General features: G+C 64.0%; 51 protein-coding genes and 1 pseudogene (2 of these 52 cut by a window edge). 26 read left to right on the forward strand and 26 right to left on the reverse strand.

Translation table 11 applies throughout. The annotated features are described in order from the left end of the window. Together FB481_RS19825 and FB481_RS19830 are read right to left on the reverse strand one after the other, a co-directional pair. Positions 1-485 carry the beginning of a TldD/PmbA family protein gene (locus FB481_RS19825; RefSeq protein WP_147177482.1) on the reverse strand. Its footprint begins 835 nt before the window's first position, so the window shows 485 of its 1,320 coding nt (coding positions 1-485); it begins with the start codon at positions 483-485; its stop codon lies off the left edge, out of view. Further along, complete coding sequence (locus FB481_RS19830) at positions 485-1,927, reverse strand: TldD/PmbA family protein (RefSeq protein WP_147177483.1); 1,443 nt, start codon at positions 1,925-1,927, stop codon at positions 485-487. Before FB481_RS19830 ends, FB481_RS19825 begins: the two co-directional genes overlap by 1 nt. 272 nt (positions 1,928-2,199) lie before the next feature. Between FB481_RS19830 and FB481_RS19835 the strand changes: the two genes are divergently transcribed. After that, a complete protein-coding gene (locus FB481_RS19835; RefSeq protein WP_147177484.1) occupies positions 2,200-3,834 on the forward strand; it encodes a TIGR04141 family sporadically distributed protein in 1,635 nt (544 codons plus the stop codon). 68 nt (positions 3,835-3,902) lie between these two features. On the opposite strand, the gene FB481_RS19840 is transcribed toward FB481_RS19835, so the two are convergent. After that, positions 3,903-4,058: a DUF2474 family protein gene (locus tag FB481_RS19840; RefSeq protein WP_256662780.1), complete on the reverse strand. Its 156-nt coding sequence runs from the start codon at positions 4,056-4,058 to the stop codon at positions 3,903-3,905. Positions 4,059-4,175: 117 nt separating this feature from the next. Between FB481_RS19840 and FB481_RS19845 the strand changes: the two genes are divergently transcribed. Further along, positions 4,176-4,964 carry a transporter substrate-binding domain-containing protein gene (locus FB481_RS19845; protein WP_147177486.1) on the forward strand — a complete coding sequence of 263 codons (789 nt, stop codon included), beginning with the start codon at positions 4,176-4,178 and terminating at the stop codon, positions 4,962-4,964. A gap of 190 nt (positions 4,965-5,154) precedes the next feature. Here the strand turns inward: FB481_RS19845 and FB481_RS19850 are convergent, their stop codons facing one another. The 8 genes and pseudogenes from FB481_RS19850 to FB481_RS19885 all read right to left on the reverse strand — a co-directional run bounded on the left by FB481_RS19850 (position 5,155) and on the right by FB481_RS19885 (position 13,196). Further along, entirely contained in the window at positions 5,155-5,298 is a 144-nt protein-coding gene (locus FB481_RS19850; protein WP_147177487.1) for a DUF2474 domain-containing protein, read from the reverse strand. After that, the gene (gene cydB / locus FB481_RS19855) at positions 5,298-6,305 is read right to left on the reverse strand and encodes a cytochrome d ubiquinol oxidase subunit II (RefSeq protein WP_075933834.1); all 1,008 of its coding nucleotides are present in this window, start codon (positions 6,303-6,305) and stop codon (positions 5,298-5,300) included. The genes FB481_RS19850 and cydB overlap by 1 nt, the downstream gene beginning before the upstream one ends. 2 nt (positions 6,306-6,307) lie before the next feature. After that, positions 6,308-7,753 carry a cytochrome ubiquinol oxidase subunit I gene (locus tag FB481_RS19860; protein ID WP_093507043.1) on the reverse strand — a complete coding sequence of 482 codons (1,446 nt, stop codon included), beginning with the start codon at positions 7,751-7,753 and terminating at the stop codon, positions 6,308-6,310. A gap of 326 nt (positions 7,754-8,079) precedes the next feature. Beyond that, complete coding sequence (locus FB481_RS19865; RefSeq protein ID WP_218571911.1) at positions 8,080-9,399, reverse strand: LLM class flavin-dependent oxidoreductase; 1,320 nt, start codon at positions 9,397-9,399, stop codon at positions 8,080-8,082. After that, positions 9,396-10,316, reverse strand: coding sequence for an aliphatic sulfonate ABC transporter substrate-binding protein (locus FB481_RS19870; protein ID WP_147177488.1), 921 nt, complete (start codon positions 10,314-10,316; stop codon positions 9,396-9,398). Before FB481_RS19870 ends, FB481_RS19865 begins: the two co-directional genes overlap by 4 nt. Before the next feature lie 31 nt (positions 10,317-10,347). Continuing rightward, on the reverse strand, positions 10,348-11,139 hold the full coding sequence (locus tag FB481_RS19875) for an ABC transporter ATP-binding protein (RefSeq protein ID WP_093507047.1): 792 nt from the start codon (positions 11,137-11,139) through the stop codon (positions 10,348-10,350). After that, the gene (locus FB481_RS19880) at positions 11,133-12,128 is read right to left on the reverse strand and encodes an ABC transporter permease (RefSeq protein WP_147177489.1); all 996 of its coding nucleotides are present in this window, start codon (positions 12,126-12,128) and stop codon (positions 11,133-11,135) included. The genes FB481_RS19875 and FB481_RS19880 overlap by 7 nt, the downstream gene beginning before the upstream one ends. Continuing rightward, positions 12,109-13,196 (reverse strand): annotated as a pseudogene (locus tag FB481_RS19885) (ABC transporter substrate-binding protein). The gene FB481_RS19880 and the pseudogene FB481_RS19885 overlap by 20 nt, the downstream one beginning before the upstream one ends. A 301-nt stretch (positions 13,197-13,497) precedes the next feature. Here FB481_RS19885 and FB481_RS19890 point away from each other — a divergent pair. Further along, positions 13,498-15,660, forward strand: a complete 2,163-nt coding sequence (locus FB481_RS19890; protein WP_147177490.1) for a TonB-dependent receptor domain-containing protein — start codon at positions 13,498-13,500, stop codon at positions 15,658-15,660. 64 nt (positions 15,661-15,724) lie between these two features. Then, entirely contained in the window at positions 15,725-17,068 is a 1,344-nt protein-coding gene (locus tag FB481_RS19895) for an MATE family efflux transporter (RefSeq protein WP_093507055.1), read from the forward strand. Between the two features lie 67 nt (positions 17,069-17,135). Here FB481_RS19895 and nadE read toward each other — a convergent pair whose 3' ends face one another. The 3 genes from nadE to FB481_RS19910 are packed head-to-tail and all read right to left on the reverse strand — an operon-like array spanning position 17,136 to position 19,826. Beyond that, positions 17,136-17,963, reverse strand: a complete 828-nt coding sequence (gene nadE, locus FB481_RS19900) for an ammonia-dependent NAD(+) synthetase (RefSeq protein ID WP_147177491.1) — start codon at positions 17,961-17,963, stop codon at positions 17,136-17,138. Next, on the reverse strand, positions 17,960-19,180 hold the full coding sequence (pncB, locus tag FB481_RS19905) for a nicotinate phosphoribosyltransferase (protein ID WP_093507059.1): 1,221 nt from the start codon (positions 19,178-19,180) through the stop codon (positions 17,960-17,962). Before pncB ends, nadE begins: the two co-directional genes overlap by 4 nt. Continuing rightward, on the reverse strand, positions 19,173-19,826 hold the full coding sequence (locus FB481_RS19910) for an isochorismatase family protein (RefSeq protein ID WP_147177492.1): 654 nt from the start codon (positions 19,824-19,826) through the stop codon (positions 19,173-19,175). The genes pncB and FB481_RS19910 overlap by 8 nt, the downstream gene beginning before the upstream one ends. 99 nt (positions 19,827-19,925) lie before the next feature. Between FB481_RS19910 and FB481_RS19915 the strand changes: the two genes are divergently transcribed. Then, complete coding sequence (locus FB481_RS19915) at positions 19,926-20,507, forward strand: adenylyltransferase/cytidyltransferase family protein (protein ID WP_093507063.1); 582 nt, start codon at positions 19,926-19,928, stop codon at positions 20,505-20,507. Next, the gene (locus tag FB481_RS19920) at positions 20,504-21,214 is read left to right on the forward strand and encodes an NUDIX domain-containing protein (RefSeq protein WP_147177493.1); all 711 of its coding nucleotides are present in this window, start codon (positions 20,504-20,506) and stop codon (positions 21,212-21,214) included. The genes FB481_RS19915 and FB481_RS19920 overlap by 4 nt, the downstream gene beginning before the upstream one ends. Before the next feature lie 204 nt (positions 21,215-21,418). On the opposite strand, the gene FB481_RS19925 is transcribed toward FB481_RS19920, so the two are convergent. The 6 genes from FB481_RS19925 to FB481_RS19950 all read right to left on the reverse strand — a co-directional run bounded on the left by FB481_RS19925 (position 21,419) and on the right by FB481_RS19950 (position 26,543). Continuing rightward, entirely contained in the window at positions 21,419-21,859 is a 441-nt protein-coding gene (locus tag FB481_RS19925) for a carboxymuconolactone decarboxylase family protein (protein WP_093507067.1), read from the reverse strand. 100 nt (positions 21,860-21,959) lie between these two features. Continuing rightward, a complete protein-coding gene (locus FB481_RS19930) occupies positions 21,960-22,379 on the reverse strand; it encodes a DUF4174 domain-containing protein (RefSeq protein ID WP_093507069.1) in 420 nt (139 codons plus the stop codon). Between the two features lie 34 nt (positions 22,380-22,413). After that, on the reverse strand, positions 22,414-24,327 hold the full coding sequence (gene speA / locus FB481_RS19935) for an arginine decarboxylase (RefSeq protein WP_093507071.1): 1,914 nt from the start codon (positions 24,325-24,327) through the stop codon (positions 22,414-22,416). Positions 24,328-24,460: 133 nt separating this feature from the next. Further along, entirely contained in the window at positions 24,461-24,832 is a 372-nt protein-coding gene (locus tag FB481_RS19940; protein ID WP_013793082.1) for a translation initiation factor Sui1, read from the reverse strand. Between the two features lie 106 nt (positions 24,833-24,938). Then, positions 24,939-25,472, reverse strand: coding sequence for an NUDIX hydrolase (locus FB481_RS19945; RefSeq protein WP_093507075.1), 534 nt, complete (start codon positions 25,470-25,472; stop codon positions 24,939-24,941). A gap of 3 nt (positions 25,473-25,475) precedes the next feature. Beyond that, the gene (locus tag FB481_RS19950) at positions 25,476-26,543 is read right to left on the reverse strand and encodes a DUF2333 family protein (RefSeq protein ID WP_147177494.1); all 1,068 of its coding nucleotides are present in this window, start codon (positions 26,541-26,543) and stop codon (positions 25,476-25,478) included. Between the two features lie 307 nt (positions 26,544-26,850). Here FB481_RS19950 and FB481_RS19955 point away from each other — a divergent pair, with 307 nt between their 5' ends. From FB481_RS19955 to FB481_RS20025, 15 genes are all read left to right on the forward strand, one after another. Continuing rightward, entirely contained in the window at positions 26,851-28,464 is a 1,614-nt protein-coding gene (locus FB481_RS19955; RefSeq protein WP_093507078.1) for a PleD family two-component system response regulator, read from the forward strand. 1,069 nt (positions 28,465-29,533) lie between these two features. Next, positions 29,534-30,577, forward strand: coding sequence for a methyl-accepting chemotaxis protein (locus tag FB481_RS23735; RefSeq protein WP_372239581.1), 1,044 nt, complete (start codon positions 29,534-29,536; stop codon positions 30,575-30,577). Positions 30,578-30,858: 281 nt separating this feature from the next. Further along, a complete protein-coding gene (locus FB481_RS19965) occupies positions 30,859-32,631 on the forward strand; it encodes a protein-disulfide reductase DsbD (protein WP_147177496.1) in 1,773 nt (590 codons plus the stop codon). A gap of 120 nt (positions 32,632-32,751) precedes the next feature. After that, on the forward strand, positions 32,752-33,201 hold the full coding sequence (gene aroQ / locus FB481_RS19970) for a type II 3-dehydroquinate dehydratase (RefSeq protein ID WP_027904932.1): 450 nt from the start codon (positions 32,752-32,754) through the stop codon (positions 33,199-33,201). A 71-nt stretch (positions 33,202-33,272) separates the two neighbouring features. Next, the gene (accB, locus tag FB481_RS19975) at positions 33,273-33,725 is read left to right on the forward strand and encodes an acetyl-CoA carboxylase biotin carboxyl carrier protein (RefSeq protein WP_093507084.1); all 453 of its coding nucleotides are present in this window, start codon (positions 33,273-33,275) and stop codon (positions 33,723-33,725) included. Between the two features lie 17 nt (positions 33,726-33,742). After that, complete coding sequence (gene accC / locus FB481_RS19980) at positions 33,743-35,098, forward strand: acetyl-CoA carboxylase biotin carboxylase subunit (RefSeq protein WP_093507086.1); 1,356 nt, start codon at positions 33,743-33,745, stop codon at positions 35,096-35,098. 76 nt (positions 35,099-35,174) lie between these two features. Continuing rightward, a complete protein-coding gene (locus tag FB481_RS19985; RefSeq protein ID WP_147177497.1) occupies positions 35,175-35,861 on the forward strand; it encodes a DUF4272 domain-containing protein in 687 nt (228 codons plus the stop codon). Between the two features lie 66 nt (positions 35,862-35,927). After that, complete coding sequence (gene prmA / locus FB481_RS19990; protein ID WP_147177498.1) at positions 35,928-36,806, forward strand: 50S ribosomal protein L11 methyltransferase; 879 nt, start codon at positions 35,928-35,930, stop codon at positions 36,804-36,806. Between the two features lie 114 nt (positions 36,807-36,920). Next, positions 36,921-38,324 (forward strand): DUF3426 domain-containing protein, encoded by a 1,404-nt coding sequence (locus FB481_RS19995; protein WP_147177499.1) that lies wholly within the window; start codon positions 36,921-36,923, stop codon positions 38,322-38,324. Between the two features lie 199 nt (positions 38,325-38,523). Beyond that, positions 38,524-39,522: a tRNA dihydrouridine synthase DusB gene (gene dusB / locus FB481_RS20000; protein WP_093507094.1), complete on the forward strand. Its 999-nt coding sequence runs from the start codon at positions 38,524-38,526 to the stop codon at positions 39,520-39,522. Then, the gene (fis, locus tag FB481_RS20005) at positions 39,519-39,839 is read left to right on the forward strand and encodes a DNA-binding transcriptional regulator Fis (RefSeq protein WP_093507096.1); all 321 of its coding nucleotides are present in this window, start codon (positions 39,519-39,521) and stop codon (positions 39,837-39,839) included. Before dusB ends, fis begins: the two co-directional genes overlap by 4 nt. Positions 39,840-39,914: 75 nt before the next feature. Then, positions 39,915-41,519: a bifunctional phosphoribosylaminoimidazolecarboxamide formyltransferase/IMP cyclohydrolase gene (purH, locus tag FB481_RS20010; protein ID WP_147177500.1), complete on the forward strand. Its 1,605-nt coding sequence runs from the start codon at positions 39,915-39,917 to the stop codon at positions 41,517-41,519. Positions 41,520-41,681: 162 nt separating this feature from the next. Continuing rightward, positions 41,682-42,971 carry a phosphoribosylamine--glycine ligase gene (purD, locus tag FB481_RS20015; RefSeq protein ID WP_147177501.1) on the forward strand — a complete coding sequence of 430 codons (1,290 nt, stop codon included), beginning with the start codon at positions 41,682-41,684 and terminating at the stop codon, positions 42,969-42,971. A gap of 160 nt (positions 42,972-43,131) precedes the next feature. Continuing rightward, positions 43,132-45,918, forward strand: coding sequence for a hybrid sensor histidine kinase/response regulator (locus FB481_RS20020; RefSeq protein ID WP_147177502.1), 2,787 nt, complete (start codon positions 43,132-43,134; stop codon positions 45,916-45,918). Positions 45,919-45,985: 67 nt separating this feature from the next. Then, the gene (locus FB481_RS20025; protein WP_147177503.1) at positions 45,986-46,870 is read left to right on the forward strand and encodes a LysR family transcriptional regulator; all 885 of its coding nucleotides are present in this window, start codon (positions 45,986-45,988) and stop codon (positions 46,868-46,870) included. On the opposite strand, the gene FB481_RS20030 is transcribed toward FB481_RS20025, so the two are convergent. From FB481_RS20030 to hslO, 4 genes are all read right to left on the reverse strand, one after another. Continuing rightward, positions 46,860-48,182: an NTP/NDP exchange transporter gene (locus tag FB481_RS20030; protein ID WP_147177504.1), complete on the reverse strand. Its 1,323-nt coding sequence runs from the start codon at positions 48,180-48,182 to the stop codon at positions 46,860-46,862. The genes FB481_RS20025 and FB481_RS20030 overlap by 11 nt on opposite strands. Positions 48,183-48,252: 70 nt before the next feature. Next, positions 48,253-50,178 (reverse strand): ATP-dependent DNA helicase RecQ, encoded by a 1,926-nt coding sequence (locus FB481_RS20035; RefSeq protein ID WP_147177505.1) that lies wholly within the window; start codon positions 50,176-50,178, stop codon positions 48,253-48,255. 153 nt (positions 50,179-50,331) lie between these two features. Continuing rightward, a complete protein-coding gene (locus FB481_RS20040) occupies positions 50,332-51,873 on the reverse strand; it encodes a phosphoenolpyruvate carboxykinase (RefSeq protein ID WP_027904942.1) in 1,542 nt (513 codons plus the stop codon). Between the two features lie 153 nt (positions 51,874-52,026). Then, positions 52,027-52,914, reverse strand: a complete 888-nt coding sequence (hslO, locus tag FB481_RS20045; RefSeq protein WP_147177506.1) for an Hsp33 family molecular chaperone HslO — start codon at positions 52,912-52,914, stop codon at positions 52,027-52,029. 211 nt (positions 52,915-53,125) lie between these two features. On the opposite strand from hslO, the gene FB481_RS20050 reads away from it, so the two are divergent. Next, the gene (locus FB481_RS20050) at positions 53,126-53,917 is read left to right on the forward strand and encodes a phosphatase PAP2 family protein (RefSeq protein WP_147177507.1); all 792 of its coding nucleotides are present in this window, start codon (positions 53,126-53,128) and stop codon (positions 53,915-53,917) included. Between the two features lie 33 nt (positions 53,918-53,950). Here the strand turns inward: FB481_RS20050 and FB481_RS20055 are convergent, their stop codons facing one another. Beyond that, a complete protein-coding gene (locus FB481_RS20055) occupies positions 53,951-54,376 on the reverse strand; it encodes an RNA-binding S4 domain-containing protein (RefSeq protein WP_036986458.1) in 426 nt (141 codons plus the stop codon). Positions 54,377-54,467: 91 nt separating this feature from the next. On the opposite strand from FB481_RS20055, the gene FB481_RS20060 reads away from it, so the two are divergent. From FB481_RS20060 to FB481_RS20075, 4 genes are all read left to right on the forward strand, one after another. Beyond that, positions 54,468-55,259, forward strand: a complete 792-nt coding sequence (locus tag FB481_RS20060) for an EAL domain-containing protein (protein WP_147177508.1) — start codon at positions 54,468-54,470, stop codon at positions 55,257-55,259. A gap of 105 nt (positions 55,260-55,364) precedes the next feature. Beyond that, the gene (locus FB481_RS20065; protein WP_167363187.1) at positions 55,365-55,799 is read left to right on the forward strand and encodes an ATP-dependent zinc protease; all 435 of its coding nucleotides are present in this window, start codon (positions 55,365-55,367) and stop codon (positions 55,797-55,799) included. Further along, positions 55,796-56,701, forward strand: a complete 906-nt coding sequence (rimK, locus tag FB481_RS20070; RefSeq protein ID WP_093507112.1) for a 30S ribosomal protein S6--L-glutamate ligase — start codon at positions 55,796-55,798, stop codon at positions 56,699-56,701. Before FB481_RS20065 ends, rimK begins: the two co-directional genes overlap by 4 nt. Continuing rightward, entirely contained in the window at positions 56,698-57,594 is an 897-nt protein-coding gene (locus tag FB481_RS20075; protein WP_093507114.1) for an LD-carboxypeptidase, read from the forward strand. Before rimK ends, FB481_RS20075 begins: the two co-directional genes overlap by 4 nt. A gap of 53 nt (positions 57,595-57,647) precedes the next feature. Here the strand turns inward: FB481_RS20075 and FB481_RS20080 are convergent, their stop codons facing one another. Then, on the reverse strand, positions 57,648-57,671 hold the final stretch of the coding sequence (locus tag FB481_RS20080; RefSeq protein ID WP_147177509.1) for an EAL domain-containing protein. 3,753 nt of this gene lie beyond the right edge of the window; 24 of the gene's 3,777 nt are visible here — the last part of the coding sequence; its start codon lies beyond the right edge, outside the window; it ends in the stop codon at positions 57,648-57,650.

Below are 57,671 nucleotides of genomic sequence, written 5' to 3' on the forward strand. Positions count from 1 at the left end.
GCATGCCAGCCGAAAGCTCCCCAGGAACTGGCGAAGCCCTGATACTGCGGCCCGGCGGCGTAGAAGCCGACCAGATCCAGCCCGGCGGCTGCCTCGTTGATCTGCGCGATGGCAACCTCGCTGTGCTGGGCCGCGTCCCCCGACGCGGTTTCGCTGCGCCAGGCTTCGCGGTTCAGGCGCAGATAGGGGTCGTCGGCGAGCGTCGGCAGTACCGCGCGCAGCCGTTGCAGCGCCTGGTCGAGGCGCGGCAGGTCGTCGTCGATCACCCCGCTCAGGGCCAGCTCGAAGTCGCCATGCCGCTCGCCCTGGTACAACGCCAGGGTGGCGTACACCTGCTGCACCTGGCCGGCCTGGCGCACGCGGGCGTGGTTGAAGCGGATGAAGTCCGAGGCCTCGGCCTGGTACTCCAGGGTAAAGCCCTCGCCGGCCTGCAGCCCGGCGTTCAGGTGCGCGAGCAGCGCCTCGAAATGCTGACGTGCGTTCATCAGGCGGCCCCTCCAAATACGTCGACATCGGCGAACACGCACGCCGGCGTGGCGTGCCCGACGCGGATCACCTGGTTCGGTTCTCCCTTGCCGCAATACGGCGTGCCCAGCACCTCGAAGGTACTGGCATCGCCGACCGCCTTGAGGTTGCGCCAGAACTGCGCGGAGATGCCACGGTAATTAGGGTTCTTCACCACGCCCTTGAGCTCGCCGTTTTCGATCAGGCGGCCCCACTCGCAGCCGAACTGAAATTTGTTGCGCGCGTCATCGATCGACCATGAGCGGTTGTTGCTCATCAGAATGCCGCGTTCGATGCCGCCGATCAGCTGCTCCAGGCGCTGGTTGCCGGGTTCGACATTGAGGTTGGCCATGCGATCCAGGGTCGGGCGGTTCCAACTGCAGGCGCGGCTGTTGGCGACGCCCTCCAGCCCGCTGCGCCACTGCGACAGCGCGCCACCGAGCGGCCGCTGGAGGATGCCCTCGCGGATCAGGTATTCGCGCTGCGCCGGGGTGCCGTCGTCGTCATGCCGATAGCTGGCCAGCTCGCCCGATACCGTTGGGTCGAAGGTCACGTTGAGCAGCGACGAGCCGTATTGGTAACGGCCGAAATCCTCCTGGTGGATAAAACTGGTGCCGGCGAAATTGCGCTCGTCACCGAGGATGCGATCGAGCTCCAGCGGATGGCCGATGGACTCGTGAATCTGCAGGATCATCTGGTCCGGCATCAGCAGCAGATCACGATGGCCGCTCGGCGTATTGGGCGCCAGCAACAATTGCAGCGCCTCGTCGGCGATACGGCTGGCGGTGCCGACCACGCCCAGCTCGTCGATCACCTCGGCACCGCCCTGGCGCGCCAGGTGGGTGCCGCCAAAACTGCGGCTCTGGCTGTCGGCGCCATCGCTGGCGGTAACGCCCAGCTGCGGGAAAACGTAATGCTGAGCGCGGCGCAAACGGGCGCCGACGCTGTTCAGGTAAATCTGCTCGGTGGCGGTAAAGGTCAGCCCGGCGTACCAGTCCACCAGCCGCTCATCCCGCGGCACCCGCGCCGACTCCGCCGCCAGCAGCTCGTACCAGTACGCCGGGCTGGCGAGCGTTTGCTCATAGCCAGGCATCACGTCATCGGCCTGCTCATGGGGCACCGGCAGCTCATGCAGATCGAGCAGATTGCGCCCCGCCAATTGCCGCGCCAGCCGCTCGGCCTTGTCGAGCGCCGCCTGCAAGCCGGCCTGGCTGAGATCGCTGGTCGCCGCGTAAGCCTCCACCCCAGCCACCCGCACACTGAGCATGGCACCCGCATCGTCGGCGAACGACGGTGCCCGCGCTACATTGCGCCGCACCCAATAACGCTCGGTGGTTTCCCGAACGTGGCGCAGCGACCAGAAATCGGCGGTGCAATGCAGGGCGGCGAAGCGGCGTTGTAAGGTTTCGCTGATGGCAAACATTGCGGGCCCTTTGGGTCGTGATGAATGGGGAGTATGGGAAAAAAATCGTTGAAGGATCAATCGCCCAAGAACAGGGACGACAAGTGACAACGCGCCTAGGTTACTTGGCAATTAAAGAAAGGCACTCGCTGCCCGTGGACAGATGGCAATTTGATAGCTAATGTCGAAGTCAAACTGGGCTGCTCTATAAAGCTCACTCAATCATACCCAACCAGGCCAAACAACTTAGTTAGATGTCCATTTAAACCAACTCATCAACAAGGAATAACTCAATGGAAGAGAAAAAACCATACCTATATTTAAATGCTTTTTTGGTAAAGGATGAATTCACGGCTCGGCAGCCTATTGAATTCTTGAAACCATCAGCACAAGTAAACGCCTACGAATTGGAAGGCAAGCACGAGCTGGACGGCAAATTATACATAAAAGTCCCGGATGAAAAGAAACCTAAATGGAGCACATTCGCCGAGAGCCTTACCGGTACCTCTTTAGAAGAATTATCTAATCGCTCGAGCTCTGCAGTTCTGATTATAAAAACAAACAACTCAACAATGGCATTTACATTTGGTTACGGTAGATTCTTAATAGACACGCAATATTTTGCGCCAGACTTCGGCATTAAAACCGCCCTCAACACTTTAAACCACGACAGCTTACGCAGTGTTGACTTATTCACTTTGGACGATCAAGCCGTACAAAAAAAATCCCAAGCTTCGCGGAAGTCTGGAGTTGGTGTTTTTGGAATCGATATTTCAAAAGACGTTCTAAGGGCTGTCACAGGGTCACCTAAAACAGGAGTAGACTTCCACACCATATCTGGAGGCGACTCTGTTTACTCATTCAGCACTGATCTAGAAATTGAAAGACTTCCAGAATTAGTTGACCAACTATCTGACTATTACAACAACGACTCATATAAGAATGAATTTTCGTGGGTCGATAACATTCGAAAGGTAAAAGAAAAGTCAGAAATAGACTTCCTTGATGAAAAATTACTTGAAAAAATAAAGGCCAAGAGCCCGAACATCACCATCACCCTCCCTGAGATTGTTCAATGGGACAGTATCTGGGGCTTTAGTTTCACAAGAACAAAAGGCACGATCAAACCAATAGTAGATACACAGGAATACCTAGACAACATTGATGTAAGCTCAACGACAATTGAATCAATCAAAAGAGACCGAATTTTCGTATTCGACATTCATGGAAATGAATCAGATTATCAAATTTACAAATGCATTTACTTTGAGCACAAAGCATCGAGCAAAACTTGCATTCTCTTTTCGGGGATATGGTACGAAATAGATAACAGCTTTATCTCACGAATAAACATGACACTGAACCTCATAAAACCATCATCCTTATCTTTCCCTAAAATCCATACTTGGACTGAGGTAAAGGACGGAAAAAGCAAATCAATGATCGAGACAGAGGGTGAATACAACGAAAGGGCATCCAAGGACTTCCAATATCACCTACTAGATAAAAAATTAGTAAAGACCAATAGAGCAACAACTCCTATCGAACTATGCGACTTGATGACAAACCACAACCAGCTAATTCATGTAAAACATAGAAAAGGTGGATCTGCCGGACTGAGCCACTTATTTGCACAAGGAAATATCTCAGCCGAAATAATGCTTGGCGACATAGAATTTAGAAAAGAAGCAAGAAAAGTTTTAAAGCGGGTTCACAACGGACTGCAAGACTCCGTACCGCTTAACAACTTTAAAAGTGACGACATGGAAATCGTTTTCTTGATACTTGGAGAAGACACTGTAAGCCTAAAGGAAAACCTACCTTTTTTTAGCAAAGTAAATCTATCTAAAACCTTTGAGAACCTATCTCAAAGGGGTTTTAGCGTAACTATCGCAGGCGCAGGTACAGAACCGAAACCAAGTACATAGGACAACGCGAAGCTTGCCCACCGCTTGTATCGATCCCATGCCCTGCGTGGGAGCGATCAGTCTCGCCATTACGGCGTACTCAATGCCACCGCATTCACTAATAGCCGCAGCAGATACGACACCAGCCCCACACTCAGCACGCTGACCGTCCAGATGTAGGTCAGACGTTGCGTTGCCAGCAAGTAGGGTAGACAACGCGGAGCCTGTCCACAGCACTCAAGCACCTGATCAGAACACAAATCAACGTGGCCTCCGACCTACTCCAAGCCTTGCCCCAGCCACGCTCTTGTCCTTACCTTGTCCCCTCGCCTCCCCGCCTTCAACCGCGAGTTCGACCCACCATGAAAAATCTAAAAATCAGCGCCATCACCACCTTGCTTATCGGCCTATCGGGTTTTGCCCAGGCTCAGGAAACGCCATCGCACCTGGACAAGGTGCTGGAGAAGGGACAACTGGCGGTGTGCACCACCGGCGATTACAAGCCCTATACCTTTCTGCGCCAGGACGGCGGTTACGAGGGCATCGATATCGAAATGGCCCAGTCGCTCGCGCAGAGCCTTGGGGTGAAGGTGCAGTGGGTGCCGACCACCTGGAAAACCCTGATGCCCGACATGGTGGCGGGCAAGTGCGATATCGGCATGGGCGGTATTTCGGTGACGCTGGAGCGCCAGAAGAAGGCCTTCTTCAGCAGCACCCTGGATGTCGACGGCAAGATTCCCCTGGTGCGCTGTGAAGACGTGTCGCGCTACCAGACCATCGAGCAGATCAACAGGCCAGAGGTGCGTTTGATCGAACCGGCCGGCGGCACCAATGAAGCCTTTGCCCGGGCCTACCTGCCAAAGGCGCAGCTGAATTTCCACGACAACAAGACCATCTTCCAGGAGCTGCTGGACAAGCGCGCCGACGTGATGATCACCGACTCGTCCGAGGCCCTGTACCAGCAGAAACGCATGCCCGGCCTGTGCGCCGTCAACCCGACCGCCTACATGCAATACGGTGAGAAGGCCTATCTGCTACCGCGCGACGACATGGCTTGGAAGAGCTATGTGGATCAGTGGCTGCACCTGAGCAAGGCCACCGGCGCGTATCAGAAAACCCTTGGCCACTGGCTGGCGGTGCCGGGGCAGTAACCGCTCACAACATCGTTCCCACGCTCTGCGTGGGAATGCATCAGCAGGACGCTCCGCGTCCGACTCCTCCGCAGCCAAGTCCGCAGATGCGGCGCGGAGCGCCACGGGATACGTTCCCACGCGGAGCGTGGGAACGATCATCAGCGCCAGCTACGCACCCCAATCCACGCCTACCCGTCGGCAACGGCTCCTACGGCGTACTCAACCCCGCCGCATTCATGAACAACCGCAAAAGATACGACACCAGCCCCAGGCTCAGCACGCTGACCGTCCAGATGCCGGCCAGCCAGGCGATGCGTTGCCAGAGGGGTTTCTTTTCGGTGGTGTTGTTCATCAGTGGTACCCCTGATCCGGCGTGACCTTGCCGCGGAACACGTAGTAGCTCCAGGCGGTGTAGACGAGGATGATCGGGATGATCAGCAGCGCGCCGACCAGGGCGAAGCCCTGGCTTTGCGGTGGAGCGGCAGCCTGCCAGATGGTCAGCGAGCCGGGCACGATGTTCGGCCACAGGCTGATGCCCAGGCCGCTGTAGCCGAGAAAGATCAGCACCAGGGTCAGCACGAACGGCTTGCTGTTGTCGTGGTTGGCCACCGAGCGCAGCAGGTAGAAGAAGCTCGCCAGCACCAGCAGCGGCACCGGGGCGAACCACAGCAGGTTGGGGAAGGTGAACCAGCGCTCGGCAATGCTCGCCTGGGACAGCGGCGTCCACAGGCTGACGATGCCGATGACCGCCAGCAGCGCGAGTGCCAGTGGCCGGGCCAGGTCGTGCATCTGCTTTTGCAGGCGGCCTTCGGTCTTCATGATCAGCCAGGTACAACCGAGCAGCGCATAAGCCGCGATCAGCCCCAGGCCGCTGAACAGCGGAAACGGCGCCAGCCAGTCCAGCGAACCACCTGAGAATGCCCGGCCCTCGACCGGGATGCCTTCGATGAATGCGCCCAGCGCCACGCCCTGGAAGAAGGTCGCCGCCACCGATCCCCCGATGAACGCCTTGTCCCAGATATGCCGCTTGTGGTCCTTGGCCTTGAAGCGAAACTCGAAGGCCACGCCGCGAAACACCAGGCCCAGCAGCATGAACATCAGCGGCAAATACAGGGCGCTGAGCACCACCGAGTAGGCCAGCGGAAAGGCCGCGAACAGCCCGGCGCCACCGAGCACCAGCCAGGTTTCGTTGCCATCCCACACGGGCGCCACGGTGTTCATCATCACGTCGCGCTCGCCCTTGTCGGGCACGAACGGGAAGAGGATGCCGATGCCCAGATCGAAGCCGTCCATGATCACGTACATCATCACCCCGAAGACGATGATCACCGCCCAGATGACTGACAGATCGATACCCATGGTCATGCCCTCCCTTCGGCGTGTTCACCGCCGTGGTCACTGTCGTCGGTGCCCTCTTTGGCGGCCGACAACGGCCGCGCGGGCGTATGCCGGGTGCCCGGCCCGCCGTCATCCTGATGATCGCCCTCGCCGGTGACCGGCCCCTTGCGCACCAGGCGCATCACGTAGCCGAAGCCCGCGCCGAACACCGCGAAGTACACCACCACGAACAGCACCAGAGTCAGGCCCAATTGCGCGGCGCTGTGCATCGACACGCCCTCGGCGGTGCGCATCAGACCGTAGACCACCCACGGCTGGCGGCCGATCTCGGTGGTGAACCAGCCGGCGAGGATGGCGATCAACCCGGACGGGCCCATCCACAGGCAGAAGTACAGGAACGGGCGCGACCGGTAGAGGCTGCCGCGCCAGCGCAGCCACAGGCTCCACACACCGGCGAGGATCATCAGCAAGCCCATGGCGACCATGATGCGGAACGACCAGAACACGATGGTCGAGTTGGGCCGGTCCTCCTTGGCGAACTCCTTGAGCGCCGGCACCTGCTTGTCCAGGCTGTGGGTGAGGATCAGGCTGCCCAGGTACGGCACCTCGATCTTGAAGCGAGTCTCCTCGCGCTGCATGTCCGGCCAGCCGAACAGGATCAGCGGTGTCGGCTCGCCGGAGCTGTTGTCCCAGTGGCCTTCGATGGCGGCGATCTTCGCCGGTTGATGCTTCAGCGTGTTGAGGCCGTGGAAGTCGCCGATCACCGCCTGCACCGGCGCGACCAGCAGGGCCATCCACAGGGCCATGGAGAACATCTTGCGCATCGCCGGCGTATCGCGCCCGCGCAACAGGTGCCAGGCCGCCGAGGCGCCGACGAAGAACGCGGTGGCCAGGAATGCGGCGGTGGCCATGTGCGCCAGGCGATACGGGAACGACGGGTTGAACACCACCGCGAACCAGTCCACCGGGATCACCCGGCCGTCGACGATCTCGAAGCCCTGGGGCGTCTGCATCCAGCTGTTGGAGGCAAGAATCCAGAAGGTCGAGATCAGCGTGCCGACCGCCACCATCACCGTCGAGAAGAAGTGCAGGCCCGGCCCCACGCGGTTCCAGCCAAACAGCATGACGCCGAGAAAGCCCGCCTCGAGGAAGAACGCGGTGAGCACCTCGTAGGCCAGCAGCGGCCCGGTGACCGAACCAGCGAAATCCGAGAAGGCACTCCAGTTGGTGCCGAACTGGTAGGCCATCACCAGACCGGAGACCACACCCATGCCGAAGTTGACCGCGAAGATCTTCACCCAGAAGTGGTAGAGGTCGCGGTACACCGTCTGCCCGGTTTTCAGCCACAGGCCTTCGAGCACCGCCAGGTAACTGGCCAGGCCGATGGTGATGGCGGGAAAGATGATGTGAAAGGAAATGGTGAAGGCGAACTGGATGCGCGCAAGATCCAAAGCCTCTAGGCCGAACATGGACGAGCCCCTCGATCAGAGTTAGTTATCGACTTCTTGTTATGCGTGTACCGCAGACAGCCAAGGCGAAAGGCGCCTTGATCTGGATCAATGGATCGCCTTCAGATTACGCCTCGCCACGCCACTTACCAGCGTGGCTGGATGCCGCGCGACAGGCTGTCGCTGCGGCGTTCTGACTTAGCTCCGCGGGCGCGGCGCAACGTGCGCGTTATCAGATGAAGGACTATGCAGCCGCTCGCGGCGTCAGGTAGCAACAGCGCGGCGAAAGAAGGCAGGCGAGGCGGCGAATCGCCACCGCCGGGAAATGGCCAAGGCTGTTGGCCCGCTCAGACGAACCGACTCGCCGGCCGAGCCAGCCCAAGGGTATCGCGCAGGGTCTGGCCGGGATATGCGGTGCGGAACAGTCCGGACGCCTGCAAGGCTGGCACCACGCCTTCGAGGAACAGATCGCCTTGCGCTTCCAGATAGGGCGGCAGGATCACGAAACCGTCGCAGGCACCCGCGCGGTACCACTCGGCGAGCTGCTCGGCCACACCTTCGGGCGAGCCGACCGGCGAGAAGAAGCTGAGGCTCTCGGCATAGCGCTTGCCCGTTTGCCCGACCGTCAGGCCCAGTTCGAGAGCCTGCTGGATCACATACTGAAAACGCCCCTTGCTGCCGGTGATGGCCTCGCGGATGTCCGGGAACGGCCCATCCTGCGGATACTGCGCCAGATCGTGGTTCATGCTGGCGGACATGAAGCTCAACCCCGCCTCGGGGCGAATCAGCTCCTTGAGCAGACGGTCCTTGGCCAGCGCCGCTGCATGGGTTTCGCCCACCACCGGCACGATGCCGGGCAGGATCTTCAGCGTGTCCGGGTCGCGGCCATGGCTGCGTGTCTTGTCCTTGAGCAGGCGGTAGAACGCCTTGGCGCGCTCCAGTTGCGGATGCACCACGAACACCACTTCGGCATTCTTCGCCGCCAGGTCGAGAAACGCCTCGGACACCCCGGCCTGGATCAACACCGGTTGGCCCTGGGGCGGGCGCGGAATGTTGATCGGGCCTTTGATATCGAAGAACTCACCACGGTGATGCAGGTAATGGAAAGCAGCCGGGTCGGCGAACACGCCCTGCTGCGCGTCGAGCAGCAGCGCCTCGTCGCCCCAGCTGTCCCAGAGTTTCTGCACCACCTCGATGAACTCGCCGGCGCGAGCGTACCGCTCGGCATGGCCGTAGTGCTGCTGACGGCCGAAGTTGCGCGCCTCGCCATCGCTGGCCGAGGTCACCAGATTCCAGGCCGCACGGCCGCCGCTGATGTGGTCGATATTGGCCAGCATGCGCGCCGCGCTGTAAGGCAGCGCATAGGACGACGACACCGTGCCGCCCACGCCGATGCGGTCGGTCACCGCAGCCAGAGCGGACAGCAGGGTCAGCGGCTCGGGCCGCACCACCGGACGGTAGCGCACCGTCTCGGTAAAGTGGCCGCCGTAGTTGTCGTCGATCGACAGCTTGTCGGCCACGAACAGCATGTCCAGGCAGGCCGCTTCAGCGCGTCGGGCAATGGTCTTGTACAACGGCCAGTCGACCGAGCCGGTGGAGGCGGAGTGCGGATGGCGCCAGCCACCCTGATGGGTGCCAGCCTCCTGGTACAGCGCCAGGTGCATCATGGCGTTTGCTCCGCGAAGAAGCTCGCCTCGATCACGCTATCCGCCGGGAAGCTCCGCGGGATCAAGCCTTCACGCTGATACAGGTCGATGGTCGCCTGCTGCAGCGCGCGCACGGCGGCGAGGTCGGTCTCCGGCGTATTGACCTCACGCTGCACCTTGCCCAGCGCCACCGCCTGGGGCAGCTTGAGCAGGCTGGCGATGGCCTTGGCGTAGGGCTCGGGATGCGCCGCGCCCCAGATCCGCGCCTGCGCCAGCCGCGCGGCGAAATCCTTGAGTTCAGCACGCTTGCCCTGCAGCACCGTGTTGGCGGCCACCAGGTAATTGAGGCTCGGGTAGTCCTTGCCGTCGGCGAGAATCTTCGCGCCGCTCTGCTGCACGGCAAAGGATACGTAGGGCTCCCAGGTGGCGACGGCATCGACGCTGCCGTTGCTCAAGGCCAGGGTCGCCTCCGAGGGCGTGGTGTTGACGAAGGTCACGTCGCTCGGTTTCAGCCCGGCACGCGCCAGGGCATTGAGCGCCAGCGCCTGGCCGGACGAGCCTTTGACCGCGGCGATCTTCTTGCCATTGAGGTCGGCGACCGAGGCGATGCCGGCATTGCCGCTGATGATCAACGCGTTGCCCAGGTAGCTCGCCGCCTGAATCGCCTTGGCCTCCAGCCCAGCCGCTGCGGCGAAGGTCAGCGGCGCCTCGCCGACCAGGCCACCATCGAGGTGGCCGGCGCGCAGGGCTTCGAGCAACGGGGCGGCGTTGGGAAACTCGCGCCACTGGATCTGATAATCCAGGCCGTCGAGTACGCCGGCCGCCTCCATGACAGCGCGCGCATTGCCACGCTGGTCGCCGATGGTCAGGTCAGCGGCGGACACCGCCAGCGACAGGGTGGACAGTAAAAGGGCCGACAGGCCGGTGCGAATCTTCATTAGACGGCTCCAACAGAACATAAGGGGATGCTCACCAGTCACTGCCCTGCCCCAGCAACTGCAAGGCGTGGTGACGCAGCTCGAGCAGACGCGGATCGTCGCGGCGACGCGGATAGGAGCGCTCGACCTTGAGTTCGGCCAGCACCCGCGCCGGGCGCGCCGAGAACACGAGCACGCGGTCGCAGAGCAGCAGCGCCTCCTCGACATCGTGGGTAACCAGCAGTGAGCTGTAGGCCTGCTGCTGCCACAGGCGAATCAGCTCGCTCTGCATGGCGATGCGGGTCAGCGAGTCGAGCTTGCCCAGTGGCTCGTCGAGCAACAGCAGGCGCGGCTCGTTGATCAGTGCGCGGGCCAGCGCCACACGCTGCGCCATGCCGCCGGAGAGTTGGCGCGGGTATGCCTCGCGAAATTCCAGCAAGCCAACCTTGCGCAGCGTCTCGTCGACGCGGTGCTTCTGCTCCCGGAGCTGACCGCGCGCCTGCAGGCCGAGGGCGACGTTGTTCCACACACTGCGCCAGGGATAGAGCGTCGGGTCCTGAAACACCAGCACCCGCGAGTGATGCGGCCCGGCAAGCGCGGCACCGTCGGCCAGCAGGCTACCGCTCTGCAGGCTCTCCAGCCCGGCGACCAGACGCAGCAGGGTCGACTTGCCGCAGCCGGATGGCCCGAGCAGGCCGACGCTTTCGCCGGGTGCCAGTTGCAGGTCGACCTTGTCGAGCACCGGCAGGCGGCTGTCACCCAGGTCGAAGGCATGGCTGAGGCCGCGGATATCCAGGCTCATGCCCGCAGCCTGAAGCGGATGAGCGGTTGCGACGTTCACCATTTCACCGCCCCCTTCTGCCAGGACAGCACCCGATCACGGACGATGAACAGCAAGGTGATCAGCCCCGAGCAAAGCAGCGCCATCACCAGCAGCGCAGCGTACATGTTGGCGTAGGCGGCCCAGCCCTGGGCCCACTGCAGGTACCAGCCGAGGCCAGCCTTGACGCCCATCATCTCGGCCACCACCAGCACCGAAAACGAGGCGCCGAGGCCCATGAACAAGCCGACAAACACATGAGGCAATGCAGCCGGAATCGCTACTCGCCAGACCAGAAAGCGCGAATTGGCGCCCAGGGTACGGGCCACCTCGTAGTACGCCTTGTCGACGCTGGCCACGCCGGACCAGGTCAGTACCGTGACCGGGAACCAGGTCGCCAGGGCGATCAGGAATACGCTGGCGCTCCAGCTGGTCGGGAAAAAGAAGAAGCAGATCGGCAGCAGCGCGGTGGAGGGAATCGGCCCGAGGATGCGCAGCACCGGATGAACCCAATAGCCGATGCGATGCGACCAGCCAATCGCCACGCCTGCTATGAAACCGGCGATGCCGCCCACCACCACGCCATTGACCAGCAGCCATAACGAATGCAGCAGGCTTTCACCAAGGCGTAACCAGTCATCGACGAACACCTCGATCAGCGCCTGGGGCGGCGCGAAGAACGGCACCGGCAGCAGCACGACCTTGGCGGTAACCAGTAGCCACACACCGAGCAGCACGGGCAATGCCACCAACCAGGCGCCTGCCGGACGCAGACGCTCCACCAGCCGGCCGAACGGCCCCGGCAGAATGCCAAGCAGTGCCAGTAGCACGCCGACACCAGCACCGACGTACGCCAGCTCCTGGGTGAAGGGCCAGGGCTTGCCGCCATCGGGGTAGAACGCGGTGAACAGGGCGAAGGCTATCCAGGCCAATGCGGCCAGCAGACCACCGCGCCAGAGCGGCGTGGCCACGCGCGGCTGCACCTGGCCTTGCTCAAGCGAATACGTCGGCATGGATGCTCTCCGCGAATTCCAGGGGATCGGTACGCGGGCGCAGCACCTCGACGTTCTTCAGGTCGCGGGCGTATACCGCGATCTCCTTCACGAAGGTATTGCCGACCGAGTAGTAGCCGTGGGTGTGCTCGGTGAGGATGGCGCGCACCTCTTCCTTGGAGGTGTTGATGGCGAACTTGAGAAACTCCTCGGCCACCGCATCGGGGTTGCGCGACGCCCAGGCATGGGCCTGCAGGATCGAGTGGGTGATGGCCGCCGCCACCGGCGTGTCGTTGCGCGCCAGCTCGCCGCTGACCCCGACCACGCAGCAGCTCATGTTGGCGTACTCCTCGATCATGTTGGTCGCCAGCTCGGCGAAGCCCGGCTGCTGCTTGACCCGGTACATCAGTGGATCGGAGCCACTGGCGGCCTGGATCTCGCCCTTCTCAGAGCAACGCTGAGCAGGTCGATGGGGTACACCCGCCAGGTCACGTCGCGCACCGGGTCGACGCCATGGCGCTTGAGCATCAGCGAGAAGAAGTTCTTGTCCGCAGCAGCCATGTCGGTGACGCCGATGGTGGTGCCCTTCAGCGCCTCGAAGCTTTTCGGACCATCGTCCAGGGTCAGCAGGCGCAGGCAACCACCGTGGGTGCCGGCGGTCAGCTTGACGTCAAAGCCCTGCTCCAGCGCCTTGAGCCAGCGCAGCGCCATGCCGGTGGCGGCGTCGGCCTTGCCGGTGGCCATGGATTCGAGCAGCACCTCGGTGGAGTTGCCGAAGTTGACGAACTCGACCTCCAGGTTATGGCGCTTGAAGATGCCCTGGCTGTCGGCAACCGCCACGGGTGCCAGGCACACGGCATTGAGGTTGGTGGCCAGTTTGATCTTGCGCGGCTCGGGCAAGACCCAGCGATCGCTGTCCAGATCCAGGCCGCTGCCAACCGGTTGCGTACCTTGGCCGGCATGCCCGGTATGGGCGCCGTGGCCAGCATGACCGGCATCGGCCCAGGCGAAGCGGCTGGCGAACGCCGTCGCGGTGGCGGTACCCGCCAGGGCAAGCAACTGACGACGGTTGAGCACAGAGATGGGCATGGCGCCTCCATAAGAGAGTCGTGCATGCGCCGCGTGGTCGGGTAGCGTGCGGATAAGGTGCTTCGGCGGGCTTTTACAGCCAGCTTCACAGGAAAGGCCTTAGACGGTATCGGCTTGACGATCCACAGGGAAATTCAATTTAGGCATAACCTAATATGCCAAACGAGAAAGTTAATCCATCCTCTCTCCCGACAACCCCAGCACCGTTAGCGGATTGCCAACTGCCAGACGTGGCTTATCGCAACGAGTCACCGTCCTACCCCGCGCTATCCCAAATGCCGCTTCCCGGAGAACCTACCGAATGCCTTGCCTGCCCCCGTACGCCCTGCGCCCACGTCACCTGCTGGCTGCCAGCCTGCTGGGCTGCGTAGTGCTGCCTGTCGCCCATGCCGAGACCGCGACGGGCAGCCTGCAGATCGAAGGCGTACAGATCACCGAGCAGGCGCTGACCGAGCAGCAGGTGGCCGAGGCGCAACTCAAGGAGGTGCCGGGCGGCACCAATCTGGTGGACATGCAGCGCGTCGAGCAGGGCCGCGTGGCTGGCAATGCCGATGTGCTGGCCTACCAGCCGGGCGTTTATGCGCAGTCGCCGGGTAACGAGGGCATCAAGATCGCCATCCGCGGCTCGGGCATCAACCGCGGCACCGGCTCCCACGCCTCCGGCAACCACGTCATGCTCGACGGTTTGCCGCTGACCGGCTCGGGCGGTACGCCTTATGAGCTGCTGGAACCGCTGTGGATAAGCCGCGCCGAAGTGCTGCGCGGCGCCAATGGGTTCGACAAGGGCTCCCTGGCCCTGGGCGGCGCCATCGACTACATCACCCGCACCGGCCGTGATGCCGACAAGTTGCAATTGCGCTATGAAGCCGGCAGCCACGGTTACCAGAAGCGCAGCATCAGCTCCGGGCAGGTGCTGGGCGATGTCGATTACTACGTCAACGTCACCGACAGCCGTTACGACGGCTATCAGGATCATTCGTCGGGCAAGGGCCAGGGCGTGGCCGCCAACGTCGGCTATCGCCTCAACGACAACCTGGAGACGCGCTTCTACCTGCGCTACCGGGAAACAGAGCATGACGTCCCAGGTCGGCTGACCAAGGCGCAGATCGAGCACGACCCAAGGGCGGCCGCTGCCAACAATCTGCGTATCAACGCGCACCGTGACCAACCTGGCAGCACCTGGCTGGCCAACAAGACCACCGGGCAGATCGACGACGACTCCACCCTGGTGGCCGGCCTGGCCTATCACCATTACCCGATGGATATCGTCGAGAACAGCTCGCCCAACGGTAACACCTACCGGGTGCGCGTGGACTACAGCGACGTGAGCGGCACCCTGAACTACACACGCCGCCACAGCCTGTTCGGGCTCGACAGCACCACCACCGTCGGTTTCCGTAGCACCACCAACTTGCCGAGCAGCAAGTCCAGGGAAAATGCGGCGCTGCCGATCAACGTAAACGGCACCGCCTACCCAGCCGGCACCCTGATGCGCGCCTACGAGCACCTGGGCTCGGACAACGTGCTGCATATCGGCAACGAAACCGAGCTGGCACCTGACCTGTGGCTGACCAGCGGCCTGGCGCTGATCTACACCCGCCGTGAAGTACAGGTGACCTGGCCGGCCACCGACGATAAGCTCAGCGAGCACACCTGGGATTACGCGCCGCGTATCGGCCTGCGCTACCAGCTCAACCCGGACGTGCAGCTCTACGGCAATGTCAGCCGCTCGATCGAGCCGCCCCACGCCTGGTCGATGCTCTGGAGTTCGCCGCTGCGTTTCCCCAACAGCAACCAGCCGTACGCTGCCCGCCAGCGCGCGCCGATCTCGCTGGATAACCAGACAGCGACGACCTTCGAAGTCGGTGGCCGTGGCGACTCCGCGCTGGGCCAGTGGGACGTGGCCTATTACTACTCGCTGGTGCGCCATGAGCTGCTGACCGTGGAAATCACCACTGGCGTGCCGCCTTCCGAAGCCAACGCCAGCCCGACCATCCACCAAGGCATCGAGCTGGGCCTCGACAGCCCGTTGTGGGACGGCGGCGCGGCCGGCGCTCTGGCCTTGCGCCAGGCCTACACCTTCAGCGACTTCCATTACCGCGACGACGCCACCTTTGGCGACAACCACCTACCCGGCCTGCCCCGCCACTACTACCAAGCCGAGCTGCGCTACAGCCTACCGAACGGTTTCTACGCCGGGCTAAACACCCAGTACGCCTCCAAAGTGGCGGTGGATTACGCCAATTCCTACTACGCCGATGCCTACACGATCTTTGGCGCGACCCTGGGCTACGCCTCGCCGAAAGACGACTGGCAAACCTGGCTGGACCTGCGCAACCTGACCGACAAACGCTACGCCGCCACCGTCACGCCGGGCTACGACGACAACGGCGCCGATGCCGCCCGCTCGACACCGGGCGAAGGTTTCGGGGCATATGTCGGGGTTTCCTACAGTTTCAATTAACACCACAGCATAAGAATACCCCGTGCCGTCTCCTTTATAATTCGCCGCCTACAGGGAGACGTACATGTTTTGTGATGCCTGGCGCCACGCGCCAACCCACCGCAGGGTCTGGGCGCTGGCGGCGCCGATGATCCTTTCCAACCTGTCCGTACCGCTGGTGGCGCTGGTCGATACCGCGGTGGTCGGCCACCTGCCCCACGCCCATCAGCTGGGCGCCGTAGCGGTGGGCAGCAGCCTGTACATCCTGATCGTCGGGGTGCTGGGATTTCTGCGCATGGGCACCACCGGCTTCGCCGCCCAGGCCTGCGGTCGCGGTGATGGCGGGGCGCTGCGCCAGGTGCTGGTGCAGGGCCTGCTGCTCGCCGCCCTGCTGGCACTGTTGCTTGGCGCGCTGGCGATTCCCTTCAGCGGCCTGGCTTTGGGTCTGATGAACCCGTCGGCCGAGCTCGACGGCCTGACCCGGGACTTTCTGCACACGCGCTTGCTCGGTTTGCCCGCAGCGTTGGCCAACTACGCGCTGATCGGCTGGCTGCTCGGCGCCCAGAACGCCCGCGCGCCGCTGGTGATGCTGCTGGTCACCAACCTGCTGAACATCGTGCTGTCGCTGTGGTTCGTACTCGGCCTGCACTGGGAAGTGGTGGGCGCCGCCCGCGCCGCGGTGCTGGCCGAATGGGGCGGGTTGCTGGTCGGCCTGACGCTTGCGCGGCGCGCCCTGCGTCGCCACCCGGGCAACACCCGCTGGGCGGCGATGGCCCAGTGGCAGAGCTGGCGCGCGCTGCTGGCGGTGAACCGCGATATCTTCCTGCGCTCGCTGGCGCTGCAGGCGGTGTTCCTGCTGATCACCATTCAGGGCGCGCGGCTGGGCGACGCCACGGTGGCGGCCAACGCCCTGCTGCTCAACGGCCTGTTGATCACCGCCTATGCACTGGACGGCCTGGCCCATGCGGTCGAGGCGCTATGCGGCCATGCCATCGGTGCGCGGGATCGCCTGGCCCTCAAGCGCAGCCTGATCGTCGCCGGTATCTGGTCGCTACTGGCCAGCCTGGTGTTCGCCCTGGCGTTCGCCTTGGGCGGCCACCTGTTCATCAATCTACAGACGGATATCGCCGCGGTACGCGAGACCGCCGGCCACTACCTGCCCTACCTCGCCCTGCTGCCACTGTTCGCGGTGTGGAGCTACCTGCTCGACGGCCTGTTCATCGGCGCCACCCGTGCCCGCGAAATGCGCAACGCCATGCTTGTGGCCCTGGCCATCGGCCTGCCGATCGCCCTGGCGCTGCAGGGGTTCGGCAACCATGGCTTGTGGATCGCCTTTCTGGCCTTCATGGCCTTGCGCGGCCTGACCCTGGGCGCACTGGCCTGGCAACTGGCGCGGCGTGATCAATGGCTGGCGGCGCCTGGCAGTTGACCCCGCGCTTGCCGCCACTCAGAGACGAAAAAGCCCGCTGAATCGCGGGCTTTTTGTTGGCTGCCAATCAAGGCACCAGCGGCAGCTCGCGCTTGTGCTGGGTCTTGTCGTAGGTCTGCACGATGGCCTGGTAGGCGGTATCGCTGACCGGTTTTTCCTGCAGGAAGGCGTCGATGTCATCATAGCTGACGCCGTGTACCTGCTCGTCCGGAATACCTGGGCGCTCGTCTTCCAGGTCGGCGGTCGGCACCTTGGAGAACACCGCAGCGGGTGCGCCAAGTCGTTCGGCGATGCGCCGTACCTGGCCCTTGACCAGGCCGCTGAGCGGGGCGAGGTCGCAGGCGCCGTCACCGAACTTGGTGAAGAAACCCATCACCGCTTCGGCGGCGTGGTCGGTGCCGATCACCAGGCCGTTGCGGGCGTTGGCCACGGTGTACTGGGCCAGCATGCGCATGCGCGCCTTGGTGTTGCCGAGCACGAAATCGCGGCGCGCCGAGGTCAGCTCGCCCAGCTCGCCGATCTGCTTGGCCAGGCCGGAAACGGCCGGGGCGATGTCGATGGTCTGCACCTCGTCGGCGGCGATAAAGGCCAGCGCCGCCTGGGCGTCGGATTCGTCGTGCTGCACGTTGTGCGGCAGGCGGATGGCGATAAAACGGTAGGCCTGATCGCCAGTCTCGCTGCGCAGCTGCTCTACGGTCAGCTGGGCTAGACGGCCGGCCGCCGAGGAATCCACACCGCCACTGATGCCAAGCACCAGCACCTTGGTGTGCGAGGCGGTCAGGGTGCCCTTGATAAAGGCGATGCGGCGGGCGATCTCGGCGTCCACGTCGGCGTCCGAGGTGAAGGGCGCGATCACGCCCAGGGCTTTGGCGATTTCAGCTTGGCGATTGCTCATGAAGAGGCTCCCTGATTGGCATCGGTACGAAACACGTGTTTCAGATAGGTCACGAAATTCGGGTCGCGGCACTGGGTCTTGCCCGGCGTATCGGAGATCTTCGCCACCGGCTGGCCATTACAGTCGATCATCTTGATGACGATGTTCATCGGCTCGACACCCGGAATATCGCAGGTCAGGTTGGTGCCGATGCCGAAGCTGACATGAATGCGATCATGCAGCGCGCGGTACAGTTCAAGCGCCTTGGGCAAGGTCAGACCGTCGGAGAACACCAGCGTCTTGCTCATCGGATCGATACCCAGCTTCTCGTAGTGGGCGATGGCCTTTTCAGCCCAGACCAGCGGGTCGCCGGAGTCGTGGCGCAGGCCGTCGAATAGCTTGGCGAAGTACAGATCGAAGTCGCCGAGGAAACTGTCCATGCCGATGGTGTCGGTCAGGGCAACCCCGAGCAGACCGCGGTATTCCTTGACCCAGCATTCCAGCGCCGCCTTCTGGCTGTCGATCAGCCGCGGACCGAGCTGCTGGTGAGCCATGAACCATTCGTGGGCCATGGTGCCCAGTGGCCGCAACTCCAGCTCGCGGGCCAGGTGCACGTTACTGGTGCCGACGAAGCGGCCTGGGAAGTCGTGCTTGAGGATGTTCACCACTTCCTCCTGCACTCGGTACGAAAAGCGCCGGCGGGTGCCGAAGTCGGCCATCTGGAAACCCGCCAGTTCATCGGCGCTGGCTTCGCCCTTGAGCCAGTCGAGCTTGCGGTACAGCTGCTCGCGCACCTGCTCGATGACCACCTCGCGGTAGCGATAGCGGTTGCGCACCTCGGAGATGATCGCCAGCAGCGGAATCTCGTAGAGGATCACGTGCAGCCACGGCCCGCGTACGCGAATCGCCAGCTGGCCGGCGTCGTCGGTGCCGACGTGCACGTAGCGCATGTTGAAGCGGAACAGGCTGAGGAAGCGGATGAAGTCTGGCTTGATGAACGGGATCTTCTCCAGATACGCCAGCTGGTCCACGGTGATGGTGGTGTTGACCAGCTGTTCGATCTGGTAACGGATCTCTGCCAGGTAGGGCGTCAGGTCCTCCTTGCTGCGGCAGCGAAACTCCCACTCCACTTCGGCGTTGGGGTAGTTGTGCAGCACCGCCTGCATCATGGTCAGCTTGTAGAAATCGGTGTCCAGCAGGTTCTGGATGATGCTGGGGGCGAATACGCTCTCACTCATGGTCACTCTCCTCGAGGCGGGCCAGCTCGCTGTCGAGCGCTCCGCTATCGGCGCAGATGATGATGCCCTGCGCGCGCATCTGTTCGATGGCTTGCGTCGCGCCGGCTTCGGAAATGGCCCGGCACGCCGGAAGATACAGCAACACCTCAAGGCCGGCGCTACGCAGTTGCAGCGCGGTGTTCTTCACGCAGAAATCCAGGGCCAGGCCACCGACCACCACGGCCTTAACGCCCGCTACTTGCAGGTATTCGATCACGCCCGTGCTGCGCTTGCCGGCCAGGTCGTGGTAGCAGGCGCCGTAGGGGTGCAGATCGGGTTCGACACCTTTCCAGACGAAGAAGTCATAGTCGATTGGCGCAGGCAGCGTATCGAGCAGCTCGAAGCCCGGCGTGCCCGGCACACAGTGGCTGACCCAGGTCAGATCGGAATTGGCATGGCTCAAGGGCTGCAGCATCTGGTCGTGGCCCTCGACCACCCACAGGGCGTTGGGCGTGTGGGCGTCCTTGCTGCCCAGGCGCAGGGTGCCACGACGCGCCATGTCGTTGAGCGACGCGGCGATTTCATGGCCGCCGGGCACCGGCAACTCATCGGGGCACAGGCTGGTAAAGCCCTTCTGCGCATCGACATCGAACGTGGCGATCTTCATCTGACACCTCCTACTCATGGAGCCGCATCGCTGCGGGGTGGACACATATTCCACCAGGTGTATTATGTATGTCAACACCCACCTGCAAGGAGAATCGTCATGCAGCCATCGCCCCTGCAGTGCTTCGCGGCAGGCCAAGATGAACCAGCGCCACAGCGCTTCGCGCTGGCCGTTTACGGCGGCGCCTTCGATCCGCCCCATGCCGGCCACGCCAGTGTGATCTGCCGAGCACTGGAAACCAGCGAGCAGGTGCTGGTGGTGCCGAGCTACCGCCATGCCGACGCCAAGCGCATGGCCGACTTCGACCTGCGTTGCGCCTGGGTCGAGCGCCTGGCAGCACGCTTCGGTGATCGGGTACGCTGCTGCAGCCTGGAGCGCGAGTTGGGTGCCGATGGCCGGGTGATCTACAGCGTTGACCTGCTCAGCTGCCTGGCCGAACGATACGGACTGCCGGGCGAGCGCCTGGCGCTGGTGATAGGCGAAGACAACCTCACCCGGCTCAAGACATTCCACCGCGCCGCCGAGCTGCGCCAGCGCTTTGGGCTGGTGGTCGCCGATGAGGAGATGACCGTGCACAGCAGCGCAATCCGCGCGATGATCGCCGCCGGGCAGGCGATCCCCGAGGCCTGGCAGTTGCCGGAGATTCAGGCTGATATGACGATCTACAGGAGTGCGATGTGAGTTCTGCTGAAGTATTGGCCAGTGTCGATCTGATAGCCCTGCGTATGGATATCGAGAGCCGCCAGTTGCAGGTGCTGCTGCACCGCCGCGAGCGCGAGCCGTTTCTGGGCCAGTGGGCGTTGCCGGGAGTGATCGTCAATGGCAGCACCCGCGACGCCAACCTGGAAGCCGCCGCCCATCGTGTGCTGCGCGACAAGGCCCAGGTGTTGCCAAGGCATCTGGAGCAGGTCGGCACCGAAGGCAGCGCCGAGCGTGACCCGCGCGGCTGGTCGATGAGCACCTATTACCTGGCCCTGCTGGCGCCGGACACCGAGACCGCTGACGACGGCCTGCGCTTCGTACCACTCGACGAGGTGCTGGACGGGCGCCTCGCCCTGCCCTTTGACCACGGGCAACTGGTACGCCTGAGCGTCGAGCGCCTGGCCGGAAAATCCGTCTACACCAGCTTGCCGCTTTACCTGGCGCCGCCACGCTTTACCGTGCTCGATGCCCTGAACGCCGCCCAGGCCTGCCTGGGGACGACGATCAATAACACCTCGCTGCGCAAGCGCCTGGAAAAGATGAAGGACGCCGGCTGGATCCGCGACACCGGCGAGAAGAACTTCCCGAAAATGGGCCGCCCTCAGCAATTGTGGGAGCTGACCGATCAGGCCGAGGGCGTGTTCGTGTTCGACCGTAGCCTGTTGGCGGATCGGGCTGGTAGCTGACATCGCCCACAGTCTGAAGGATCCAACCGGCACATGAATTGATCTTTGGCCAGGTAGGACTCCTCGCTTATGCCCGAGATTTTCGCGGGCATGACCCGCTCCCACAATTAGGCGGCGACCAATCCCGTAGCCTGGGTTGAGCGACGCGATACCCGGGTTGGTGCCCCGGGTGTCGCTTCGCTCGACTAGGGCTACCTATCTTCTCTACTGCCGCATGCCGATGGCCAAACGATTGAAGGCATTCATCAGCGAAATGGCATAGGTCAGGTCGCTGATCTGTGCGTCATTGAAATGTGCCTTGAGCGGCTCATACACGTCATCCGGCGCGTGGGTGCGGGCGATATCGGTGAGCGATTCAGCCCAGGCCAGGGCGGCGCGCTCGGCCTCGCTGAAGTGCGCACTGATGCGCCAGCCCGCCAGGCTGTCGAGCTTCGTCTGGGGCGTGCCGCCGTCGCGCAGCGCCTTGGCGTGCATCTCCAGACAGAAGGCGCAGCCGTTGATCTGCGAAATACGCAGGTACACCAATTCGATCAGCGGCAGGCCGAGGCTGCTGGCGGCCAGGGCTTTCTTGGTGGCGATCAGCCCTTTGTAGGCGTCGGGCGAGAGTTGGCTATAAGGCAGGCGCAAGGTGATGGAGTTAGGCATGGTGGCGTACTCGCTATTGGACGGACGCCAGATTACTCAGCACCTGGCCCGCTCAATAGAACCAAGATGATGGAAAGTCATTGGTCCATCTTTCAGCGAGTCATTCGCCTTGCCGCATAGGCATGCGGTCGATGGTCCGGAAGATCGCCTGCAAGTCCGCATCGGCGCCCTGCTGGATCTTCTTGCCGCCATCCTTGCCGACCAGAATCACCTGGGGCCGGGCGTTGCCGGCGTCCAGCGCCAGCAGCAGGCGCTTGGTGGCGATGGCCTCCAGGGGCTGCTCGTTGCGCTGCCCCTGCTGGCCGATCACGGTGTAGAGCACCATGTCGCGCTCGACGAACGCCTCGCGGTTGGCCGGCTCGCGCAGCGCGGCCTGCACCCGCGCCAGCAGCGGATCATCGGCGCTGGCCGCCAGCACGATCAGCGGCCGGGTCTTCCAGCGCTCGGCCTCGAGCGGATTCTCGCTGGCGTGGGCCAGCAGCGGCAGCGCCAAGAGCAGCAGGGTCGCGAAACGCTTCATGGCCTCTCTCCTGGTGGGCTCGCTCCCGCCGTCCTCAGTACGACAGGTACGAAGAGCGCGTCAGCCCCAGACGCAGCGCGTCGAGGAACTGGGTACGTTCGCGGGCGGTGATGCGCGCGCTGGCGACCTTGTCGCGGTAGTGGGTCATCAGCTCCTCGGGCGACAGGTGCACGTAGCGCAGCATGTCCTCGATGGTGTCGTGGGTCTCGATACCGGCGTGGTAGATGCTGCCGTCGGCGTTCTGGTAGATGTTCACCGAGTCGGTGTCACCGAACAGGTTGTGCATGTCGCCGAGAATTTCCTGGTAGGCGCCGACCAGGAAGATGCCCAGCACGTAGTCCTCGCCCTCGCGCAGTTCATGCACCGGCAGGCTGGTTTCGATGGACTGCTCATCGACGTACTGGTTGATCTTGCCGTCGGAGTCGCAGGTCAGATCCTGCAGCACCGCGCGACGCAGCGGTTCCTCGTCCAGGCGGTTGAGCGGCAGGATCGGCAGGATCTGGCCGATGGCCCAGGTGTCCGGCAGGCTCTGGAACACCGAGAAGTTGCAGATGTACTTGTCGGCGAGCTTGTCGTTGAGCTCGTCGAGCACCTGGCGGTGGGAACGTTGGCGGGCCTTGAGCTGGTTATACAGGCGGCGGCAGATGGCGAAGTAGCACTGCTCTGCCAGGGCCTTCTGCGGCAGGTCGAGCTTGCCGGCCGAATACTGCCCGGCCGCCTCGCTGACGTAGTGAGTGGCGCGCCAGTAGGTTTCGGCGACCATTTCCGGGTCGCTGTCCTCGAGCAGGTCGATCAGCACCTGCAGCACTTCGGGCTGCTCGATGCTGCGGTCGATCTCCGGCACCTCGTCGTTGTGACGCTCGACATCGGTCACCTGCACCAGCAGCAGTGCGTGGTGAGCCGTCATCGCCCGACCGCTTTCCGAGAAGATGTGCGGGTGCGGAATCTCCTGGCGGTCGCAGAATTCCTTGAGCATGTCGACCACCGCGTCGGCGTAGTCTTCCATGTCGTAGTTGATCGAGCTGGCGTTGCGCGAGTGGGTGCCGTCGTAGTCGACGCCCAGGCCGCCGCCGACGTCGATGTGGTCGACCGGCAGGCCAAGAGCACGCAGCTCGCCGTAATAGCGGATCGCCTCGCGAAAGCCCTTGCGGTAGTCGGCGATGTTGGCGATCTGCGAGCCCATATGGAAGTGCAGCAGGCGAATGCCCTGATCCAGGCCGGCCTTGCGGAAACGCTCGACCACCGACAGCAGCTGGGCGGCGGACAGGCCGAACTTGGACTTCTCGCCGCCGGTGTCCGCCCACTTGCTCGACGCCAGGGACGACAGGCGTACGCGCAGGCCGATCTGCGGCGCCACCTTGAGTTCGGCGGCCTCCTCGATCACCAGAGCGACTTCCGACTCCTTCTCGATAACGATGAACACGTTGTGGCCGAGCTTCTGGCCCATCAGCGCCAGGCGGATGAATTCGCGGTCCTTGTAGCCGTTGCACACGATGGTGCCGCCCTTCGGCGCCAGCGCCAGGACGGCCAGCAGCTCGGGCTTGGAGCCGGCTTCCAGGCCGATGGAAACGTTCTCGGTGGCGATGATGTTCTCCACCACCGCTTCCTGCTGGTTGACCTTGATCGGGTACAAGGCGGTATAGCGGTTGTTGTATTCCAGGCGCGCGATGCTGGCGTCGAAGGCGCCAGTCAGCTTGCGCACGCGGTCCTGAAGGATGTCCGGGAAACGCACCAGCAGCGGCAGCGAGAGGCCGCTCTGGCGCAGCTCCTCGACCTGCTCATAAAGGTCGATGGGCGTGCTGCCCGGCCCGTTGGGGCGCACTTCGACGCGGCCGGCGTCATTGATCGAGAAGTAGCCGGCGCCCCAGTGGCGGATGCCGTAGACACTGCGGCTGTCGGCCACCGTCCATTGGCTTCCATCGTCCTTGCGTGTGCGTCGTGCGGCCATCGAGGGTTCCCCTGTTACAGATAGGCTGATGCTGTCGATACGATCGGGCGAGCATAGAGCCTGGAAATGACGATTGCTCGGCAGTGGACTGGCCGAGCGGTGAGTAAGTTTAGATAGTCACGGGCGGCGGCGTTCAGCCGCCGGATTTCTTGGCTTTGAAGCCGCGCTTGATCAGCTCGGCGAGCAGCAGTTCGACATGGTCGCCCTGTATCTCGATAACGCCATCCTTGAGCGAGCCACCGCAGCCGCAGCGCTTCTTCAGCGCCGAGGCCAGCTCCTTGAGCGGCTCTTCGGCCAACGGCACGCCACTGATGGTAGTCACCGTCTTGCCGCCGCGGCCTTTGGTCTCGCGGCGCACCCGGGCAATGCCGTCGCCCTCGGGAATCGTCGTGCGCGAACAGGTGCAGGCGTCCACCGGCTGCGAGCAATCCGGGCAATGCCGGCCTGCATCCGTGGAGAACACCAGGCCACCGAGGCCGGCGAATGAAGAGGTTTTCTTGGCCACCGCGTTTTTTCCTCAGTGGATGGGAGCGGCGCAGTGTAACGACAAAGGCCGGCGATGCTAAGAAGCGAAATGCGCCAACCCCTGATGGATTGGCGACCCCGTGTCACTAGCGATTGGCGAGATAGTGCTGCAACGCCACGAGCGAGTCGGGGCAGTAGGACTTGAGTTGGGTATCACGCTGCGCGGCTTCGAGACTCATAAAGCGCGCCTCCAGCACCTCTTCGGGCTGCAGCACCAGCGGTGCGTCGGAGACGGCCGAGAACACCGCGCACCAGATACGGTTCTCCGGCTGATCGAAGAAAAAGCGGCCATGGTCACGCAGCACGGCATTGCGGATGCCCAGCTCTTCGGCCAGCTCGCGCTCGGCCGAACGTGCGTAGCTTTCACCGGCCGCCACCATGCCGCCAGCAGCGATATCCCAGTAGCCCGGATACACCGCCTTGCTCAGGGTACGGCGATGCACGCACAGCTCGCCGGCGGAGTTGAATAGAAGGATGAAAGTGCCGCGACCGATCAGGCTGCGGCTACGCAGTTCGGCGCGGGGTAAGGCGCCAAGCACTTGATCCTGCTCATCGACCCAGGCGATCAGCTCGGCATCCGAGGCGGCGCGGTGCGCCACCTCGGTTTCAGCAATTGCCACGGATCAGCCCTGGGACAGCAACTGACGCAGATCAATCACTGCGGCATTGGCTCGCGAGATGTAGTTGGCCATCACCAGCGAGTGGTTGGCGAGGATGCCGTAGCCGCTGCCATTGAGCACCATCGGGCTCCACAGCGTGGCCTGGGCGGCCTCCAGCTCGCGGATGATCTGCCGAACGCTGACGGTGGCGTTCTTCTTGGCCAGCACGTCGGCGAAATCGACTTCGATGGCGCGCAGCAGGTGCGACAACGCCCAGGCCTGGCCGCGGGCTTCGTAGAACACGTTGTCAATCTGCAGCCATGGGGTTTCGTAGGTGCGCTCGGTCACCTCGGGCACCTGCCCCTGGGCCAGTTCGGTGTTCTCGTTCACGTCAGTATTGAGGCGCACTTGGCCGACACTGGCGGACAGGCGCTGAGACAGCGAACCCAGGCGAGTGGCGACGTCGCCGAACCAGTTATTCAGGTTGTCGGCGCGGGTGTAGAAGCGCGCACCGCTCTGGCCCGGCTCGGACAGGCGAGCGAGGTAACGATCCAGCGAGTCGATGCCTTCACGGTATTTGGACTCGGTCGACGGCAGCGCCCAGCTACGATTGTCGAAGTTGAAGTTCGGCTCGGCGCGGGCCAGGTCGCCATCCTCGGTGGATTGCGACTGCGAACGGGCGAAGTCCTTGCGCAGCGCACGGGAGAAATCACGCACCTGCACCACCACGCCGTATTCCCAGCTAGGCATGTTGTCGAGCCACAGGCCCGGCGGCGCGAGGTCATTGGCCAGATAGCCGCCCGGCTTGTCGAGCAGGGTCTCGGCGACCTGCTTGAGGGTTTCCACGCTGGTATAGCCGGTCACCACCTGACGGTTGGCTTTCTCGGCCGCGGCCTGTACACGCTGTTGCACGGGAAACAGATCCGGCTCCTGGCTCCAGTACCAGCCGACGACCAGTGCCACCAGCAGATAGACGCCCAGCAGGCTGGCGATAACGCGGCCAATACCGCCGCCGAGGCGACGACGAGAGCCGGTGCTGGCACCGTCATCGGCAGAGGCAGTGCCGGTGGTGCGGTTCTTCCAATCAAGCATGGCGATTATCCTTTGATCAGCGACGTACAGGGCTTCGACCACAGGCCTCTGGGAGGGTTGCGCCAATACTTGGAGCACCCATGGCCTGCAGCGAGACTACGCTGCCACTATAAGGGAAGGCTGCCTCAGCGCGCAGCGTGGCAAGCTGTTCACGACGTAACGGGATACCGCCAGAGGTTTGCATCGGCTATGACCCAGGGTGCGGGGCGAGTCACAACACTGGCGCCATAGGAATGGCAAAATAGTTTTTAATTGATAGCACCAGGCCACCATCGGCAGGCTTGCAACACTCTACGGATTACCGGCCATGACCGAGCAAGAAGATCCCAGCCGCGACCGGCTCAAACAGCACTTCGCCCAACGGGTGATCAACCAGGCGCGCCAAGTTCTGGAAGTCTGGCAGCGCCTGCAACGCGCGGAGTGGAACGAGGCCGGCATGCATGAGCTGCAGGAAGCCGCACAGCTGCTGCAGCGTTACGCCGAGCGCTTCGAACAGGTCGAGCACCGCGAGCTGGGCAAACGCATCGTTGCCTGTCTGAGCGTGGTGGACGCCAACCGCGGCCGCCTCAACAGCGAAGTGATCAGCGAACTCAACCAGTTGATGCAGCGCCTGTCGCGCACCGGCCTGCGCCATGGCGACCGCTTCGAGCACACCACCCTGCCGCCGCTGCGCAAGCCGGTGTACATCGCCCTGCAGCACCTGGAGCGCGCCGAGCGCCTGGCCCAGCAGCTGGAATTCTTCGGCATGAATGCCAAGCCGCTGGATACCGCCAACGCCTTTCGCGCCGCCATGCTCGAACGCCACCCGGCGGCCCTGGTCATGGAGATCGACTTCGCCGGGCCGGGCAACGGCCTGCAACTGGCCCAGGCCGTGCAGGAAGGCCTGCAGGAAAAGATTCCGGTGCTGTTCTACAGCCACGAAGACACCGACACCCCGACCCGCCTGGCAGCCGTACGCGCCGGTGGGCGGGAATTCTTCACAGGTTCCATGGATGCCTCGAGCCTGCTGGAGCGCATCGAAGTGCTCACCCACGTCGCCCAGTACGAGCCCTACCGCGTGCTGATCGTCGACGACTCCCGCGCCCAAGCCACCCACACCGAGCGGGTACTGAACAGCGCCGGCATCGTCACCCGCACCATCACCGAGCCGATCCAGGCGATGGACGAGCTGGCCGAGTTCCAGCCGGACCTGATCATCCTCGACATGTACATGCCAGCCTGCAACGGCACCGAGCTGGCCCAGGTGATCCGACACAACGACCGCTACGTCAGCGTGCCGATCATCTATCTGTCCGCCGAGGACGATCTGGACAAGCAGCTCGACGCCATGAGCGAAGGCGGCGACGATTTCCTCACCAAACCGATCAAGCCGCGCCACCTGATCGCCACAGTGCGCAACCGCGCCGACCGCGCGCGCAGCCTCAAGGCGCGCATGGTGCGCGACAGCCTCACCGGTCTGTTCAACCACACCCACACCCTGCAGCTGCTCGAAGACGCGCGTTTCCGTGCCCAGCGCGACGAGCAGCCGCTGAGCTTCGCGATGATCGATATCGATTACTTCAAGAAGGTCAACGACAACTATGGCCACCCCATGGGCGACCGGGTGATCAAGAGTCTGGCGCTGTTTCTCAAGCAGCGCCTGCGCAAGAGCGACTGCATCGGCCGTTACGGCGGCGAGGAATTCGCCGTGGTGATGCCCAACACCGACGCCAAGACCGCCGCCAAGGTGCTGGACGACGTGCGTGCGCGCTTCGCCGAGATCCACTACCCCGCCCACCCGCATGACCTTAGCTGCACCTTCAGTTGCGGCATCGCCGAGCTGTTCGACAACCTGGACAGCAAACACCTGTCGCAACGCGCCGATGAGGCGCTGTACCGCGCCAAGAACGGTGGCCGCAACCGCGTTGAGGTCTACAGCTGAGAGGCGCCCGACGCCGGCAACCACCTATCGGTTCGCTGGCGTCAGTTTCGCGCCACGTCACCTAGCTGTCACATGAGCGCAATAACGTACCGATCACTACGCACTGCATGGCGCAGTGCCAGCATCGATCGGACGTCAAATCAGCCCCATGCGCCTCAAATCCCTCACCAACCTCAACACCCTCCTGCTGGTCGGCATCGGCATTGCCCTGGCCTGCACCCTGTGGTGGTCGCAGCGGGCACTGGAACGCCCCTATGTGCTGATGGAGCAGTACCTGGAACTCTCGCAACAATTCCAGCGCGAAGCCGCGGGCAACATTCTCGGCTACCTGGAAAACGGCGATGCGTTGCGCCATAGCGCCGCGATTCAGAACCTCGACACACTGCAGGCAAAGGTCGATGAGCTGCCGGGTGATCTCGCCGGTGATCTGGGCGAAAGCCTGGGCGAGCTGAAGGCATTTGCCGCCGAGCAACTGCTCGCCGCCGGCAAGCTGTCCGGCGACCCGCAGGGGCTGCTGATCCAGGCCGAACGGGAGATGGCTGATGCACTGGCAGGGCTCGCCCGCTACGCCGACGAAGGCCAGAGCGAAAGCGCGAGCGCCTACCGCGCGCCGCTGTTCGAGGCCTCGCAACATCTGGCCCGGCTCGCCCTGGCGCGCAGCAAGCTGGTCAGCAGCGGGCGCGCCGAACTGGCCGCCGACGTGGAGCGTGAAGTGCAGGCGCTGCAAGGCAAAGCCAAGGTGATCAGCGATCTGCCTCTGCTTGGCATCACCGCACAGGCGGCCTCGGGCAGTGATGCCTTCGCCTCCCTGATGGGTCTGGACAGTGACAGTCAGGCGAGCGAAGCCGAAGACCGTGGCGTCGCTCTCAAGCGCGATCTCGACAGCCTGCTGGGGCGCTATCCCGGCGAACTGGCGCGCACCCGGGCGCTGATCGAACAACGCGCACAGCTATCAGCCACCACCCGCGCCCGCCTGGATGCCGTGCAGCAGTCCTTTACCGCGCTTGAGCCCCAGGTCCGCGCCGAGCACGGGCGTATCCAGGGCGAGGTGAGGCTGATCCTCGGCATCATGGTGGCGCTTATCCTGCTCATCGCGCTGATCATCGACACCCTGCAGCGCCGCTTGAGCCGTCTGCTCGAGCGTCTGGTGCCGGCGCTCTCGGCCTGGGCGGCCGGGGATTTCGCGGGCGAGATCCACCTGGCTACCAACACCCGTGAACTGCGTGACATCGAAGAGTCGCTCAATCGCCTGCGTCGCTATCTGGTCGAACTGGTGGGCACCATTCACCAGCACGCGGCCCAGGTCTCGGCGTCCAGCCATACCCTGGCGGACCTGAGCAGCGGCCTGCACGACGGCGCCGAGCGCCAGGCCAGCGATACCGCACAGATTCGCGACGCCCTGGGCGAGCTGGAGGCGACCATCCTGCAGGTGGCTGGCGATGCCAGCCAGACCGCCACCGCCGGCCGCGACGCCGACCGCGCCCTCGCCCAGGGCCAGCAGGTGATCGGCAATAGCCTTGCCGGCTTGCATGCACTGGTTGAGGAAGTACAGGGCAATGCCCAGGCCATCGAGCATCTGGCCACGGAAACCGCCACGATCGGCAGCGTACTGACGGTGATCCGCAGCATCGCCGAGCAAACCAACCTGCTGGCCCTCAACGCCGCCATCGAGGCGGCGCGGGCCGGTGAAGCGGGCCGCGGTTTTGCTGTGGTAGCGGACGAGGTGCGCTCGCTGTCGCTACGCACCAGCGCGGCCACCGCGCAGATTCAGGAGGTGATCAGCCGCCTGCAGCAAGCCGCCAACAACTCGGTGCAGGCCATGCGCAGCCAGGTCGAACATGCCGAAGCGACCGCCGACCAGGCCCGCACTGCCGACGGTGCGCTGGATGAGATCGTCGGCGCCATCGGCACCATCGCCAGCATGGCTGCGCGCATCGCCGAAGCAACGGCCTACCAGGGCAGCGCCGTCAGCGAGATCCGCGACCACAGCGAGCGCATCTATCGACTGGGTGGCGACAACCTGCAACGCATCGGCCAGGGCCGCGCGCAGAGCGTCGAGTTGCAGGCGCTGAGCGGCCAGCTGGATCAGGCGGTGCAGGCGTTTCGGGTGTAAGCGAAGAAAAAGGCCAAAGTAGCCGTTCGCCGATCCACTGTGGGAGCGCGCCATGCGCGCGAAAATCGCGGGCATAGACTAGGCGTCCCCGCCCGTTCCCACAGAAACTGCGCCGATGACCGTTACCGCCATGAACCCGCCATCTGCGCGGCCTTATGCCGCACCACGCCCGCCAAGGGCAGGCGTCCTCGACCCAGGCGCAACCGTCAGTTGCAGCACGCCCCATGGCAGGGATCGCCGGCTCCGTTATCATGGCGCGATCAATGCCCCACGAGATGCCCATGCCACGTCTTATCTGCCTGCTGCTGTTGCTCGTCGTCCTGCCTGCCGGCGCCGGGGTGTTCGACAGCCGCCCGAATGCCGCGCCACTGGGTCAGGCGCTGAATAACAGCGCCGACTTCCTGCCGGTACGCGAGGCCTTCAAGCTTAGCCTGGTCGAGAGCTCGCCGACATCGGCGAAGGTGCGCTTCGTTGCGGCCGAGGGCTATTACCTGTATCGCCACCAGTTCAAGTTCAAGGTCGAACCGGCTGAGCTGGCCGGCAAGCCCGTCGAGGTGCCGGAAGGCCTGCACAAGAACGATCAGTACTTCGGTGATGTGCAGGTGTTCTACGAAGTGCTGGATGTCGACATCCCGCTGAACAACCCGGACGACAAGCCGCTCAACCTCGCCGTCACCTACCAGGGCTGCGCCGACAAGGGTCTGTGCTATCCGCCGGAAACCGAGACGCTGGCGATCAATGGCGGCGTTGCAGCCCAGGCCGACAGCACCAGCGCTCCCGCTACCGGCAAAACCACATGGAGCTGGACCGACCTGGCACTGATGTTCGCCGCCGGTCTGACCCTGACCTTCACGCCCTGCGTGCTGCCCATGCTGCCGATTCTCTCCGGCGTGGTGCTGCGCGGCCGGCCGAGCAAGGGCCGCGGCCTGGTGCTGTCGCTGGCCTACGTGCTGCCGATGGCCGCCTGCTACGCCGCGCTCGGTGCGCTGATGGGGTTGTTCGGCGCCAAGCTCAACCTGCAGGCCATGCTGCAATCACCGTGGATCTTGGTGCCCTTCGCGCTGTTCTTCGCGCTGTTCGCGGTGGCCATGTTCGGCGTCTTCGAACTGCGCCTGCCGGCATTCATTCGTGAACGCCTGGATCGCAAGGCCGCGCAGACCCAGGGCGGCACCATCGCCGGCGCGGCGACGCTGGGCGTGCTGTCCAGCCTGATCGTTTCGCCGTGCATCACCGCGCCCTTCACCGCGCTGCTTCTCTATATCAGCAGTACCGGCGATGCCGCCGGCGGCGCCCTGCAGCTGTTCGCCCTGGGCCTGGGCATGGGTACGCCGCTGGTGATCTTCGCCGCCGGCGGCGGTGCCCTGCTGCCTAAGTCCGGCACCTGGATGGTCGCCGTGCGCAACGCCTTTGGCGTGATGCTGCTGGGCGTTTCGGTCTGGCTGCTGGAGCGCGTATTGCCGGGGCAGATTTCCCTGGCGCTTTGGGGCCTGCTGGCTGCAGGCGTTGCGCTGTTTCTCGGCGCCCTGGAATTCAACGCTAAAGATGCTCGCGGCAAGCTCGCCCAACTGCTCGGCCTGGCGCTGCTGGTCTACGCCCTGGCCGCCTGGACGGGCGCCCTGAAGGGCAACGACGATCCCCTGCAGCCCCTCGCCGGCGGTATCGCCAGCGCTCAGTCGAGCGCCTCCGGTAGCTGGCAGACGGTCAGCACACCCGCCGAACTGGACGCCGCGCTGGCCCAGGCCAAGAACGACGGCCAGCCGCTGCTGCTCGACTGGTACGCCGACTGGTGCATCAGCTGCAAGAAGATCGAGCGCGAAGTATTCAATTCCCCGCAGATCGGCCCGCAACTGGCTGACTATCACCTGCTGCGGTTCGACATGACCGACAGCACCGCTGCCCAGCGCGCGCTGCTGGATCGCTACGGGCTGTTCGGGCCACCGGCGATCCAGTTGTTCGCCGCCAACGGGCAGGAAATGCATGACTTGCGAGTCATCGGCGAAATCGATGCGGCAGGCTTTGCCGAGCGTCTGAACGGCGCGCGAGAACGATTCTAGGCAACTCGGTCACATATTCAGCCAACCCTGCATGGATCGTGCTGACTACTCCCAAAAACTGGACAGCCCTACGGCACTTCTGGCAGAGTCCGCGCAGCTAAAAAGAAGGAAGCCCGGATCATGTCGACGCTGCTGGTTTTGCACGGCCCCAATTTGAACCTGCTCGGCACCCGAGAGCCCGGCACCTATGGCGCCACCACGCTCGAACAGATCAACCTCGACCTGGAACAGCGTGCCCGCGAAGCCGGCCATCATCTGCTGCACCTGCAGAGCAACGCCGAGTACGAACTGATCGAGCGCATCCACGCCGCCCGCGGTGAAGGCGTCGACTTCATCATCATCAACCCGGCGGCCTTCACCCACACCAGCGTCGCATTACGTGACGCATTGCTGGCGGTGAGCATCCCATTCATCGAAGTGCACCTGTCCAACGTGCACAAGCGTGAGCCTTTCCGGCACCACTCCTACTTCTCCGACGTGGCGGTAGGTGTGATCTGCGGTCTCGGCGCCAGCGGTTATCGGCTGGCCCTCGACGCGGCCCTGGAAAACCTGGCGAGCAAAAACACCTGAAACCGACGCCATGCAGCGGCGGTTCATTCGCAAACTTGAACGACCCTGACCAGACTGGGAGTTGAACACCTATGGATATTCGCAAAGTCAAAAAACTGATCGAGCTGCTGGAAGAGTCCGGCATCGACGAGCTGGAAATCAAAGAGGGCGAAGAGTCCGTGCGCATCAGCCGTCATGGCAAGCAACCGGCTTACGCCCAACCGACCTACGCACCGGCGCCTGCTCCGGTCGCTGCCGCCGCTCCGGTAGCCGCTGCCGCTGAAGCTGCTCCGGCCGCTGCCAAGCTGAACGGCACCGTGGTGCGCTCGCCAATGGTCGGTACCTTCTACCGCGCCGCTTCGCCAACTTCGGCCAACTTCGTTGAAGTCGGTTCGACCGTGAAGAAAGGCGACATCCTCTGCATCGTCGAAGCGATGAAGATGATGAACCACATCGAGGCCGAAACCAGCGGCACGATCGAATCCATCCTGGGCGAGAACGGCCAGCCGGTGGAATACGATCAACCGCTGTTCACCATCGTCTGATGCACGGGGAACCCGTAATGCAGAAGCTGGAAAAAGTTCTGATCGCCAACCGCGGCGAGATCGCCCTGCGCATCCTGCGTGCCTGCAAGGAGCTGGGCATCAAGACCGTGGCCGTGCACTCCACTGCCGACCGCGAGCTGATGCACCTGGCCCTGGCTGACGAGTCCGTATGCATCGGCCCGGCGCCGGGCAACCTGTCGTACCTGAACATCCCGGCCATCATCAGCGCCGCGGAAGTCACCGGTGCTACCGCCATCCACCCCGGCTACGGCTTCCTCGCGGAAAACGCCGACTTCGCCGAGCAGGTGGAAAACTCCGGGTTCGCCTTCATCGGCCCGAAAGCCGACACCATCCGCCTGATGGGTGACAAGGTGTCCGCCAAGGACGCCATGATCAAGGCCGGTGTACCGGTGGTTCCAGGCTCCGACGGCCCGCTGCCGGAAGATGAGGCAGAAGCCCTGCGCATCGCCCGTGAAGTCGGCTACCCGGTGATCATCAAGGCCGCCGGTGGCGGTGGTGGTCGCGGCATGCGCGTGGTGTGGAAGGAAGAGGACCTGATCAAGTCGGCCAAGCTGACCCGCACCGAAGCCGGTGCCGCGTTCGGCAACCCGATGGTCTACCTGGAGAAATTCCTCGGCAACCCGCGCCACGTGGAAGTCCAGGTACTGTCCGACGGCCAGGGCAACGCCATCCACCTGTACGATCGCGACTGCTCGCTGCAGCGCCGTCACCAGAAGGTGCTGGAAGAAGCCCCGGCCCCGCTGATCGACGAGAAGGCCCGCGCCGAAGTACTCAAGCGCTGCGTCGATGCCTGCATCGAGATCGGCTACCGCGGTGCCGGTACCTTCGAGTTCCTCTATGAAGACGGTCGTTTCTACTTCATCGAGATGAACACCCGCGTCCAGGTCGAGCACCCGGTTACCGAAATGGTCACCGGCATCGACATCGTCAAGGAGATGCTCAGCATCGCCGCGGGCAACAAGCTGTCGTACAAGCAGGAAGACATCAAGCTCCTGGGCCACGCCCTGGAGTGCCGCATCAACGCCGAAGACCCGGACAACTTCATGCCTTGCCCCGGCAAGGTGAAGCACTTCCACGCGCCGGGCGGTTTCGGTGTGCGCGTCGACTCGCACCTGTACAGCGGCTACTCGGTACCGCCGAACTACGACTCGCTGATCGGCAAGCTGATCACCTACGGCGTGACCCGCGACGAGGCCATGGCCCGCATGCGCAACGCCCTGGACGAGATCGTCGTCGACGGTATCAAGACCAACGTGCCGCTGCACCGCGACCTGGTTCGCGACAAGGGTTTCTGTCAGGGTGGGATCAACATCCACTACCTGGAAAAGAAACTGGGCATGGACAAGCACTAAGCGCGTCCGGCACCACAAAAGGGGAGCGGCCAAGGCCGCTCCCCTTTTGCATTTAAAGCCCTTTAAAGGAGGCGAAATGAACGGATCATCCCAGGCCAGCCAAACGCCCGAGGCGCGCAAACAGGCCTCCATCGCCCGCCTCAAGGCGGCCGGCATCCCCTATATCGAGCACCTGCCCTGCATCGAGAGCGCCAGCGAAGTGCGCGTGCGCAGCGCCGAGGAGATTGCCCGCCGTGCCATCGCCTGCCTGATCGCCATCCAGGCAGCCTGCGACCGCCAGGCCGGCCAGTACACCCCGGACACCGCTCGCTGGTGCCAGGACTTGCTGGAGCAGTACGGCATCGACGGGCTGACGCCCAATGAAGTGCGCATCCTCAGCAACGGGGGTGGCGAGCAGGATGTCGTCAACATGGTCTGGAAGTACGAAGCCTACTGGGTGCTGCTGTGGGCGCTGGGCGTGGTGGAGGAACTGGACTTCCCCGACCACGCCATCGACTGCGACTTCGCTATCCAGGCCGTGGCCCAACACCAGGACTTCGCTGCCTTCATGGCGCAGACGAAAATGCGCGACATCGCCAGCATCCTCGACGAAGCCGACCTGATCTACCGCTACCACTGGGCCTGCGTGGACACCCGCCTCAAGCAGGCGCCGATGCCCGCCGGCCTCAACCCCAGCGTAGTCATGGAGCGCCACGCGGCCTTAAACTGGCTTATCGACAACGACGGCCAGGACGACTGGGACAACCCGGACGTCAGCACCTGAACCCGCCCGCGACTATCATCTGCCGCCGCCAGCCCTGCGCTTGCGGCCGCCCCACCGGAGCTTCCCATGCCCTGGCTACAACTGCGCCTCGCCATCACCCCCGAGCAGGCGCCCACTTATGAGGATGCCCTGCTGGAAGTCGGCGCGGTGTCCGTCACCTTCATGGATGCCGAAGACCAACCGATCTTCGAGCCCGACTTGGGCACCACGCCGCTGTGGAGCCACACCCATCTGCTCGCTCTGTTCGAGGCTGATACCGACGCCGACGCGCTGGTCGCGCACCTGCAGTTGCTCACCGACGGCGCGCTTCCCGAGCACCAGATCGAGCATATCGAAGACCAGGACTGGGAACGCAGCTGGATGGACGGCTTCGCGCCGATGCGCTTCGGCCAGCGTCTGTGGATCGTGCCCAGCTGGCACGAGGCGCCGCAGCCGGACGCGGTGAACCTTCTGCTCGATCCGGGCCTGGCGTTCGGCACTGGCACCCACCCGACCACTTCGCTGTGCCTGCAATGGCTCGACGCCCAACCACTGGAAGGCTGCAGCGTGCTGGACTTCGGTTGCGGCTCGGGCATCCTGGCCATCGCCGCCCTGCTGCTCGGCGCGCCGCGGGCGGTGGGCACGGATATCGACCCGCAAGCCCTGGAAGCCTCACGCGACAACGCGCAGCGCAACGGCATCGCCGACGAGCGCTTTCCGGTCTACCTACCAGCCGACCTGCCCCAGGATCCGGCGGACGTGGTGGTCGCCAACATCCTTGCCGGCCCGCTGGTCAGCCTGGCGCCGCAGATCACCAGCCTGGTCAAGCCAGGCGGCCGCCTGGCGCTGTCGGGCATCCTCGCCGAACAGGCCGACGAAGTGCGCGCCGCCTACGCCGCCGACTTCGACCTCGACCCGACCGCCGTTCAGGACGGCTGGGTGCGCATCAGCGGCGTTCGCCGTTAAGCACGCAAACGTGCCGTGTCTGCGCGTGCGGACACGGCACTTAATGCTGCTTTTGCAATCTGTTGGGTTAGACTATTGCCCCGTTTTTGCCGCCCTGCGGCCGTCGGATGACGCATGACCGAAAGCTTCGTGACCCAATGCCCGAACTGCAGCACCAGTTTCCGCGTGAACCTGGCCCAGCTTGCCGTTGCCCAGGGCTCGGTACGCTGCGGCGCCTGCCTGCAGGTATTCAATGCCGCCCGCCAGTTGCGCGAGCAGGGTCATCACATTCCGGACATGCGCGCCGCAGCGCCAGCTGCACCCGCGCCCGCCGCAACGCCCAAGCACCCTGCACCTGCACCTGCACCTGCACCTGCACCTGCACCTGCACCTGCACCGAGCATGGCAGCCGTACCACCGCCCGCTGCCAAGCCGCGCGGCAAGGCCGACGACGGCACGCTGTGGATTCACGACGACCTGGATCTCGATAGCCTGGACCTCGACGAGGAGCTGGCCAAGCTCGAAGCTCAGGAACAGCAACTGTCGCGCCAGTTCCTCGAGCTCGACCTACCGACCCGGCAGACGCCGCGCTTCGATGATCAGGACGATGACGAGCCCGGCGAAGACGAGCGCTGGGCCGAAGCGCTGCTGCGCGACGACCCGCCCGTGAGCAAGCTGGAACTCGAGCCTATCGGCGAGCCTAAAGTGCCGAGCACCGATTTCGGCCAGCCGCCGCCCGCCAAGACACCGGAAAGCGTGCCGCCGATCCCCAGGACGCCGCGCCTGCGCGATGTGCTCGCCACGCCAAAGCCCGCTGCACCGAGCCGCGAGGAGCCGGAGCCAGAGCTGGAGCCGACCTTCAGCCTCAGCGCCGAACGCGACGACGAGCCAGAGCCGACACCACTCCTCGACCACGACCACGATGAGCCCGAGGTACCAGCACCTGCGCCCAAGGGCGCGAAAGCACGGCCGCGCAGCGAGCCGAACCTGCGCGGCGAAGCTTTGTTCGAGCTGGAAGAGGAACCGCTGCAGCTCGATTGGCGCCCGCCGCGCAAGCCCTGGGGCCGCTGGATCGCCTGGAGCCTGCTCAATCTGCTGGCGGCCGCCGCGCTGGCCGGGCAATACGTGATCTATCACTACGCCGAGCTTGCCCGCCAGGATCAGTACCGCCCCTGGTTCGAGCAGATCTGCCCGACCATCGGCTGCACCCTGCCCTCCAAGGTCGATATCGAGCAGATCAAGAGCAGCAACCTGGTGGTGCGCAGCCATCCAGAGTTTAGCGGCGCCCTGGTCGTGGATGCGATCCTCTACAACCGTGCGTCGTTCTCCCAGCCATTTCCGCTGCTGGAGATGCGCTTCGCCGATATGAATGGCCAGCTGATCGCCAGCCGCCGCTTCAAGCCCAGCGAATACCTGGCCGGTGAACTGGCCGGCCAGGCGGAAATGCCGCCGCAGACGCCGATTCATATCGCCCTGGACATTCTCGATCCGGGCCCACGCGCGGTGAACTACAGCCTCAACTTCCACTCGCCGGAGTGATACCGGGCAACCGATAGACGGCCGCACAACGCAGGCCGTCTGCATCGCGGCCGCCCGCCAGCGCGACCGGGCACCGCACCCCAGCTGTTCAGATTTTGTTCAAAACCACCTTTATCCGGTCATTGAGAGCGGGTATGATCACCCCCCTTTCGCACCCTCCTACGGTCTCAACAGCACGTCTCTTGAGCAGGGAAGCCCTATGTCGGCGCTAAGCATCGGCCCCTATACATTGCCCAATCGACTGATCCTGGCCCCCATGGCCGGCGTCACCGATCAGCCATTCCGGCAACTGTGCCGGCGCCTCGGTGCCGGCATGGTGGTCTCGGAAATGGTCACCAGCGATGTACGCCTGTGGAATACGCGCAAGTCGAGCCTGCGCATGATCCACAGCGGCGATCCGGAACCACGTTCCGTGCAGATCGCCGGTGGCGACCCGCAGATGCTCGCCGAGGCAGCCCGCGCCAACGTGCAGCTAGGTGCCCAGATCATCGACATCAACATGGGCTGCCCGGCCAAGAAGGTGTGCAACAAGGCGGCCGGCTCCGCCCTGCTCAAGGATCAGCCGCTGGTACAGGCGATCCTCGAAGCGGTGGTCGCCGCCGTCGACGTCCCGGTGACCTTGAAGATTCGCACCGGCTGGGACCGTCAGAACAAGAACGGCGTCGAGGTCGCGCGCATCGCCGAGCAGTGCGGCATCGTCGCCCTGGCCGTGCATGGCCGCACTCGCGCCGACCTGTACACCGGCGAAGCCGAGTACGACACCATCGCCGCGATCAAGCAGGCCGTATCGATTCCGGTACTGGCCAATGGCGACATCGATTCACCGGAAAAGGCCGCCCATGTGCTGGCCACCACCGGTGCCGATGGCCTGCTGATCGGCCGGGCAGCCCAGGGCCGCCCGTGGATTTTCAGAGAAATTGAGCATTACCTGCGCACCGGAGCCCATTGCCCGGCCCCTGCGCTGGCCGAGATCGAACGCATCCTGCTCGAGCATCTGGCCGCCCTGCACGCCTTCTATGGCGATGTGATGGGCGTGCGAATCGCTCGCAAGCACGTGGGCTGGTACCTCGCGACGCTGCCCGGCGCCCGCGAATTCCGTGCTCAGTTCAACCGTCTCGACAGCCAGGAGGCGCAATGTGCAAGCGTTCGCCAGTTCTTCGGTGAGCGCTATAACGACGAAAAAGAGGCTGCCGCATGACACTGTTGACCGAGACTTTAGGAAGTGGGATTGCACCCGTGAGCGACAACACCAGTTTGAAACAGCACCTCAACACACCGAGCGAAGAAGGCCAGACCCTGCGCGGCAGCGTCGAGAAAGCCCTGCACAACTACTTCGCTCACCTTGAGGGCGCAGACGTCACCGACGTCTACAACCTGGTGCTTACCGAAGTGGAAGCCCCGCTGCTGGAGACCGTCATGAACTACGTGAAGGGCAACCAGACCAAGGCCTCGGAGCTGCTGGGCCTGAACCGCGGCACCCTGCGCAAGAAGCTCAAGCAGTACGATCTGCTGTAACTCACCGAAATCCTGAAGAAGGGCGGCTCTGATCAGCCGCCCTTTTTACTGATTCCCCTGCTGATGGATCCTGTAATGACCGACCAGACCACCCGCCTCCCCGTCCGCCGTGCGCTGATCAGCGTATCCGACAAGACCGGCATCCTCGAATTCGCCCGCGAGCTCGTCGCCCTCAACGTGGAAATCCTCTCCACTGGCGGCACCTACAAGCTGCTCAAGGACAACGGCGTGGCAGCAGTGGAAGTGGCCGACTACACCGGCTTCCCGGAAATGATGGACGGCCGGGTGAAGACCCTGCACCCGAAAATCCACGGCGGCATCCTCGGCCGTCGCGCCCTCGACGGCGCGGTGATGGACGAGCACGGCATCAAGCCGATCGACCTGGTGGCCGTCAACCTGTACCCCTTCGCCGCCACCGTCGCCAAGCCGGGCTGCGACCTGGCCGACGCCATCGAGAACATCGATATCGGCGGGCCGACGATGGTGCGTTCGGCCGCGAAGAACCATAAAGACGTGGCCATCGTAGTCAATGCCGGCGACTACAAAGCCGTCATCGACTCCCTGAAAATCGGTGGCCTGTGCTATGCCCAGCGCTTCGACCTGGCCCTCAAGGCCTTCGAGCACACCGCGGCCTACGACGGCATGATCGCCAACTACCTGGGCACCATCGACCAGGGCCGCGACACCCTGTCCACCGAAGACCGCAGCCTGTTCCCGCGCACCTTCACCACCCAGTTCGTCAAGGCGCAGGACATGCGCTACGGCGAAAACCCACACCAACAGGCGGCGTTCTACGTCGAGCATGCCGACGAGGCCTGCGTAGCCACCGCCGTGCAGCTGCAGGGCAAGGAACTGTCGTTCAACAACGTGGCCGACACCGACGCCGCGCTGGAATGCGTGAAGAGCTTCGTCAAGCCGGCCTGCGTGATCGTCAAGCACGCCAACCCATGTGGCGTTGCCGTGGTGCCGGAAGACGAAGGCGGCATCCGCAAAGCCTATGACCTGGCATACGCCACCGACACCGAGTCGGCGTTCGGCGGCATCATCGCCTTCAACCGCGAGCTGGACGGCGAAACCGCCAAGGCCATCGTCGAGCGCCAGTTCGTCGAAGTGATCATCGCCCCGAAAATCAGCGCCGCTGCCCGTGAAGTGGTGGCTGCCAAAGCCAACGTACGCCTGCTCGAGTGCGGCGAATGGCCGACCGAGCGTGCTGCAGGTTGGGACTTCAAGCGCGTCAATGGCGGCCTGTTGGTACAGAGCCGCGATATCGGCATGATCAAGGCTGAAGATCTGAAGATCGTCACCCAGCGCGCGCCGAGCGAGCAGGAGATCCATGACCTGATCTTCGCCTGGAAAGTGGCCAAGTTCGTCAAATCCAACGCCATCGTGTACGCCAAGAACCGCCAGACCGTCGGCGTCGGCGCCGGCCAGATGAGCCGTGTCAACTCGGCGCGCATCGCTGGCATCAAGGCCGAGCACGCCGGCCTGCCGGTACCGGGCGCGGTCATGGCCTCCGATGCGTTCTTCCCGTTCCGTGACGGCATCGACAATGCCGCCAAGGCCGGCATCACCGCGGTGATCCAGCCCGGTGGTTCGATGCGCGACAACGAAGTGATCGCCGCTGCCGACGAAGCCGGTATTGCCATGGTGTTCACCGGCATGCGCCACTTCCGCCATTGATCATGGTGCCCACGCTCTGCGTGGGCACGCAGCCTGGGACGCTCTGCGTCCCTCGGACGCAGAGCGTCCGTTGAGGCGTTCCCACGCAGAGCGTGGGAACGATCAAATTTCTAGCACGCTGATCGTGCCCCGCAGAGCGTGGGAACGATCCAGGAGAATGCAATGAACGTATTGATCATCGGCAGCGGCGGTCGTGAACACGCCCTGGCCTGGAAAGTGGCGCAGGACAAGCGCGTCGCCAAGGTATTCGTCGCCCCGGGCAACGCCGGCACCGCCACCGAAGCCAAGTGCGAGAACGTGGCCATCGACGTGCTGGACATCCAGGCGCTGGCTGATTTCGCCGAGAAGAACGTACAGCTGACCATCGTCGGCCCGGAAGCGCCGCTGGTTAAGGGTGTGGTCGACCTGTTCCGTTCGCGCGATCTGGACATCTTCGGCCCTACCGCCGCCGCGGCCCAGCTGGAGGGCTCCAAGGCCTTCACCAAGGATTTCCTGGCCCGCCAGAACATCCCGACCGCCGATTATCAGAACTTCACCGAGGTCGAGCCAGCCCTGGCCTACCTGCGTGAGAAAGGCGCGCCGATCGTCATCAAGGCCGACGGCCTGGCCGCCGGCAAGGGCGTGATCGTCGCCATGACCCTGAGTGAAGCCGAAGACGCCGTGCGCGACATGCTCTCCGGCAACGCCTTCGGTGACGCCGGCGCTCGCGTGGTGATCGAGGAATTCCTCGACGGCGAGGAAGCCAGCTTCATCGTCATGGTCGACGGCCAGAACGTGCTGCCAATGGCTACCAGCCAGGACCACAAGCGCGTTGGCGATGCTGACAGCGGCCCGAACACTGGCGGCATGGGCGCCTACTCGCCGGCCCCCGTGGTCACCGCCGAGGTGCACAAGCGGGTGATGGACGAAGTCATCTACCCGACCGTGCGCGGCATGGCAGCCGAAGGCAACGTCTACACCGGCTTCCTGTATGCCGGCCTGATGATCGACAAGAGCGGCGCGCCGAAAGTCATCGAATTCAACTGCCGCTTCGGTGACCCGGAAACCCAGCCGATCATGGTGCGCCTGGAAAGCTCCCTGGTGCTGTTGGTCGAAGCCGCCCTGGCCAAGGCGCTGGACAAGGTCGAAGCGACCTGGGACCCGCGCCCGACCGTGGGCGTGGTACTGGCCGCTGGCGGCTACCCGGGCGACTACGCCAAGGGTGACGTGATCGAGGGGCTGGACGATGCAGCGCAACTCGAAGGCAAGGTGTTCCACGCCGGTACCGCGCTCAAGGAAGGCCAGGTGGTCACCGCCGGCGGTCGAGTCCTGTGCGCCACCGCCATCGGCGCCAGCGTGGCGGATGCTCAACAGCAGGCCTATCGCCTGGCCGCGAAGATTCGCTGGAACGGCATGTTCCACCGTAACGACATCGGCTACCGGGCCATTGCCCGCGAGCGTGGCGACAACTGATGTAACACGATGGTGGCATCAAGCGATGCCGCCCATCGGCAATACCACAGCCGGCCGCTCAACCACGCGGCCCGGCTGGCAGGATAGGCTTTCAGCTCGCATAGTCGGCACCACACCGGCTGACTATAATCCGGTCGTATAACCTCAAAGGGATTGCCACGTGCGTCGGCTCAGGATTGCCATTGGTTTACTCGTCAGCCTGCTCTTGGCCGGTTTCTGCCTGTCGAGCGTAGCCGCGCAGCGAGTAGCCACGCCGTACGCCACCGGCTGGTCGGCGTTCATCGATGACAGCGCCCAGCTGAACCTGGATGACGTACGCAGCCGCCGCAACCAGTTCCTGCCCCTCGACGACCTTGCCTTCACCTTCCCGCCCAGCGACCGAGCGGTGTGGCTGCGCTTCGACGTGCCCGAACACCAGGCGCCCTACTGGTTGTGGCTGTTCGCGCCACGGGTGCAGTACCTCGACTACTACCTGCTGCGCGGCGAGCTGATCGAGCAGACCGTGCACAGCGGCGAGTCGATGCCAATGAGCTCACGCCCGCTGCCCTCGCGCGCCTACCTGATGTCGCTGCCCAACGACGGTCAGGCCCGGGAAGTCTATGTACGCATGACCTCCAACCACCCGCTGATGGCCTGGTTCAAAGTCATCGACGAGGCCGAGCTGGTCAGTCTCGAGCGCCCGGCCTACCTGTTCGGCGCGCTGCTCGGCGCCCTGCTGCTGGTGGTGATCTACAACCTGATCCGCTTCGCCTACATGCGCTCGGTGTGCAGCCTGTGGCTCGCCGCCCTGCATACCGGGCTGGCGGTGTGCGCCGCCGCCAACCTGGGCCTGCTGGCGGCCTGGGTGCCGCAGCTGGGCTACAACCAGTCGCTGATCGCCGACAGCAGCGCCCTGCTCGCCGCGTTCAGCCTATCGGCCTTCGTACTCGGTTTCTTCCGCCAGACGCCGATGCGCGACAGCAAGCTGAACCGCGTGCTGCAGGGCCATGCTCTGCTGGCCCTGCTGTTGGGCCTGACCATCGTCACTACGGGCCTGCTGTGGTACAGCGCGGTGGTCTACCTGATGGTGTTCCTCGGCACCCTCGCGGTGCTGGTGGTCAGTGGCGTGCACTGGCACAACGGCTACCAGTCGGCGCGGCTGCTGGTGGTGGCCATGGTGGTGTTCAACGTCGGCTTCGGGCTGTTTATCCCCATCCTGTTCGGCTTCGATCAGCTCGACCCGGGCTGGCTGGTAATCGGCGTATTCACCATCGCCACCCTCAGCGGCGTGGTGCTCAGCGCCGCCCTGGCCGAGCACCAGCGCCACATCCAGCGCGCGGCCTCGCGGGCGCGCACCGCACTGGCCGCCAACGACGCCGAGCTGCGTGCCAAGGCCGAGTTCCTGGCCAAGATCAGCCACGAGATCCGCACGCCCATGAACGGCGTATTGGGCATGACCGAGCTGCTGCTCGGCACGCCGCTGTCGGCCAAGCAGCGCGACTACGTGCAGACCATCCACAGTTCCGGCAATGAACTGCTCAACCTGATCAACGAGATTCTCGACATATCCAAACTGGAATCCGGGCAGATCGAGCTGGATGATGTGCAGTTCGACCTCAACGCCCTGACCGAGGACTGCCTGGACATTTTCCGCGCCAAGGCCGAACTGCAGAAAATCGAGCTCATCAGCTTCATCCAACCCCAGGTGCCGCGCATCGTCAGCGGCGACCCGACGCGCCTGCGGCAGATCCTGCTCAGCCTGCTCGACAACGCCTTCAAGCAGACCAGCGAGGGCGAGATCTTGCTGGTGGTGGCCCTGGATACCAGCGGCGAGCAGCCGCGCCTGCGCTTTGCCGTGCAGGACAGCGGCCACCCGCTGGATGCCGCCGAGCGCGACGCACTGCTCAACACCGAACTGCAGAGCCGTGACTTCCTGTCAGCCACCCGTTTGGGCAGCCGCCTGGGGCTGATCATCGCCCGCCAGCTGATCCTGCTGATGGGCGGCGAGTTCGGCATCCAGAGTGGCGGCAACCAGGGCTCCACCCTGTGGCTGACCCTGCCGCTGGACGATGCCCGTCTGCAGCAGCCAAACACCGATATAGACGGTGCCCTGCAGGGCACTCGCCTGCTGGTGGTGGACGACAACGACACCTGCCGCAAGGTGTTGCTGCAGCAGTGCAACGCCTGGGGCATGAACGTCAGCAGCGTGCCGTCAGGCAAGGAGGCGCTGGCGCTGCTGCGCACCCGGGCGCACATGCGCGAGTATTTCGACGTGGTGCTGCTCGACCAGGACATGCCGGGCATGAGCGGCATGCAGCTGGCGGCCAAGATCAAGGAAGACCCGAGCCTCAACAACGACATCCTGATCATCATGCTCACCGGCATCAGCCACGCGCCGAGCAAGATCATCGCCCGTAACGCCGGCATCAAGCGCATCCTCGCCAAGCCGGTGGCCGGCTACACCCTCAAGGCCACCCTGGCCGACGAACTCGCCCAGCGCCAGCACGGCGCCGACGCACCGGTCATCACCAACCCGGCGACCCTGGAGGTACCGCGTGATTTCCGCATTCTGGTCGCCGAGGACAACAGCATCTCCACCAAGGTGATCCGCGGCATGCTCGGCAAGCTCAACCTGCAGCCCGATACCGCAAGCAACGGCGAGGAAGCCCTGAACGCCATGAAGGCTCAGCGCTACGACCTGGTATTGATGGACTGCGAAATGCCGGTAATGGACGGTTTCTCTGCAACCGAACAGCTGCGCGCCTGGGAAATCGCCGAGCGTCGCCCGCGCACGCCGGTGGTCGCGCTTACCGCACACATCCTCAGTGAACACAAGGAGCGCGCGCGCCAGGCCGGCATGGACGGCCACATGGCCAAGCCTGTGGAGCTCTCGCAGCTGCGCGACCTGATCGAATACTGGGTCGCCGAGCGCCATCCACAGGCCGAGGACGACACCGTCACCTCCTGAAGCGGCTGCTAGAATTTTCCGCAGCCCGCGCCGCCCAGGCATCGCCTACTTTCCAGATAGAGCGCCCATGGATATCAAGCAGCTCAAGTTTCTGATCGCCCTCGACGAAACGCGCCATTTTGGCCAGGCCGCGGCGCGCTGCCACGTCACCCAGCCGACCCTGTCGATGCGCCTGCGCAACCTGGAAAACGAACTGGGTCTGGAACTGGTGCGCCGCGGCCAGCGCTTCGAGGGTTTCACTGCCGAAGGCGAGCGGGTGCTGGCCTGGGCGCGCAGCCTGATGGCCGCCCATGATGGTCTCTACGCCGAGGCCGCTGCCTGCCGCGGCCAACTGGTCGGTACCCTGCGCCTGGGCGTGGTGCCGCTGTCCGGCTTTGACCCCATGGAGCTGGTACGCCTGTTCGCCGAGCAGCATCCGGGCCTGCGCTTTCAGCTCTTCGCTCTGAGCAGCGACCAGATTCTCGAGCGTCTGGGCAGCAATCAGCTGGATCTGGGCCTTTCCTATCTGGACCGGCTGGACCGCGAGCACTTCGACAGCCTGGAGCTGGCGCCCACGCGCATGGGTCTGCTGTACGACCGCCGGCATTTCCAGTTCAGCGAAACCACCCTGCGCTGGGAAAACCTGATCGACCTGCCGTTGGGATTACTGTCGGCAGGCATGCACTTTCGCCAATCCATCGACCACTGCTTCCGCTCCCGCGGTCTGACGCCGTTGCCCAAGCTGGAAACCGACGCTGTTCACCAGCTGCTGCAGGCCGTCAGCGCCGGTCTGTGCTGCTCGATCATGCCGCTGCGCAACGGCCTGGCCGAATTCACTGACGAGCTGGTGCTGACGCCCATCGAGGACGCCCACACCCTGGCGCCCCTGGGCCTGATCATGCGTCGCGGCGCGCCCCGCTCGCCGCTGGCCGAGGCCTGCTTCAGCGAAGCGCGCACGCTGATCAGCGCTTGACCGCCGCCTCGCTCTCGGCCACAGGTAGGTCGACTGCACCGCGATCGGCTCGACCTCCGAGATACCAGCCCAGCACGCCCCAGATCGCCGCACAGACTGCGCCGATCACCGCGATCAGTGCCACGCCGTAGCCAAGCGTGTCGATCAAGCTCTTGGCCCAGCCGCTGAGCGCGTCACCGCCGCGATAGACCACGGTGTCGATGAAGTTTTTCGCCTTGTACTTGCTCTCGGCATCCAGCGGCGCGAAGAGCATTTCCCGCCCCGGGCGCACGAAGGCGTATTCACCGATACGTCTCACGATCATCAGCCCGGCCAGCACCGCGAAGGTCGGCGCCAGGGCCAGGGCGAGAAAGCCCAAGCACATCAGCATCGGCACCGCGGCCAGCAAGCTGCGCACGCCCATGCGCTGGGCCACACGACTGGTGATGAACAGCTGGGCCAGCAGCGCGCCGGCCTGCACCACGAAATCGATCAGCCCGAACACCCGCACCTGCTCGTCACGGTCTGGAAACAGCTCGGCGACCAGCCGCGCCTGCTCGAAGTACAGAAAGGTGGTGACCGTGGCGAGCAGGATGACGAAGGCGCAGATACCCAGCAGGTAGGACGAGGTAAACACCCGCATCATGCCGCTGAACGGATTGCCTGCCACCGGGCGCCGCGGGCTTTCCGCCTGGCTGGCGCCCGGTCGCCCGGCGCCTGAGCGCTCGCGCCAGGCCATCAGGTAATGCTTGAGCGCCATGGCTGCGGCCAGCAGCAGCGCCGCAAGGAGCGCCAGGCCGCTGGCCCCGGTACTGCCGACCAATAATGTGCTCAACGCCGGCCCAGCCAGACCGCCAACGCTCGCACCGGCGGCTATAAAGGCGAACAGGCGCTTGGCTTGGGGCGAGTCGAACACATCGGCCATCAGGCTCCAGGCCACCGACACCACGAACAGGTTGTAGACCGAGATCCACACATAGAACGTGCGCGCCAGCCACAGGCTTTCGGTCATCAGGCTGAAGGCCGCGGCGAAGCCCAGCAGGTTGATGCAGAAGAAGCCGTATACCCAGTCGATGAAATGGATGCGCGGCACCCGCGAGTTGAGCCAGGCGAACAGCGGCACCGCCAGCAGCATGACCACGAAGGTGGCGGTGAACAGCCACTGCAGGTTTTCCACCCCGGCCTGGATGCCCATCGACTCACGGATCGGCCGCAGCATGAAGTAGCCACAGAACAGGCAGAAGAACAGCGCAAAACCGGCCAGCGCCGCGGCCAGCTCGCTGGGCTGCGCGTTGATGGCGCGGCCCAGGCGCTGGGGTAGGGAAAGGGTCATGGAAAGGCTTCCGCAGATCGAAGCCTTGCAGTATGGCCTACGACACCAGGCCGACCTGCGCCGCGCGCCGTCAGCCGCTCGCCAGCCAGGCGCGCACCTCGCCGTAGGGATAATCCTCCAGCGCGGCGAAACCCTTGATCTGCCGGGCTTTCAAGCGGGTGAACAGTGGCGCGCTGAGGCCGCAGAGAAAGCGCGCCAGGCATTCGTTACCAGGCAATTCACCACCGCGCGCGGCTTGGTGAGCGACGATGAACGCTGCGCAAAGGTCATCTTGGTCACGCCCGACAAGAGGCGGCAGCGGCGGTGGTTCCGGCAGCTGGGCAACCTGGCCACGACACACCGAGCAATGGCCGCAATGCGCCGGCGCCTGCTCATCACCGAAATAGCGGGCCAGGCGCTGGCTCAGGCACTGCTCGCTGGCGAACAGCGCCAGCATGGCCTGGATGCGGCGGATCTCGCTGGCTTCTTGAGCGACGAAATAGGCGTGCAGCTCTGCCGCCAGCGCCTGCACGTCGAAGTCCGCCTGCAGCACCGCGTAGACATCGGTCATCTGCTTGCTTTCCAGCTCGATCCAGCCGCGCTCCTGCAGGTAATCCAGCGCCTTGACCACCCTCGCCCGCGGCGCCTGATGCTGGCTGTACAGCGCGTCGAAATCCACGGTGCACCAGGTGCGCGCCCGCGCCGAGGCATTGAAGATGGCCTCTAGAAACTGCCGCCGCTCACCCTCGAAGCGCGCCAGCAACGCGTTCGACTCGATCAGGTACTTGAAGCGGTACTCGGCGAAATAGGCGTAGCGCGGCGCGATGATGCCGCGCAGCTCCAACTGCACCAGCAGGGTCTTGAGCGGCAACTGGCGGATGTTGCTGTGGTCGCTCAGGGCATTGATGGTCATCTCCCACTGCCCGCCGTGGCTGTTGCCGCGAATTTCCTCGAGCACCCGCACGATGCCGCTCAGCTCCGGCGTGTCGCCGTAGACGAAGTTCTCCAGCACGTTGAGGCTGTCGCGGTTGGCCAGCACCAGGCAGTCGGAGGCCTCGCCATCGCGACCGGCGCGGCCGATCTCCTGGCTGTAGTTCTCCACCGACTTGGGCAGATCGAAATGCACCACGTTACGGATGTCACGCTTATCGATGCCCATGCCGAAGGCGATGGTGGCGACGATGCAGCCTAGTTCACCGGCCATGAAGCGGCGCTGGATAGCCTCGCGAACCTCGTGGCCCATACCGGCGTGATAGGCGCTGACGGACAAGCCCTGCTGACTCAACTGTTCAGCGACCTGCTCGGCGGTCTTTTGCTGCGTGACGTAGACGATGCTCGGCTCGCCGGCCTTGGCGCCAAGCCATTGTTCGAGGCGCCGCTGCTTGTCGCGACCGGCCACCGGCTCGACCAGCAGGTTCAGGTTGGGACGGTAGAAACCGGTGGTGACCACGTCCTCGGCGGCGATGGCGAATTTCTTCTGCATGTCGGCGATCACCGGCGGCGTTGCCGTGGCGGTGAGCAGCAGCACCTGGGCAATGGCGAACTGGCGTTGGTAGTCCGGCAGCTTCAGGTAATCCGGGCGGAAGTTGTGGCCCCACTCGGAAATGCAGTGGGCCTCGTCGACCACCAGCAGGGAAATCGGCACCTCGCTGATGAAGTTGCGAAAGCGCTCGTTCTTCAGGCGCTCGACCGAGATCATCAGGATCTTCAGCTCGCCGGCCTTGGCTTTGGCCATGGTTTCGCTGACCTGCTCGCGGCTTTGCGCCGAATCGATACTGCCGGCGCTGATGCCGTGACGGTGCAGGAAGGCGAGCTGATCCTGCATCAGCGCCAGCAGTGGCGATACCACCAGAGTCAGGTGCGGCAGATGCAGGGCCGGCAGCTGATAGCACAGGGACTTGCCCGAGCCGGTGGGAAAGATCGCCGCCGCCGAACGGCCAGCGAGCACGGCACTGATTACCTTCTCCTGGCCGGGACGCAGTTGATCGAAACCGAAGACGCGTTTGAGCGTGGACATAAGCTGTCACTCCATTGACCGCTGAATGGCCAATAACCGTAACCTGTGTGGCAGGCGTTTCACAGCGCACAGCCGCCCGGGGGCCATGAGAAGTGTTGCACCATAAATGACAAAGCCGCCCGAAGGCGGCTTTGTCAGCAAGCGCGGGTCAGCTTAGAGCTGAGGGCCGGCTTTCTTGATGGCGTCGCTGACATCGAACTTGGTGAAGTTGTCGATGAACAGCTTGGCCAGGCCTTTGGCAGCCTCGTCGTAGGCGTTCTTGTCAGCCCAGGTGTTGCGCGGGTTGAGCAGGTTGGTCTCGACGCCCGGAACCGACTTCGGCACATCCAGGTTGATGATCGGCAGGTGCTCGGTTTCGGTACCGATCAGCGCGCCGCTCTGGATCGCAGCGATCACGCCACGGGTGGTCGGGATGTTGAAGCGTTTGCCGACGCCGTAGCCGCCGCCGGTCCAGCCGGTGTTGACCAGGTACACCTTGGAGCCGAAGGCCTGGATGCGCTTGATCAGAAGCTCGGCGTAGACGCCAGCCGGACGCGGGAAGAACGGCGCGCCGAAGCAGGTGGAGAAGGTCGACTTGATGCCGCTACCCGAACCCATTTCGGTGGAACCGACCAGCGCGGTGTAACCGGACAGGAAGTGGTAGGCCGCCTGCTCGTTGTTGAGGATCGACACCGGAGGCAGTACGCCGGTCAGGTCGCAGGTCAGGAAGATCACCGCGTTCGGCTCACCGCCGAGGTTCTTCTCGCTGCGCTTCTCGACGAATTCCAGCGGATAGGCGGCGCGGCTGTTCTGAGTCAGGCTGTCGTCGGTGTAATCCGGCTTGCGCTGCTCGTCGAGCACCACGTTTTCCAGCACGGTACCGAACTTGATGGCTTTCCAGATCACCGGCTCGTTCTTCTCGGACAGGTCGATGCACTTGGCATAGCAACCGCCTTCGATGTTGAACACCACGCCCTCGCCCCAGCCGTGTTCGTCGTCACCGATCAGGTAACGCGACTCGTCGGCGGACAGGGTGGTCTTGCCGGTGCCGGACAGACCGAAGAACAGGGTCACGTCGCCTTCTTCGCCGATGTTGGCAGCGCAGTGCATCGGCAGCACGTCGGCAGCCGGCAGCAGGAAGTTCTGCACGCTGAACATGGCTTTTTTCATTTCACCGGCGTAACGCATGCCGGCGATCAGCACCTTCTTCTGGGCGAAGTTGATGATCACGCAGCCGTCGGAATTGGTGCCGTCACGTTCGGGCACGCATTCGAAGTTGGCAACGTTGAGAACCTGCCACTCCTGCTTGCCGGACGGGTTGTACTGAGCCGGCTCGATGAACAGCTGACGGCCGAAGAGGTTCTGCCAGGCGGTGGCAGTGGTCATCTTGACGGGCAGGTAGTGAGCTTCGGCGGAACCTACATGGACGTGGGAAACGAAGCTGTCCTGGGCATCGGAGAACGCCTGGACGCGATCCCACAGGGCGTCGAACTTGTCGGCTGGAAACTTGCGGTTGATCGGGCCCCAGCCGATGTCGGCCGAAGTGCTCGGCTCGTCGACGATGAAGCGGTCGACCGGAGAACGCCCGGTACGGTGGCCGGTGCGTACAACCAGAGCACCGGTGGACGCCAGTTCGCCTTCACCGCGACGAAGGGCTTCTTCGACCAGTTGGGCAGTGCTGATGTCGGTGTACACAGCGTTGTTGGCTTGCGTCATTTGAGTCCCCGTCGGCCGATTGGCCGAGTCTTCCAAACGTTTGTAGCCATGCGCGAGGCAGGACTACAGCTAAAAAAGTGCGCGGATTATGCCAGAAAAGCGGGCCACGGGTGCAGCCCCCATTCAGAACAGCCTGCGCGTTGCCGACAGCCCTCAGTGACGGGTGTCGGAGGGCTGTTGACTGCCCCCACCCGCGAACAGCTGAGCGATGTCGGCGGCGTCGAAGCCGTAGCGTTCGTTGCAGAACTGACAGTCGATTTCCACGCGGCCGTTATGCTCGCTGAGCAGCAGCTCGGCATCGGCCCGCCCTAAACTGACCAGCGCTTTGGCCGAGCGTTCACGCGAGCAACTGCAACGGAAGCGAATGCCGCGCGGCTCGAACAGGCGAACCGTCTCCTGATGATACAGGCGGTGCAGCACCGTCTCGTTGTCCAGGCCCAGCAATTCCTCGTTCTGCAGGGTGTCGGCCAGGGTCACCAGGTGCTCCCAGCTGGCAGCGCGATCCTCATCGTCGGTCAGACGATCGGGTGGCAGCTGCTGGAGCAGCAAGCCACGGGCACGCAGACCGTCGGCGCACAGCCAGAAGCGCGTGGCCAGTTGCTCGGACGTGGCGAAATAGGAGGTCAGGCACTCGGCCAGGGTGGCGCCTTCCAGCGGCACGATGCCCTGGTAACGCTGGCCCTGAGTAGGGTCGACGGTCATCGCCAGCACGCCTTCGGGCATCAGTTGGCCCAGGCCATCACCATCGGCGATTCGCTCGGCCTCGTAACGGGCGATGCCGCGCACGTCGCCTTCGCTGGAGCACTCCACCATCAATAGCGGCACAGGGCCTTCGGAGCGTACCTGCAGAATCAGCAGGCCGTCGAACTTGAGGGTACCGACCAGCAGCGATGCCGCGGCCAGAAGTTCGCCGAGCAACTGCGCCACCGGGCGCGGGTAATCATGCTTGGCCAGCACCTGCTGATAGCTGCCGGACAGCCCGACCAGTTCACCGCGCACATCGGTGTCATCGAAAATAAAGCGTTGGGTGAAGTCGGACATATCGAATCGCCTGCTGATGGATGCAAGACAGGCCAGGGGCGCACCCGCTGGACTGGGGGCCGGCAATTTTAGGCGCAAACGCCGCGCCGACCAAGCCGCAGGCGAAGAACGGCTGCCGCCTGCATCCTGAACGCCACCTGAACGAAAGCCAGATATCGCGCTGTCGCTCGCGCCAGCTGCCTACACTCGACGGTTTTCCCGAGCCGCCCTCATGCACCTCGCACTCAACGCCCAATGGCGCCCGCGCGCCCTGCTCATCAGTCATCTGCTCATCGCCGTGCTGTTCGCCAGCTGGCTGTGGCCGGTCACCCGCGTCTACTGGAATCAGTTCGACGTATGGCTGTTCCACCTGCTCAACGACCCGGTACATGCCGGCGGCCTGTGGGCGCATATCTGGGCCATCGGCAGCATGCGCCCGGTGGATGCGGGCGTCGGCGTGGTGATGCTGGCGATCATGCTGCGCGCCGGCCTGGTATTTCCGGCCAATCAGGTGCGCGTCGGGCTGTACGCCTTTCTGGTCGCACTGATCGTCATGCTGCTGATGCGCGTGGGCTTTTCCGATCTGGTCGAGTACATGGGCTGGCAGCATGCGAGCCCTTCGTTACAGGTTGAAGGCAGCGCGCGGCTGACCGAGATGTTCCCGGCCTGGGAAGAGCGCTGGGACCTCAAGGACAGTGCCACACGCAGCTTCCCGGGCGATCACGCCTCGGTGCTGATGATCTGGGCGATGTTCTGCAGCTTCTTCGTCAGCGGCTGGCGCCGCCTGCTGGTCTGGGCGGTGGCGGTGATCGGCATGCTGCCGCGCCTGGTCGCCGGCGCCCATTGGGGCGCGGACGCCTTTGTCGGCGGCGTATTGCTAAGCGTGCTGGGCATCGCCTGGAGCTGCTACACACCGCTGGCCTACCGCGCCAGCGCCGCCATCGAGCGAGCCACTGCTCCGCTGATGCGGATTCTGGCCCGCGTGCCGGTGCTGCGCGTCTTCGCGGTCGTCAGCGGTCGCTGAGCCCGACCGGGCAGCCGGCTCGATCAGGCTGCCCTACTCCACCCATTCCCCGGAACCCCCGCGCAAATAGAACAGTTGGCGGCGCTGCTTCTTGCTCGGTCGGCCATCGGTCTGCACACCCAGAGCACCTGCCTTGCGCTGCTCGGCAGCCTTCTCGCGGCGCACGATGCTCTCGCCGGTCTCGGCATACAGCGTCTGCGCCTCAGGCGCCCCGCGGCGCACCACCGACAGCGCCTGCACCACTACGGTCCGCTCGTCAAAACCGGTGCGGATCACATATTCCTCACCTACCTTGGGCTCCTTGCCCGGCTTGCAGCGCTCGCCCCGGCAATGCACCTTGCCACCCTCGATGGCCGCCTTGGCCAGCGCCCGGGTTTTGTAGAAGCGTGCGGCCCACAGCCATTTATCCAAGCGAACCTTGTCATCGGCATCCTGCTTTGCCACCCTTACCTCACTCATTGCTGACTATCATTGCAATTCTTTCCACACTCCAGCCTGTGCGCATTGTCCGATGCATGCAAGCCCGAGCGATCCTCATTCTGGAGCAGCGGTGACACACTTTCCCAGCGATCTCGTCCACCCCGAAAAATGCCGTGGCTGCCAGGGCAGCACCGAGCTGGACTTCGCCTTTCATTTCGCCTTCCAGCCGATCATCGACGTGTGCACCCGCCAGGTATTCGCCCACGAGGCGCTGGTGCGCGGCCCGGCCGGCGAAGGCGCGCTGTCAGTGCTCGATCGTGTCAACGACGCCAACCGCTACCGCTTCGACCAGCGCTGCCGCACCCAGGCCATCGCCGAAGCCAAGCAACTGGGCATGGCCAGCTACCTGTCGATCAACTTCCTGCCCAACGCCGTATACCGCCCCGAGCTGTGCATCCGCAGCACCCTGGAGGCGGCGCGCGAACATGACTTCCCCCTCGACCGGCTGATCTTCGAGACCCTGGAAAGCGACCACATGGCTGACAGCAGGCACCTGACCAATATCCTGCGCCAGTATCAGGAGTTCGGTTTCAAGACCGCCATCGACGACTTCGGCGCCGGCCATTCGGGTCTTACCCTGCTGGCCGATTTCCAGCCCGATCTGATCAAGCTGGATATGGCGCTGATCCGCAACGTCGATCAGGACAAGGCGCGCCAGGCCATCGTGCGCGGCATCCTGAGCATTTGTAATGATCTGGGTGTAAAGGTGATCGCCGAAGGCATCGAAACGCCGGGCGAGCGAGATTTTCTGGCCGCCAGCGGCATCGACCTGATGCAGGGCTACCTGTTCGCCAAGCCGCAGTTCAGGGGTTTGCCAGCCATCGCCGAAGCCGCCTGGGCGCCGGCGAAAACAGCCCACTGAACCGCGTGCAGCGCAGTGGATTTTCAGTACCATGCGCGCCATATTCGCCTTAGTTAAGGACGGAATGCGTTCTTGAAAACCTTCGACCACCTCAACGTGATCGGCCTGCGCGAGTGGGTAAACCTGCCGGAGTTGGGTATCGTCGGCCTGCGCGCCAAGATCGACACCGGCGCCAGCACGTCGAGCCTGCACGCCAGTGACATCCAGCCCTTCGAGCGCGACGGCGAACGCTGGGTGCGCTTCACCGCCTACATCGGCACCCAGGTGCAGCGCCGCCACCGCTGCGAAGCGCGTCTGGTCGCGCTCAAGACCATCAAGAGTTCCAATGGCCAGGCCCAGACCCGCTACGTGATCCGCACCAGCCTGATGCTGGGCGATCTGCTGTGGCCGGTGGAGTTCACCCTGGCCAGCCGCAAGACCATGCGATACCGCATGCTACTCGGCTCCAAGGCGCTGGTGGATGGCCATCTGGTGGTCAACCCGGCGCTGAGCTACGTACAAGACAAACCCGTGCTTCCCGACCCGACCGGTGCCCAATGAAAATCGCTGTGCTGTCGCGCAATCCGCGCCTGTATTCCACGCGTCGCCTGGTCGAAGCCGGGCAGCAGCGCGGCCATGAAATGGTGGTGATCGACACCCTGCGCGCCTATATGAACATCGCTAGCCACAAGCCGCAGATCCATTACCGCGGCAAGCCGCTGGAAGGCTTCGACGCGGTGATCCCGCGTATCGGCGCCTCGGTGACTTTCTACGGCTGCGCGGTGCTGCGCCAGTTCGAGATGATGGGCGTGGTGCCGCTCAACGAATCGGTGGCCATCGCCCGCTCGCGGGACAAGCTGCGCTCCCTGCAGCTGCTGTCGCGGCGTGGCATCGGCCTGCCGGTGACCGGCTTTGCCCACTCGCCGGACGACATCCCCGACCTGATCCACATGGTCAACGGCGCGCCGCTGGTGATCAAGGTGCTCGAAGGCACCCAGGGCATCGGCGTGGTGCTGTGCGAAACCGAAAAGGCCGCCGAATCGGTGATCGAGGCTTTCATGGGCCTCAAGCAGAACATCATGGTGCAGGAATACATCAAGGAAGCCGGCGGCGCCGACATCCGCTGCTTCGTGGTCGGCGACAAGGTCATCGCAGCGATGAAGCGCCAGGCCAAACCTGGCGAATTCCGCTCCAACCTGCACCGCGGCGGCACCGCCAGTCTGATCAAGATCACACCGGAAGAACGCATGACCGCCATCCGCGCCGCCAAGGTCATGGGCCTGTCGGTGGCCGGCGTCGACATCCTGCGCTCCAATCACGGCCCGCTGGTGATGGAAGTGAATTCCTCGCCGGGCCTGGAAGGTATCGAAGTGACCACCGGCAAGGACGTTGCCGGGATGATCATCGGTTACCTGGAAAAGAACGGTGGCCCCAACCTGACACGCACCAAAGGTAAAGGATGAGCACGCCCTACACTGGCCGCGTGGCCCTGATCGCCCCCGCTTCGGCGATCGCCGACGAGGTTTTCGACGCGACCCTGGCACAGCTCGACGTACAGGGTATCGATTACCACCTGGGCCGCCACGTACGCGCTCGCCATCGTTATCTGGCCGGCACGCCGGCGCAGCGCCTAGAGGATCTACACGAAGCATTCAGCCTGCCGGATATCGACGCCGTCTGGTGCCTGCGCGGCGGCTACGGCAGCGCGCAACTACTGCCGGGCATCGACTGGGCGCTTCTGCAGAACGCCACACCGCGTCCATTGATCGGCTACTCGGACCTGTCGGTGCTGCTCGACGCCTTCGCCCGCCATGAATTGCCTGGTATCCACGGCCCGGTCGCCACCGCCCTTGGCCTGCAGGCCATGGCTGCGCCGACCGGTCAGCGCGAGCGCCTGGCCTCCATGCGTTCGCTATGGGATCTGCTACAGAGCCGCAGCCATTCGTTGCCGGTGCGCCACCTCAGCGGCCCGCAAACGGCCGTGAATGGCCCACTGGTCGGTGGCAACCTTACCGCCCTGGCCAGCGGTTGTGGGACCGTGGCTGGCGTAAAGCTGCCTGCTGATGCCATCCTGATTCTCGAAGACGTCGGCGAGCCGTATTACCGCCTGGAGCGCAGCTTCTGGCAACTGTTCGAGAGCTTTGGCGAGCGCCGCCCGGCCGCGGTATGCCTGGGCAGCTTCACCGACTGCCCACGGCGCGGCGTGCAGCACAGCATCGAAGAAATCATCGGCGAATACCTTTCGCCCTTCGACATCCCGCTGTATGGCGAGCTGCCCAGCGGCCACGGCGACGCCAACTTCGCCTGGCCGTATGGCCGCCAAGCGCACTTACAGGGCGATACGGTGAGCTGGTGACGCCTAGCCTCTGTACGAAAAGCACCTCCGCGCGGAGGCTTTTCGTACAGACCCTAGCCTCGCGAGGCCACCCGCAC

The organism is Pseudomonas sp. AG1028 (assembly GCF_007993955.1).
GTDB classification, from domain to species: Bacteria; Pseudomonadota; Gammaproteobacteria; order Pseudomonadales; family Pseudomonadaceae; genus Aquipseudomonas; species Aquipseudomonas straminea.

Bases quoted from the DNA above. Each gene is read 5' to 3' on its own strand.
- FB481_RS19830 (WP_147177483.1), bottom strand. From the start codon at position 1,927: ATGTTTGCCATCAGCGAAACCTTACAACGCCGCTTCGCCGCCCTGCAT.
- FB481_RS19835 (WP_147177484.1), top strand. From the start codon at position 2,200: ATGGAAGAGAAAAAACCATACCTATATTTAAATGCTTTTTTGGTAAAG.
- FB481_RS19845 (WP_147177486.1), top strand. From the start codon at position 4,176: ATGAAAAATCTAAAAATCAGCGCCATCACCACCTTGCTTATCGGCCTA.
- FB481_RS19850 (WP_147177487.1), bottom strand. From the start codon at position 5,298: ATGAACAACACCACCGAAAAGAAACCCCTCTGGCAACGCATCGCCTGG.
- cydB (WP_075933834.1), bottom strand. From the start codon at position 6,305: ATGGGTATCGATCTGTCAGTCATCTGGGCGGTGATCATCGTCTTCGGG.
- FB481_RS19860 (WP_093507043.1), bottom strand. From the start codon at position 7,753: ATGTTCGGCCTAGAGGCTTTGGATCTTGCGCGCATCCAGTTCGCCTTC.
- FB481_RS19865 (WP_218571911.1), bottom strand. From the start codon at position 9,399: ATGATGCACCTGGCGCTGTACCAGGAGGCTGGCACCCATCAGGGTGGC.
- FB481_RS19870 (WP_147177488.1), bottom strand. From the start codon at position 10,316: ATGAAGATTCGCACCGGCCTGTCGGCCCTTTTACTGTCCACCCTGTCG.
- FB481_RS19875 (WP_093507047.1), bottom strand. From the start codon at position 11,139: ATGGTGAACGTCGCAACCGCTCATCCGCTTCAGGCTGCGGGCATGAGC.
- FB481_RS19880 (WP_147177489.1), bottom strand. From the start codon at position 12,128: ATGCCGACGTATTCGCTTGAGCAAGGCCAGGTGCAGCCGCGCGTGGCC.
- FB481_RS19890 (WP_147177490.1), top strand. From the start codon at position 13,498: ATGCCTTGCCTGCCCCCGTACGCCCTGCGCCCACGTCACCTGCTGGCT.
- FB481_RS19895 (WP_093507055.1), top strand. From the start codon at position 15,725: ATGTTTTGTGATGCCTGGCGCCACGCGCCAACCCACCGCAGGGTCTGG.
- nadE (WP_147177491.1), bottom strand. From the start codon at position 17,963: ATGAGCAATCGCCAAGCTGAAATCGCCAAAGCCCTGGGCGTGATCGCG.
- pncB (WP_093507059.1), bottom strand. From the start codon at position 19,180: ATGAGTGAGAGCGTATTCGCCCCCAGCATCATCCAGAACCTGCTGGAC.
- FB481_RS19910 (WP_147177492.1), bottom strand. From the start codon at position 19,826: ATGAAGATCGCCACGTTCGATGTCGATGCGCAGAAGGGCTTTACCAGC.
- FB481_RS19915 (WP_093507063.1), top strand. From the start codon at position 19,926: ATGCAGCCATCGCCCCTGCAGTGCTTCGCGGCAGGCCAAGATGAACCA.
- FB481_RS19925 (WP_093507067.1), bottom strand. From the start codon at position 21,859: ATGCCTAACTCCATCACCTTGCGCCTGCCTTATAGCCAACTCTCGCCC.
- FB481_RS19930 (WP_093507069.1), bottom strand. From the start codon at position 22,379: ATGAAGCGTTTCGCGACCCTGCTGCTCTTGGCGCTGCCGCTGCTGGCC.
- speA (WP_093507071.1), bottom strand. From the start codon at position 24,327: ATGGCCGCACGACGCACACGCAAGGACGATGGAAGCCAATGGACGGTG.
- FB481_RS19950 (WP_147177494.1), bottom strand. From the start codon at position 26,543: ATGCTTGATTGGAAGAACCGCACCACCGGCACTGCCTCTGCCGATGAC.
- FB481_RS19955 (WP_093507078.1), top strand. From the start codon at position 26,851: ATGACCGAGCAAGAAGATCCCAGCCGCGACCGGCTCAAACAGCACTTC.
- FB481_RS23735 (WP_372239581.1), top strand. From the start codon at position 29,534: ATGGTGGCGCTTATCCTGCTCATCGCGCTGATCATCGACACCCTGCAG.
- FB481_RS19965 (WP_147177496.1), top strand. From the start codon at position 30,859: ATGCCACGTCTTATCTGCCTGCTGCTGTTGCTCGTCGTCCTGCCTGCC.
- aroQ (WP_027904932.1), top strand. From the start codon at position 32,752: ATGTCGACGCTGCTGGTTTTGCACGGCCCCAATTTGAACCTGCTCGGC.
- accB (WP_093507084.1), top strand. From the start codon at position 33,273: ATGGATATTCGCAAAGTCAAAAAACTGATCGAGCTGCTGGAAGAGTCC.
- accC (WP_093507086.1), top strand. From the start codon at position 33,743: ATGCAGAAGCTGGAAAAAGTTCTGATCGCCAACCGCGGCGAGATCGCC.
- FB481_RS19985 (WP_147177497.1), top strand. From the start codon at position 35,175: ATGAACGGATCATCCCAGGCCAGCCAAACGCCCGAGGCGCGCAAACAG.
- prmA (WP_147177498.1), top strand. From the start codon at position 35,928: ATGCCCTGGCTACAACTGCGCCTCGCCATCACCCCCGAGCAGGCGCCC.
- FB481_RS19995 (WP_147177499.1), top strand. From the start codon at position 36,921: ATGACCGAAAGCTTCGTGACCCAATGCCCGAACTGCAGCACCAGTTTC.
- dusB (WP_093507094.1), top strand. From the start codon at position 38,524: ATGTCGGCGCTAAGCATCGGCCCCTATACATTGCCCAATCGACTGATC.
- fis (WP_093507096.1), top strand. From the start codon at position 39,519: ATGACACTGTTGACCGAGACTTTAGGAAGTGGGATTGCACCCGTGAGC.
- purH (WP_147177500.1), top strand. From the start codon at position 39,915: ATGACCGACCAGACCACCCGCCTCCCCGTCCGCCGTGCGCTGATCAGC.
- purD (WP_147177501.1), top strand. From the start codon at position 41,682: ATGAACGTATTGATCATCGGCAGCGGCGGTCGTGAACACGCCCTGGCC.
- FB481_RS20025 (WP_147177503.1), top strand. From the start codon at position 45,986: ATGGATATCAAGCAGCTCAAGTTTCTGATCGCCCTCGACGAAACGCGC.
- FB481_RS20030 (WP_147177504.1), bottom strand. From the start codon at position 48,182: ATGACCCTTTCCCTACCCCAGCGCCTGGGCCGCGCCATCAACGCGCAG.
- FB481_RS20035 (WP_147177505.1), bottom strand. From the start codon at position 50,178: ATGTCCACGCTCAAACGCGTCTTCGGTTTCGATCAACTGCGTCCCGGC.
- FB481_RS20040 (WP_027904942.1), bottom strand. From the start codon at position 51,873: ATGACGCAAGCCAACAACGCTGTGTACACCGACATCAGCACTGCCCAA.
- hslO (WP_147177506.1), bottom strand. From the start codon at position 52,914: ATGTCCGACTTCACCCAACGCTTTATTTTCGATGACACCGATGTGCGC.
- FB481_RS20050 (WP_147177507.1), top strand. From the start codon at position 53,126: ATGCACCTCGCACTCAACGCCCAATGGCGCCCGCGCGCCCTGCTCATC.
- FB481_RS20055 (WP_036986458.1), bottom strand. From the start codon at position 54,376: ATGAGTGAGGTAAGGGTGGCAAAGCAGGATGCCGATGACAAGGTTCGC.
- rimK (WP_093507112.1), top strand. From the start codon at position 55,796: ATGAAAATCGCTGTGCTGTCGCGCAATCCGCGCCTGTATTCCACGCGT.
- FB481_RS20075 (WP_093507114.1), top strand. From the start codon at position 56,698: ATGAGCACGCCCTACACTGGCCGCGTGGCCCTGATCGCCCCCGCTTCG.